This is a genomic window from Paenibacillus sp. NPDC058071 (genome assembly GCF_042885235.1).
In the GTDB taxonomy this organism is placed as follows: domain Bacteria; phylum Bacillota; class Bacilli; order Paenibacillales; family Paenibacillaceae; genus Pristimantibacillus.
Window position 1 is genome coordinate 1 of the sequence record NZ_JBHVSK010000009.1, and the last position, 57,671, is coordinate 57,671.

Genomic DNA, 57,671 nt, shown 5'->3' on the forward strand with positions numbered 1-57,671 from the left:
TTTTAATAAGTTACTGGGATCGAGCTTACAAACGGCGGCGTATCGCCCCAACGAAAAAGCGGGGGCGCAGGGACTATGTCCCTGCGCCGCCGTTATTGCGTTGCTTTTAATGATTAATTGACGCTGCCTTCCAACCGGTGTGCGGCATGCAGCGTCGGTCCGACGAAGCTGTTCAGCGGGAAGCCCCCGGCAATCGCCTTTGTAATGAAGGCTTTGCCTTCGCGAACCGCTTCTTTCACGGACAAACCTTTGGCAAATCCTGCCGTGATTGCCGCCGAGGTGGTGCAGCCAGCACCGTGCGTATAACTCGTTTTAACAGCCGCAGCTTCGTGCCAGTCGAAGACTTGACCGTCATAGAGCAAATCAATCGCGCGGCCAGGCTCGATAACGCCCCGATCTTTAATCAGCACATGCTTGGCGCCATGCTCGTGAATAATGGCCGCCGCTTGCTGCATTTGCTCACGTGTCCGAATCGGACCGGTTTTCGCCAGCTGTGACGCCTCGAACAAGTTCGGCGTTACAAGATCGGCGCCCGGGATCAAAAATTGCAGCATTGCTTCTGTATTTTCCGGCTGAAGCACTTCATCCGTTCCTTTGCACACCATTACCGGATCGATGACGATCCGTTTCATCCCGGCGCGCTTCAACTCCTTGGCAACTAATTCGATAATGTCGACCGAGCCAAGCATGCCCGTCTTCATTGCATCGAAGCCGATGCCGTCAAGGACGGTGCGAAGCTGCGCCTCAACGATTGACAGCTCTACCGGAAAGACCAGATGATCCCATGTTTTCGGCTCCATTGCGACGATTGTCGTCAGAACGGTCATACCGTACACGCCCAGCTCCTGAAAGGTTTTAAGATCCGCTTGAATGCCTGCGCCGCCGCTTGTATCCGATCCGGCTACGCTTAATGTTTTTGGAATACTCATGAAGACGATTTCTCCTTTTTATGCAGTTGCAACCATCCTACTGCCAATTCTATCGCTTGTCAAACCATGCGGCTCTTCTATTAAAAAATAAGGACGGCAGGGCGCCGTTATTTTTTACACATAAATAAGGAAAGCAGACGCCGAAGCGCCTGCTTTTCTTTGCCTATCCGGCATCTATATTAAACGGAGTGTTTCGCGCGGGCGAGTTTCGTCGCCTCGACCATGTTGCGCAGCGATTTCACCGTTTCATCCGTGCCGCGCGTTTTCAGACCGCAGTCTGGGTTAATCCAGAACAGCTTTGGATCAAGTACGCGCAGAGCGCGGTCGATCATGTTCGACATTTCGTCGACAGCAGGCACACGAGGGCTATGGATGTCATAGACGCCAAGGCCGATGCCCAGCTCGTAAGTGTTCTCCTCGAAGCTATGAATCAATTCACCGTGGCTGCGCGACGTCTCGATCGAGATAACGTCGGCGTCCATCGCTTCGATCGAATCGATCATATCGTGGAATTCGCAATAGCACATATGTGTATGAATTTGCGTTGTATCTTCTACCGTGCAAGTCGTCAAGCGGAATGCTTTAACCGCCCAGTCGAGATACTCAGCTTGATCTTTTTCTTTCAATGGAAGGCCTTCGCGTACAGCCGGCTCGTCAACCTGGATCATGCCGATGCCCGCTTGCTCCAGTGCTTCAACCTCTTGACGCAGTGCGTAAGCAAGCTGATAAGCGATTTGCTCGCGCGAAATATCGTCGCGGACGAACGACCAGTTCATAATTGTAATTGGACCTGTCAGCATCCCTTTTACCGGACGGGACGTTTGCGATTGCGCGTATTGGGTCTCTTCTACCGTCATCGCTTCAACAAACGCAACGTCGCCAAAGATGATCGGAGGCTTCACGCAGCGGGAACCATACGATTGTACCCAGCCCCATTGTGTAAAGGCGAAGCCAGCTAATTTCTCGCCGAAAAACTCAACCATGTCCGTCCGTTCAAATTCGCCGTGCACAAGCACGTCAATGCCGATCTCTTCCTGCAGCTTCACCCAAGTATCGATTTGATCCCGAATAAAAGCGGCATATTGTTCATTGTTCCACTCGCCTTTACGCCACGATTGACGTGCTTTGCGCACTTCCGCCGATTGCGGGAAGCTGCCAATAGTCGTCGTTGGAAGCAGCGGCAATTGCCACTTCTCTTGTTGTTTCACATGACGATCGGCAAATGGCAGACTGCGATTTGGCTCTTTGCTGCTGATTTCAGCAACAGCTTGCTTCACAGCGTTGCGATTGCGCTCCGCCGATTGCTTGAGCGCTTGTACATCGCGTTCGCTCGCTTCCAGCTCTGCAGCGATGGATTCGGCGCCCGATGTTAATGCTTTCGCCAGAAGGACAACTTCGTCCAGCTTCTCATCTGCAAAAGCAAGCGCATTTTTCAGTTCCGGAAGCAGCTTCGTTTCGTTTGCTACGGTTACAGGTACGTGCAGCAGGCTCGAAGATGTTTGCACGACCAGGCGATCGCCACTCGCATAAGTCGACAGCTGCTTGAGCAGCGACAACTTCTCGCCGAGCGATGCTTTCCAAATGCCGCGTCCGTCAATAACACCTGCACCGAGCGTTTTGTCCGCTGGGAAACCGTATTGCTTCAATGCTTCCGAGTTGCCGGACAGACCATGAACAAAGTCCAGACCGATGCCTTGAACCGGTAATTGTACGATTTCGTTATATTGATCAACCGCTTCAAAATACGTTTGCAGCATGATGTTCAAGCTAGGAGCTGCAGCTGCAAATGCGGCGTAAATGCGTTTCAGTCTAGCGATATCAGCGTCGCTTACTTTCGTAGCGAGAATCGGCTCGTCAATTTGCACCCATTGCACGCCTTCTTGCGCCAGTTCACGCAGAACTTGCTCGTAGAGCGGGATCAGACGATCGATCCAAGCGTCCGTTTCAGCAGCGGCATAGCCCTTCGACAGCTTCACGAACGTGAGCGGTCCGATCAGGACAGGCTTGCCCTCGATACCCAATTCCTGCTTCGCTTCGCGATAAGCGGCGAGCGGCTTATTCTCAGTGAGCGCAGGAGCTGCACCGTCAAACTCGGGAACGATATAATGATAGTTCGTGTTGAACCATTTCGTCATTTCGCTGGCAGTCGCCTCTTTCGTACCGCGCGCGATGCCATAGTAAACCGACAACGGTACTACTCTGCCTTCGTAAGCGAAACGTTTAGGTACGATACCGAACATAGTAGCCGTATCAAGTACTTGATCGTAATAGCTGAAGTCGTTAACCGCTATCCAATCGATGCCTTTTTCCTTCTGCTTGCGCAAATGACCAAGTCGAATATCGCGCAGTTGGCTGTGCAGCTCAGACTCCTCCAGCTTGCCTGCCCAGAACGCTTCAAGCGCTTTTTTCCATTCGCGATTCGCGCCGATGCGCGGATACCCTAGTACGCTGCTTTTCACCATCTCGTAACACTCTCCCAAACGTTTTGTTACTAGAAAGATAGCATGGTTTCGCAGGTATAGGGTAACTGATTAATACTATATCCAGTTATAGCCGTTTGCTATAACAGAAAACTATCGGCCGATTGCTTGCTCCAGCGCCTCGATATAGGCCGCTCCCAGCTTGGACAGCGCAACGTTGCGATGCGAGATCCAACCTACATTAATGTTTTCATCGATCGCCAGCGGAACAGGGATAATATCATTACCGTTCAGATCGGAGCTTAATACGCCGGTGGAAATGGTGTATCCGTTGACGCCGATCAGCAAATTAAACAGCGTTGCGCGGTCGGTCACCACGATGCTCTTTTTCCGAATCAGCGTGCTCAATATTTCTTCCGAGAAATGAAAGGAGTTGTATTCGCCTTGATCGAACGACAAGTAGGGATATTGCTGCAGATCTTCAATCGTAACGATTGATTGCTTGGCCAGCGGATTGTGGACGCTAATAAACACATGCGGTTTAGCTGTAAAAAGGCTGTTGAACTGCAAATTAGCGCTTTTCAGCAGCTTATTGATCACTTTTCCGTTAAATTCGTTCAAATAAAGAATGCCGATCTCGCTGCGCATCGTTTTGACATCCTCGATAATTTCGTACGTTTTGGTTTCTCGGAGCGACAGCTCATACTCCTCTTGTCCGTACTCCTTCACCAAATGAGCAAAGGCGTTCACTGCGAAAGCGTAATGCTGCGTCGATACCGAGAAATGCTGCGGGGATGGCTTCGCGTTCAAATAACGGCTCTCAAGCAGCTCCGCCTGCTCGACGACTTGCCTAGCGTAGCTTAAGAACTCCACGCCTTCCTTAGACAACGAAATTCCTTTATTCGACCGCTCAAATATCGCAATCTGCATTTCCTCTTCCAAATCTTTAATCGCATTGGACAAGGTCGGCTGAGAAATGAACAGCCGCTTCGCGGCCTCGTTGATCGAGCCGCGATTGGCCACTTCGATCACATATTTTAATTGCTGCAGCGTCACGGGTATCGTCCCCCTACTATATAAGTTCCTTCTGTTTCTTTAACATTAAATATAGAATAACGCTAAACACGGCGCAAACCAAAGCGCATAGCCCAATGAATCCGTAACCAGCTTGAAGACCTCTCAACAAGCCTAGCGGCGTGTCGGAACCGTACAACCGCTTGGCGCTTTCTGTGATGAAACCAATTAAGTAGTTGCCAATGACGCTTCCGAGTCCCATCAATGTAACAGTGAACGTTATAGCCGTATCGCTGCCCTTCGAATAACGCTTGGCGATAAAAGCCATCACCGTCGGATAAACCATCGCGATCCCGATGCCCGAAGCGGCGAATAGAAAGGCGACGCGTTCTCCTCCTGCAATAGCGCCAAATGTGCATAACGCCGAGAAAGCCGAAAAAAGCGCCAGCGATAATACGTAGCCGAATCGATCGGTCAACGCCCCCAGCAGCAGTCTCGCCAAGGCGAAGCAAAGAAAAAAGGCGGACAGCATACCGGACGCTTCAATCGTGTCCCACTTATAGGCTTTCTCGAGAAAATTGACGAGCCATCCGCCAACCGCAAGCTCCGAGACGACGCCGGAGGAAAGGATGAGCACCATCAGCCACAGCACCGGATCGCGCATCAGCTTCTTCAGCGGCACTCTCTCATCATGCGCCACATTGTCGCCAGGAAACGAGCTGCCTAGCGCAGCAATAATCGGCAAGACAGACAGCGACAGCATGACCAAATACATACCGCGCCAATCGAGCGTATGGCCGAACACTTGAACAGACATGACTCCTGTGGCGACAAGCGGAGCTACGGTGGAGCTAAGCCCGTAAAAGCCGTGGGTCAAATTCATCATGAAGCCCGTATTTTTGACGAATATTCTCGCTCCCAATATCGCCAGCGCGATTTCCAACATGCCGTTGCCGATATACATTAGAAAATAGGAAGATGAGAATATAGAATAGCTATGCGAAAAAAAGATAAGAACACCGGATGCGATCATAAGTGCAAATGAAAGAATACTTACGATTTTAATACCCCAAAGCCGAGTTAATACGGCGGTGAACGAACAAGCAAGCAAGTAGCCGAGCGCATTGAGCGACAGCAATGTGCCGAGCTGCGATTCGTTTAAGCCAAAATCAAATTGAATGCGCGGGATAGCAGGACCTTTTATGTTTTCCGATATGCCAAAGACGATAAAGCCTAGAAAAATCGTCGCCAGCTGCATCACATAGATTTTATTAATCGAGAACCTTCGTTTTTCCACTTAGAGCTTCCTCCTGTTGCGAGCGTTTGCACAAACAAGAGGATTATAGATTTCCTCCCCTATAAAGTCAATAAAAACCCACCGCCACCATACTAAGCGCTTGCATCAAAAAAAGAGAGGAATGCCGAAGCATTCCTCTCCCTTACTTGCAACCGCTCCTACTGAATCGTCAGGTTGAAGCCGTTTTGAATGAAATTGATGTTTGGATGCGCAATATTGCTTGTCGTTAAATTGTTGAACGTAGCCGATCCATTGCCAGTGTACGTGTAAATGGCCGCTCCTTTATGTGGAGACGTGAAACGCGACGTCGTAACGCCGTCCAGACCGGTACCGTCAATTCGAATATTGTTGAAGACGATGTTTTCGAAGCCGCCGCCATAGCCGAATTGGATGGCGCTGCGCTGCGTGTTCAAAATATCGATATTGTTGAATGTGACGTTTTTGATCGAATCGTTGGATGCCTCCAGATCGATCGCTCCGCGTTCGCCATTATACAAGTCTTTACTTGTGCCACTATTGATAATAGTCGTGTCGGCAAACACGATGCCGGTGTTGTTCTGGAAGTGGTAGCCTGGGAATACCGTATTCATCCGGATGGCCGAACCGCCTACCGTATCGACGATCAAGTTGTTGGTCGCTTTGTGGCCGCTTCCTCCGAAGAAGGCGATGGCCGCCGCGCGCCAGTTGTTCTCGATCGTATTGTAAGAGAACGTGTTGTTGACGCCGGCGCGAGCGCCGTTCACGTTACTCGTCCATACGGCCAGACCGTCGTCACCGTTATTGCGGATGCTGCTGTTGCGTACGGTCGAATTGCTCGTTCCTTGCGCGAAATTGACGCCGTCAGCCAAATTGTTGCGAATCCGGCTGTTCTCAATGACGAGTCCATCGGCGTAAATGGCTGGCGACTTCGCATAATCGCCTACCCAGAAGCCGCATTCGAAGTGCTCAACCCAAACATTATGCACTTTCGAATTTTTCCCGAAGTTGTCCATGAACGCTTTATAGATGGCGCCTTCATGGTAACGGGAGCGCAAGTTGGAATTCATGTACACGTTGCTGAAATCAAGCTGTCCGGTAACGCGGAACGAGATGCCGCCGGAAGCGATATTCGGATTCGTAAACTGAATGTTGGTGTGCCAAATACCGGCGCCCAAGATGGTAATGTTGTCGATCATGTTTTCCGGCGTACCGATTTTCCACATGCTGCTGAGGTGGAAAGTGCCTTCCGGAATATAAAGCGTTTTGCCTTGAGCTACTGCTGCGCTGACCGCCGCATTGAAAGCGGCCAGATCGTCTTGACCGTCATTGGCTACTGCGCCGAAGTCGGTGACGGATACCGCATTGGTTGGACGGGCGATTGCGGTCGGAACCGGCTCGATTTCCAGGAAATCGACGCCGTACTCCAGATTGTCGCCGTTGCCCTTCTGAATGCGAATCGTGTCTCCCGGTTTAAGCGGGGTGTCCAGCTTCCAATGCACTTCGTCGAAACGGAACAGCGGGCGTCCGCCGCTCGGCGTATCGGCCGGCTGATCACTGGAGAAGTATTGCCAGTTAAAGTAAGAAGTGAGCGAAACCGTCTTCGCTTTCGTTCCGTTGACGTACACGTCAAGCGAACCGTTCAAGCCCATGCCATTGGCGGAGTCCGGCATCGTAAAGCGCATCGTGACGCCTGCGCCGCCTTCTCCTTCTCTGATCGTCCATTGCGAATAGGAGCCGTTGGACGGAAGTGCGATATATTGTTGACCCGAAGCTTCCGATGCAGTCAGAGACTGGTCGAAGGTTGGCGCGGATTGCAGCGTAGCGCCGCCGCCGCGGGTTGCATCTTGCGTATCGTAGCGTTTGTACGGCATGCTCGCGCCGCGAGCCGCATACGTAACGAAGCTAACACTGCTCGAATTGTTGGACTGCTTGATCGGCAGTTCGTTTGCATCGGCAGCAACCGTCACTTGAACCGTATAGGTACCGTTTACGGCTGTCCACGAGCCCAAGGAAACATTGACAGACGAGCCCGCAGCGATAACCCCGTTATAGGAACCTGTAAACGATTGAACGGTTGCTCCCGCGTCGTTCTTAATGGCGACAGTGATTGGGTGCGCTCCTGCCGCGGATGCAACGTTTCCTTGGTTTTTCAAGTTAACGGTGAATGCAATCGCATTGCCGGCAATCGGAGTATTCGGCGACCAGGACACAGTGCCGACCAAATCCGAGCTTTGTACCGGCGTTACCGTCAAATTAGAGGAATGCGTGTAGCTGTTGTTCGCTTCGTTGCGTTCAATAACAACATTGTTTTCATCCACTTTAGCGTTCAGCGTATAAGTGCCCGCTGTAACCACTCCGGCATTCAGCGATACGTTTGCAGTCGCGCCCGCTGCAAGCGGCCCTACCGGAGCGTTGCCCGCAAGCGTATTGTTCAAGTAGAAATTGACGGACGTCGCAGCGGATGGAGCATTGCCGATATTGGCAACCGTCGCATTCAGCGTCACCGCATCGGTTTCGATCGGAGAGCCTGGCGTCCAGGACATGCCGTTAATTGTTAAATCCGGATTGGCGCCCGGCGTGCCGAATACTTGGAATTCGGCAATTTGACCGGCAGAAGCGCCCGAGTTCGCTGTAATGTTCAGCTGCAGTCGCTTCACCGTCGCCGTTACCGGTATCGTCACGGAGTTGCCCGTTGCCGGATTGAACGTATAGGATTGGGCAGATACCAAGTTACTGAATGTTGTCGTATTTTGACCATGGCCCAGCACTTGGATCGTCTGTGTGCGCGTGCTCCAAGCGGACGCTGGATTCAGCTTCAATACGATTGAGGTGATATCGTGGTTCGAGCCGAGATCGAGCGTGAGCGAGCTCGGATTTCCGCCGCCCTCCCAATAGGTGTTCGTGTCATTATCATTCGCATTTGCGGCTACATAAGTGAAAGTGCTGGAAGAAGCGCTGATCGGTTTGCCAACCGCAATATTGCTGCCAGGCGATGGCGTCGGTGTTGGTGTTGGTGTTGGTGTCGGTGTCGGTGTCGGTGTCGGTGTTGGTGTTGGTGTTGGTGTTGGTGTTGGTGTTGGTGTCGGTGTCGGTGTTGGTGTTGGTGTTGGTGTTGGCGTTGGTGTCGGTGTCGGTGTCGGTGTCGGTGTCGGTGTCGGTGTCACGACTGTGTTCGATACAATGATTTGATCGAGATTAACGTTGCCGCTGTCTCCCGCGTCATATCGGTAGGAAATGGTATTATTTCCTGCATTTAAAGTTACCGAATCGGTTTTGCTGCCCCATGTATCCCAATTTGCCAAATTCGGCAATGAAACCTGGCGGAGCTTCGTACCGTTGATATAAAGGCTTAGCGTCTTCGCGCTGCCGCTTGCGTTCGCATACTTCAGCGTTACGTCGCGGCTGCCAGCCTCCTGGACTTGTACGGTAAACGTCGTTGAGGCTCCTTGGTTCCAGTAGCCGTCAACAAATCCGCTACCCGAATAGCCGGTATGGTCGGTATTGATCTTCGCGCCGCCGCTCAACGCCGCTGCTTCCGCTTCATAGACACCTGTTGGCGCCACGGAAGGCGTTGGCGTAGGGGTCGGCGTGCTGCCGCCTGCACCGTAAATCTCGAATTCTGACAGCTGTGCCGCTTGCCAGCCCGTGTTGGCCGTTATGTTCAAACGAACGAAACGCGTTGACGCGGCGTTGAAGTTGATGGCCACCGAATTGTTGGAAACGGCAGGATCAAACAAATAATTTGCGGAACCGACAATGTCGGAAAATGTTGATCCGTCAGCGCTGCCTTGCACAGACAATGTCTGGGTTCTTGAGCCCCAGCCTGCCGGAAGCTTCAGCACAATCTGGTCAATGCTGACGCTGGTACCCAGATCGACTTGAATCCATTGCGGGAACGCATTATTCGTGCTTTCCCAATACGTGCCTTGATTGCCGTCCCTTACATTGTTCGGCTCATAGTTTTGTGACTGCCCGCTTGCTGTAACGGTTTTTCCAAGAGCAAGGTTCGGTCCCCCGGCCGCATATACCGGAACCAAAGTGCCGATCGAGAAGTACAGGGTGGATAAGAGCAAAGCCGCGATAAGCGACCATGCAATCGTTTTGTTGCGCATTATTTTCCTCCTCAATAATATCGTTTGCTGCGGATCATAGCTTGCGAATCATAATGCTGCCTCTCGGCAGTAAAACCGATTTAGACCAAATTCGCATTCCTTTTAAGCGCTTTCATTTTATTGAATTTCCCCCACCGTCCTTTCCGAAATGAATATTGCGACCTCCTATCTTCGCGACACATCCTCATTATAGTGAATAACTGGAAGAGGAAAGGATAGGTAATACTACGCAAAATGTATGCGTTTCCATGAAGATTGGACATCTTTTTTCGATTTCCACCGGATACGTCTTCCAACTCCTTCGATTTGGAGTTGAAATTGCTCGGCGTAACAAGAAAAACCGCGATCATCGCGGTTTTTCAAAAGTTTATTCACTCTTTTGTTCGGGCGGAATCGTATTGAGGAGCAACTGCGCTTCCTGCTGCACCGCATCCAGCGCATCGCCCGCCGATTTGTTACCATCAAACGCCTCATTCAGTTCTTTCGATTTCAATGAATTAAGCGCTTGATAAAAACTGCCTGGCAAATCCGTCGGAAACAGGTCACTTCCACTGGTCTTTAACTTGTAGAAAGCGGTAAGATCGTGGCCGTTCCACTCCTTAAACTGATCCGTTCTAGACAATAGTTTGTACGAGTTTTTCGATTTCAGTTTGGCATTCTCTTCGCCGCTAGCGAATCGGATGAATTCCCAGGCTGCCTTTTCATTCGGCGAAGCTGCATTAATAGCGAAAATATCCTCTATCCGCAGTCCGACCGACCGGTCGGGATCCTCCGCACTAACCGGCTCCGTCACAATCGCCCAATTCATGCTTGGTTGGCTTTCGCTGATGAAGGCGTCCATCGATAAGAAATCTGTAAAATTGCCCAGCATCATGGCGGCTTTTCCTGTTACGAACGGCGACTTTTTCATAACATCGAAATCGATCATTTGTCCTTCAAAATCAATATAGTAGACGCTGCCTTTTTGGAAGGAAGTTATGGACCGTTCCGCATTCAACTTTTGCCGCTCGGAATTGAGTTTAACCGTTCTCTGAACCGGATCGTACCATTTCAAACCGTCGGTCGTATCCATCCGGCTTAATAGGCCGCTCGGCGTCGATTCCCACGGAAGCAGCGTCAGACCGTATACCCGTTCCTCACCCTCGCCGTCGCTTGGAAACCGGTCGGCCAAAGCAAGCACTTCCTCCCACGTCATCTGATCGTGCGGCGGCTCGATTTGGTAACGATCGAACAGGTCTTTGTTGTAAAACAAAGCGTTCGAACTAAAAGTAGGCGCAAGGCCATACAGGTCGCCGTCGCCGATCGATCGCAGCATGCCAAGTACGCCCGCATGCATCGAATCGAGCGAATACTTCGATTTCTTAATCATGCCGTCCAGCGCGACCAGCTTTCCTTCACGCAGCATAATTTTGTACTGGGCCGGATTGAGCAGCAGCACGTCGGGCTTCTCCCGCTCTACAAAATCGGCGTATGCCTTTGTATCGTCCGGGTTTATCTCCATACGGTTTAGATGAACCATTTCCAGCTCAATATTCGGATACTTGGACTGAAAGAGGCTTCCATATTCCATATTGAAGGAATATTCGTCGAAATACATGACTTTAAGTTTAGAAGATTCCGCTTTTTCTGTTCCTGTGCAGCCCGACAGCAATGCTGTCGTCAACAGCGCAGCAAGTCCCGTCATAACTATCTGCTTATTATTCATATGACCCTCCTGTAAGGTATCCCGACCATAGCTTCAGCCTTCGGTCGTCTAGGCCTATTATATAGAAGGAATCAGGCAGGAAGTAATAAGCAATATTACGGAAAATGTATGAGATTCCATTATATTTCCAAACTTTTTTTGAAAAACGACCGGTACCATGCAGGCACTACGGTGTCGAAATTTCGATGATCGTTCATTACTTTGACGATTTTAGCCATCATCACGTCAAGCTCTTCCGGCTTCGTCTTCAGAATCCAGACGACAGAAGAAACAAGCGTCATTGCCAAATAGAGCGAATATAACCGCCAAAAATCATCATCTGGTTCATCCCCCTCATGATAGCCAATCAGTTGACCTACTGAGAAGGGTACGCTCACTTCCGCGCTAAAAATGCCAATCTTCAATAAATCGGATATGGGATCTCCCCAATCATACCGATTGAAGTCGATGACGCCCGACAGCTTCCCGTCTTGCACAATTAAGTTTCCGATATGAAAGTCGTCGTGCTGGAAAACGTTCGGTCTGCCTTGCATCAGATGAAGGTGGGAATCGATAAAAGCAAACAGCTCGCCCTCCCCTTCGATTCGCACGCCAAGCCGCTCGTAATCGATTCGGTATTTGGCATGCTTCTCCACCATACGCGCTTGCCAGGAACCTATTGAGTCCGGGGCCAGAACTTGATGTATTTTGCGCAGCTCCTCTCCCGCTTGCAAACCGATCCGGCACTGCTCATCTTCACTGAGCAGCGGGAGCGCTTCCGTCGCCTCGATTCCAGGAATATGCGAAACGAGCATATAACCGATTTCAAGCTCAGCTAGCCGCCCGATCTCAATAGGCCTAGAGCAAGTAACACCCTTCTCCTCCATACGCTTTAAAGCTTCAAATTCTCGCTTCTTGACCTCATGCTCTCCGATGGCATAAGTTCTTAGCACGTACTGTGCAGCGCCGTCTTTCCCGTAAACGGTATATTTCCGATCACGTGAGTAGCCCTTATCGATTGGCTCGACCGTCTGACATTCCCGCAAAGAAGGAATCGCGTTGCGAAGCCGCTCTGCCTCGCTGTTCAGACTGTCGGGTTGTTCGTTCATCGCTAATCCCCTCCTATTCTCCTGTATTCAGGCTACTTTCACTCAACTGTAAATAGCCGTTCGTAACGGCCGTCTGCATGAAAAAACCGCGAAAGCGTTCGACTCCCGCGGCTTTCAAGGCCAGTCGCCCCAGCAAGCGCTTTCATCATCCTTTTGTTTGAAGAAGAGTCTATTATAAGAAGGTTTCCAACCTTTGTCAAACATAATGGCTGCCAAACGTTGTAATCAAATCAAGCTAACTTTATACTAGTAAGAGAGGGTTCAAATCAATTGGAGGTTGTTATCATGAGTCGCCGCAAGGTGGTTGACAGACTCAAGCTGCGAAATGTCGGCCCTGAATTTGGGGAACAATTCAACGATTTGCTGCGTTATGTATTTCAAGTGACAAACCGGGATTTACAAACGTTCGGCTGGGAAAATCGCGAGATCGCCCAGTCAAAGCTGCCGGTGCTTCGGCATGCCGACGTGCTCGGCTGGTTCGACGGGGACAAGCTGATTTCACAGCTTGCGGTCTATCCGTTCAGAGTCAATATTTTCGGAAAAATATACGAAATGGGCGGTTTGACTGGCGTCGGCACCTATCCCGAATACGCCAACCTAGGCCTAATGAATAAATTGATGCTTCACTCGTTAAGCCATATGCGCGACAAGAAGCAATCGATCTCCTATTTATATCCTTATTCGATTCCCTATTATCGGCGCAAGGGCTGGGAAATCATTTCGAATAAAATTTCATTTGAAGTGATGGACACACAGCTGCCGAAGCCGAGAATGGTTCCGGGGAACGTCGAGCGGGTTACGATTGAACACCCTGATATTAAAAAAGTGTATGAAAAATTCGCTCTCGCCCACCACGGCGCAATGCTTCGCAATCAGCTCGCCTGGGAAGAATACTTGCGTTGGGATTTGGACGATATGACCGTCGCTATCTACTATGACAGCAACGACGAGCCGACCGGGTATTTGCTTTACTGGGTAGCTGAAGAAATCTTTCATATTAAAGAGCTTGTTTCCATCGACGAAGAGGCTCGCGCCGGACTATGGAACTTCATTAGCGCCCACTTCTCGATGATTACAATGGTAAAAGGCGATATTTATAAAGGCGAGCCGCTGGCCTTTCTACTGGACGACGGCGATATTAAAGAGACGATTGCCCCTTATTTTATGGCGCGAATCGTTGATATCCGGCTATTTATCGAGCAGTATCCATTCCATCCTCAAGAGCGGGAACGCAAGCTTGTCTTTAAGCTGGACGACTCTATGTTGGAATGGAATCAGGGAACGTTTACGCTAACGGTCGATCCTTCCGGACAAGGTCGGTTGACGAACGGCGCTGGCGGATCCGAGCCTGCTATTACGTTCGATATTCCGACCATTACGACGATGCTGATGGGCTACAAGCGTCCTTCCTATTTGGCTCAAATCGGACGCATTCAAGCCGATAAAGACACGGTGCAGTTGCTCGAGAATTTGATTATTCGCGAAAAACCTTATTTTTCCGACTATTTTTAATCAGAATCGTCAGTATAGCGAGCTAGGTTTTATAATAGGACAAACGGCGGAACAAGGATACAGACCTTGCTCCGCCGTTTTGCTATTGATTCGCTTTTTGTCTAGTTAGCTTCACATAGTAAACCTTAATCTGCTTTTCGTTCCCGCCCTTTATGCCCGTTCGCGCTGACTTTAGTTGATGCGAGCGCCTTCGAAGCGCGTCGCCAAGCCGCTGAGTATTTCTCCGTTCTCACCCGTAGCTCTGGCGAAAACCTCTACCCGATCGAATAATGCCGGAGGCGTCGATAATGCCGGTCCGCGGCGTAAAATTTTCTTGATCGGATATGCGCGACACGCCATTGACGCGAATTTACAAATCCATTGTTACCGGCGTCATCGTAATCGTCGTGAAAGATACGCTGGCGACAAGCGAGTAGACACCGCTTTGCTTCGGCCGGAACGTTGACGTCGCCGAGTTGTATTCGTTGTTCAGATCGAGCTGCTGCACCTGATATTGCACTTTGGCGAAAACCCCGTCCGTCAACGTTTGATTCGCGCCCGATACGGCTGCAAAAGCCGATTTTCTCGCTTTTCTAACCGGCTTTTTATGGCAGGCTGGCTTGCAGACGACCGGTTTGCGAAACGGTTTCGGAAAAACCGGCTTGCAATACGTCGCTTTTGCCGTAGTTGACTTGGTTGCAGTTGACTTTGCCGCAGCCGACTTTTTAACGATACCCTTCCCTTGTCCTGTCCTTTTCACTGTCATCCCATCTCCTCCTTATTGAACGAGACGCTTCGCTGTTAAACGAGCAACTCTAGCGTCTGTTCATACTATGGGACAAATCGTTTAATAGAGCCGGTAGAAGCGGAAGCTGTTTCGAAATGGGTCGGCGAGACAAGCCCGTTCTAATCGATTTGGCTGCTAGACTCCGCTAGTCTCTCTTCCAGCAGTCTTTTGTTATACAGCATGTTGGCATCGTCCGGCGCATACGACAATGCTTTTTCGTTATGCCAATAAGCCGATTGCAAATCCCCTATTCGTCCGTAGCAAGCTACGAGCTGCAAATGAGGAAGCCACGTCCACGCTGCTTCATTAACTCCAAACTGCCGGTTTTCAGGCTTCTCCAGCTTCAGAGCCAGCCGGTACCAATGAATCGCCTTCATAACGTCTTCGTTTTCCTGAAAAAAGTATGCGATCCTGCAAGCATAATCAGCGCGCGGCACGTCATATTGAAATAAGCGCAGTAAAGCGTGCAGCTCATTCTCTTGTTCTCCCAACTGATGATAGCAATGGGCGATCCGGTCGCAGCAATCCGCCTTGCTTTCGAAGTAACCTCCGTGATTGTCCAAGCATTTACCGAATGCTTCAATTGCATGCCGATAGCGGCCGTTGGCGGTAAGCTCCATGCCGTAGTGCAATAACTGCCGGTCCGTGAATGACTCGCCCTGTGCCAGCATGCTCTCGTATATGCGCAAATTGCGCGTTCCGCTTGCCAAGGTGCGGCCATGGCTGACGGCAATATCCGACGTCACGATTTTTCCGTCCACCTGCAAATATTCGTGTACCCGCTCCACCCAACGAAATTGTCGGGAGCGCTTGACCAGCCGATGCCGTTTTACGACCGCGGCAGCGCCGCCATGCGGATCGAAAGCGACGATGTAGTTCATAGAGACGGCGTCGATTGCCGGATCGAGCGAGCTTTTCAGCGCCAAAAAGGCTTCACGGTCCGTCTCCTGCAGCCAGTCGTCGGCGTCCAGCCATAAAATATAGTCTTTCGTCGCCTGTTCGAATGAATAGTTTCGAGCGGCTCCAAAATCTTCTATCCAGTCGAAGGCAAATATCCGATCGGTATATTTAGCCGCAATTTCCAATGTTCTGTCCGACGAACCAGTATCCACAATGACAATCTCCTCTACTAACTCGGCAGCTGATTGCAAGCAACGCTCCAATACCTGCTCCTCATCCTTCACAATCATGCACAAGCTTATCGGTATCATCGAACCGCCCCCCGACTCTGTCCTATCCTAGTATATGGAGAAGGCGCTCATCGGTATGGACAATAAAGAAAGAGACTGCCTAAGACAGCCTCTTTCTTGTTAGCCATTACGGCTGGACGATAAAGTAATCGATGTTCGAGCCCAGATCGCCGGCGTTCAGCTGCAGCTTCACAACTGCGTTGGCCGGAATGTCCAGTTCGGTCTGAACTGTGGCGTAGCTGCCGTCCCAGACTCCTGTTGACGGGAAGCTTACGCTTTTCACTAGCTCTCCGTTGACATAAATGCTCATCTTGCTGTTCTCATTTGCAGTCGTGTATCCAATGATCAGGCTGCTGCCTGCCACCTCGCTTGTAAAAGCGACTGCGGAACTGTCCGGCACGGAAAATCCGGTTACTTCAAGGCCGTTAGAGGCTGCGGGATCAGCCGAGATGCTGACATCGGTCAGCGTTGCGTTTTCCGCTTCGTATCTCTGCCCTTCTTCCACAACTGCTTCCTCTTCTTCCGGTACTAGCGCCGCCTCTTCTTTTACTGCTTCCTCGCCTTTTGCCAGCAACGATTGTCCTGCCGCCGCTTGCACCGTTACATAGTCGAGATTCGCGCCGGCATCGCCGCTGTCAAGCTGAAGCTTAATCGTCGCATTCGCAGGAATGTTTTGCGCCACTTCCACTGTCGAATACGTCGTATTCCAACTGTTCGTGCTTGTAAATGTCACTTTTCCGCTGTTTACGCCGTTGACGTACAAGGTCAGTCGGCCCGGGTTGTTGCTGGTGGCATACCCGATAATCAATTTTGAGCCCGCCTGAACGCCTGTAATGGTTACCGAATCGCCGATATTCGAGAAATGCTCGAGTATTCTGCCGTTCGATGCGGCTGGATCATTGCCAATACTTACCGTTCCGGTGCGGGTTCCGTTCTCCGCTTCGTACTTCGTAGAGCTTCCCCCTCCGCCCCCGTTGCCATTACCGTCGGTAATAACGACCGAAGACATTTTATCGTTCGCACCCGGTAAAGAGCTCGGGAAATCGGTATCGGTCGTAAGCACCCAGCTTGGACCGGTGAAATTATCGTTATCGTAAATCGTTACCGTGTAGCCGAGCGGAACCTTTACGGAAGACACCCAATTGTTCGGGATACCTGCTGCTGCCAGCTGTGCGGTCGTATAGCTTCCAGGCTGCAGCGTTGCAGAAAGTCCTGCATAATTGGAATGTTCGTAGAACGTTGTAACGGTTGCCCGTCCGCCGGTTGCATCAAGTCCCAGCTTGTTGTTGCTGCCGCTTAGCGTTTTCACGCCTTGGTTAGCGGAGCCTGTCAGTTGAATATGCGAGTAGCTGGTAAGCGGTTTAGCTGTACGCTCAATCACATACGAAGCTCCAGCTGTCGTATTAAAGGTGAACTCATTGTTCGAGGATGTCGCGATGATCGCATTATCGCTAACTCTGCGAACGCGCACCGACTCCGTACCCCAAGGATTAATAACGGTCGCTTGCTTGCCATACTGGCTTTTCACGCCGACATATTTAATTTCGTTATTCGATTTTTCAGAGCTGACGAGGAACCCTCCGCTAGCCAGCAATGTGAACTTGCCGACAAAGCTGGAATCGGTCGGAGCCGCAGGGAACACTCTGATTTTATCGTTATAGCTATGCAACAGCGATTCGTTGATAGTCAGCAAATGCACGCCCATATACTCGTACTCGCCGTTAGTATTCATCGTACGACCGTTCGGATACTGCTGATAGCGCTCAAGCATCATTCTCATGCCAAGGTAGGCTTCATTGCCCAGGCCGAGTCTTGCCGCTTGAATAGGAGCTGGATCCCAAACATTGTTTCCGCCGTACGGGTATGGACGGCTATTGTAGTTGTTTACCAGCTTTTGATGGTCAGGATACCCGATTCCGCTGACGTTGTAAGGCCATGCCAATTCGAGCACAACGTTCTCGTTGTTGCGGTTCTGGGAAAGCGGCGGATCGTGCGGGAAATATTTGTTCGGGTCGCTCGGATCGATCGGATACGGAGCGAGATTGTTCAGCACGTTCTGCCACTCGGTGCGCAATGTCGCGTCGACGCCCAGGCTGGCGGCCGTCGAGATCGTTACCGGGAACAGCGCGCGGACCGCGGCCAAATCGGTAATGGCGTTTTTCACGTCCCAATGCTGCTCGTGGGCGTTCGAGGAAGCCATGTAATATTTGCCCGTTACTGTGTCATAGGAAAGCTTCTTCGCATAAAACTTGGCTGCTTCCTTCATAAAAGGATAAGCCGTATTGGTCAAATAATTGCTGTCGTTCGTATATTTGTACTGCGCGTACATGTTCAGAGCCGCTTCTGCAGCCGTCGATAATGTGTTTTTCGTATAATCACTATAAATCGTGCCCTCAGGACTGCCGTTCCAGCCCATCGTCTCTGGCACCCAAATGCCGTCGATGCCATAGCGCGTCATCGTATAAGACTTAAGCTGGTTAAAGTTGCGGCTATACAGATTGTTGAAGGTTTGGACCATTTCCGGATGGTTGGAAGCGAGGAATGAATGATAGACGTCCCGTTGGTTCCAATACCAGTAGGCGTTGCTCCACTTCCCGCTGTCGTTGTCATTCACGGCACTGAATACGCCATTGATGAAATGGGATGGGTAGTTGCCGTAAGCGCCTGCTGCGATCATATAGGTGCTTAGATAGTAGAAGCTTTCCATATAGTCGGCGTCGCCCGATGCATTGGAATATTGTACGAACGATTTCGACCAGAAGCTATGCCACCAGTTTTTAAAGCTCGCAAGCGTAGCATTGTATCCGGTCGCTTTCACGTTGTTCAGCTGGTTTTTCGCCTCAGCAACCGAGTTATGGTTTGGCGCGTTCAGTCTGCTCGCGCTCGAAATCCAAATCGTGTAGCTTGAGGATGGCGTAATGTTCAACCGCACTTTACTGTTGCCAACTGCTTGCGTCGTGAAGCTCGCACCTTCGACAGTCGCTGCGAGCGTATAGCCGAAGTTGTCTTGATCGGTCTGGCCGCGGCTAATGCCGGCTACCGTCGGATCAGCGAACGAGTTGACCGTACGCCAGGTTTGAATATCCTTAACGTCTCCGCCGGAGAAGTTGCTTACGTCCCATAAGCTCAAATCGAGCGTGACGTTCGAAACGCCGGTCCGGCTGTCCTCGACGTGAATGCCGAGCACTTCTGAATTAGGCGACCCCAAAAACGTTATTTTCCGGTTTTGATCATACTGATTAGTTAGTGTGCCGTCGTATAGCGACAGCCTTTGGTTATAAGTCGTATAGCCGGTATTCAGCCCCGGCGTTGTGTATAGATTGACCAAGCCTTGCGAAGCGAAGCCTTCCTGCGAAGCGTCTACGCCTTGCACTTGCATCGTAATGCCGTTCTGTGTATCCCATACCATGCCGCCGACACGTCCATTGCCGACCATAAGCGATCCTTTAGTATCAGCGATTGGCGATTGAAAAACAACGTCATGCTTGGACAAATAAGATGCATAGTCGACGTCCAGCACACCTGCTCCGCCATTGAAAGCCTCCGAGTTCGGAATGTCAGCAGCGGACGCGATCGAAGCGCCGCCCCACCCCGCCGTCGAAAATGATCCGAGCACCAATGATGATGCAAGAACAACACTTAACAAGCCATTTCTTTTTTTAGAACGATTTACTTTTGTCACCGATCAAACCTCCGTATCGAATGTTGGATTTGTTTTTGCCCGTTTCCGTTTGATCACTTTTGGGTAAGCGCTTTCTAAAATGCTCAGATGACTTTTTCCAGTACATCGATAACCCCCTTCCCTTTGTATATGGTTGGACGTCACGGTGACTGACTAAGCTGTTCTCTATTTAATCATAGATGCTGTCCCATCGAAAACAATTGATTTTCTTACATAAATAGTCGAGAAAAATCTGTTATTCAAAAAAATCAGCGCTATTTGGCGTTACGCAGCAGCCTAATTAACCGTTATTAATTGACATTTTCATTTTGTCAAAAATATGGAAGAGATCCTTTATTACAAGTTGAGGATAGCGTTAGAGGCATCGTTTTGAGCCGGGGGATGATAAGCTTGCAATCGGACTCTCGGCCAAGGGAATAATTTCAAAAAACTGTTATTAGTCGGTGCATGCTCCCAATCGATCCTTCAGAATTGGAAATAACTGCAGAAACGCAGTTATTTCGTTTCATTTGACCCTTGGACGAGTCATTAACTGCAATAAAGCTGTTATTAGCCAGTGCAAGCTCGCAATCAGGCCTTCAGAGTTGGAAATAACTGCATAAATGCAGTTATTTCGTATTTGTGCCCCTCCAGCCTCACAATAACTGCAAAAACGCAGTTATTGCCTCGGACGGGCTAAACCTTGGACTATGACGATAGCCCAAGACGCGAACTTCAGTGTGGGACGATTTATCAAGGCCATTCAAAACACTGCATCGATACGCCTGCCGAAGCATTACAAAAACACATATCAAGTGTGATCCTAACTGGAGCATTTACTGGAGCATTTACTGGAGCATTTACTAGAGCATTTACTAGTCCACTTCACTGAACTCTTCAACTAGGCACACCTGGTGCAACACCATTTTGCCGAAGTAGTTAATCAAGGCACTCTCTGTACATTTAAGGTGAATTTCCGAAGGCATCGAAATGTCAGCAAGCCTATATCCCTATCCATAACAAAAAGATCAGCCAGAAATCTCTGGCTGACCGGTAATACGCATAACCTCCTAAACCTTACTACAAGCAACTAAACTCCATTTGCCGAAAAGATAAACATGGGAAGTACCCTCTGAGGCAGCAGCATTATCTGTCCGTTCCCGCCTCACTTCCATTCGTCAAATCGATCGAGTACTGCTAAGCTCCGGCGACTGAGGCTTTTTCGACAGCACCGGTAGCAATAATGCTGCCCCAACTACTAGCAAACAACCGCTAACCGTATAGACAATAAATAACGAAGAGAAGTTTTTGAACAATCCGCCGGCCATCATGCCAATTACCATCATCCCCATAAATATAGGCATAATCGCTCCGGACACCCGCCCGATATAGGGCCCTTCGGTATTGCGCATCAGCATCGTCTGGATGCCGACCTGGATACAAGGGTAAAAGAGACCGCTGACCGCTTGAAGCACAAACGTCAGAATCAAGCTTTCCGAGCCTCCAACCCCAATCGTGCAAACCGCGCTGACCAGCAAGCCAATAGCAAGCAGCGACTGCGGCGTCACTTTTTTGGCGATATTCATCAGAAGCGCGCCTCCGACTAGCATTGCAGCCCCATTCGCCATCATAAACCATTGCAAGTAGGCTTTGTCCTGGCCCAGCTTTTCCATCACGATAAAGATTGCAAGCGGCTGGATCAGACCGATAGCGAGTCCAGATACGGCAAACGTAGAACCAAGCGTCCGCAGCGGTTTGCTGGCACGGATATAACGCAAGCCCTCAGCCATATCGTTAAAAATGGAACGTCCACGCCCTGCCTTTGGCTCCGCCAAGTCTTTCAGCAGCATAGTTAATACTAACGAAGAACCTAAGAACAATACAACAGTTAACCAAAGCGAAGCTTCGATGCCGTACCGCAAATATATGGCGGCGCCGATCATCGGCCCGATCACCGTAAAAATACCCACCAGCGTCTGCGAGAGCGCCATAACCGCCGGCAATTGTTCGTCCGAGACGTGCCGTTTGTACAGCTTCATCGCCGAAGGCTGTGAAAATTGCGATAAGCTGGCGGAAACGAATGTTCCAATTAGGAGCGCAATCCATTCTCCATTCAGAACTGCAATTAAAACGGCGATGACCGACAGGGCCGAAAGCAAATCACTCCATGCCATAGTGCGCTTCGGACGCCATCTGTCGGCAAACGCCCCTCCGATAATGGCAAACAAGAAAATCGGACCGAATTCAACAACCGAAATTAGCGAAACATATAGAGAGTTGTTGTTAGTAAGGTCGGTAACGTACAGCAGCACCGCGAAGTTCCGTACCCAAATCGCGAGCTGAAGCAGTACCCGAGAAATCATTATTGTTCGTACGTATCGATTAGAAAACATGTTAATACCCCATATCTTTTAAAATAGTCGAAATCACGTGAAGGCGTTCACCAATCAATTCGCCGTCATCGCTCAGTGCCTGGCTGAACAGCTTCATATCTTCTTTGATTTTGTCGTTGTCGGTACAAACCGATACCGTCATCGCATCGCCTTGGAGACCGATACGGTCTATAACGGGATTCTCCGGATCGTATAGATCAGCATTACGATATGCTTCACGAAAATGCGCCATAGACCGCGCAATAAGAATCGTTAAGTCAAGTACGCGATGCAGCGGCAATTCCTCAGACTGGCGGGACCACTTCTCGCCCGTATACCGCCATACTTTAGCGGAAATATCGAGTTTGCCCCGATCGTTCCACTGCGCCAGTCCCAGCGACAGCCCTTTGGCGTCCGTATGACCGGCATAATGTCCGTCAACCTGCTCATAATTTTCCGATACGATAACTGGTTTATGTTTCAGCGTCGTTGGAATTTTCATTGTTTGGATGACCCCCTTATTTTCGTTTTACTAATTTACTAAATTACTAAATTACTAACAAGCAAAATCATCATAACTTTCTCGCTTACTCTCTGTCAAGGGGCTTTTCTCTAGCCCCACCACAGTAAAATGGTCGCATACAAAAAAGACGCCGGTTTTTATACCGGCGCCTCTCGGTGCACAAAATGAAAATTTTCGTTTTAAATCGTCAACAGCTGCCCCAGTAACGAGTTAGCACGTCTTATCGCTGCTTTTCTTTGCCGGCTTCTCGCTCGTATCTTCCGCAAGCTTGTCACCGTACTGGTCTAGCCTCGAGGGAGAAGCCGAAGGTCCGTCATTATCGGGCTTATTGTTTCGTCCAGCCATGGAAATTCACCTCCACCGGATAGCATAAGCTTGTTCGCTCTGCCTCATTCACGAACGGCAGCGAATAATTTCTATCCATTTGGCATGAACCGTATACAGTAAGAGGCTTAGGCGGATACAACATCCTGCCGTCCCGCTCGCTCTTATCGCCAATCGTCCGCTCGCCATACATGCGTCACCCACTTTTCATAAAAAGCCGGTTCATGCGACACGAGCAGGATAGTTCCCTTATAAGAGGCAAGCGCTTCGGACAGCGCTTCTTTAGCAGGTACGTCCAAATGATTGGTCGGTTCATCGAGTACGAGGACATTGCTTTTTCCCAGCATCAGCTCGGCCAGCCGCACTTTCGCCTGTTCACCACCACTAAGCGTTCGCATCGGGCGGCGGATATGCTCCTCCTTCAGACCGGCGATGGCAAGCGTCTTGCGAATGTCCTTTTGCGTCAAATCGAGACGGAGTGCACAAAGCATATCCAACGGAGCCAATCCCGACGCCGTATCCTCCTGCGCGTAGTAGCCGACTTCGACGCGTTCGCCGAGCCGCACGGTCCCGCCAAGCGGCGGCAGCAGGCCAAGAAGCGTACGGAGCATCGTCGTTTTTCCGATTCCGTTGCTGCCTGTGATAGCAATTTTATCGCCTCGGTTAATTTGCAACTGGCGCGCAGCGAATAGCGGCTCCGAATAACCGATGCGCAAATCGCTCGCCGTCATCACCTTCGGTACGGGCTCCACTATCGCAGGAAAATCGAAGCGCGGTTTCGACAGGGCATTTGGACGCTCGATGATTTCCATTTTCTCCAGCCGCTTCTCTCTGCTTTTCGCTTGCTTCGCTTTCCGAATTCGATTTTTCTGAATGAATCCTTCCAATCGCTCGATTTCATGCCGTTGGCGCTCGTAAGCTGCCTCCGTCAACTGCCTGCTCTGTTCGTACATTGCTCGGAACGCGCGAAAGCTGCCGCTATATCTTTTTATTTGGCGATGCTCCAAATGAAAAATCGTTCCTGTCACTTCGTTCAAAAACGTTTCATCGTGGGAAATGACGACGTAGGCATTCTCAAGCTTACGTAAATAAGCGGCTAGCCAATCGATATGCGTTTCGTCCAAGTAGTTCGTTGGTTCGTCCAGCAGCAACACATCGGACTTTTCCAGCAGCAGCCGTCCAAGCAGCAGCTTTGTCCGTTGTCCGCCGCTTAATGTGGCAACGTCCCGCTCGAGCCCAATCTCGTGCAAGCCAAGCCCGGCAGCGACTTCTTCAATTTTGGCGTCCAGCTCGTAAAACCCAGACCGTTCCAGCGTATGCTGCATCTCCCCGAACTTCGCGAGCTTCTCCTCCAGCTGCACCGTTTCTTTGGAAAAGCTTTCGGCCAGCTGCTGCATTTGGTCCTCTATCTTATATAGCTGCGAGAAAGCTTCTCGCAGAACTTGCTTCATCGTCAATCCCGTTCGAAGCTCCGCATGCTGCCGTAAAAAGCCGAAGCGGATGCCCGGCAGCCATTCAATCGTGCCAGCGTCAGGCGTATAGTCGCCCGCCATCATGCGAAGGAGCGTCGACTTGCCGCTTCCGTTGCTGCCGACAAGCCCGGCATGTTCTCCTCGATTGATTCGGAACGATACGCCTTGAAATAGCGGTTTGTCCCCGAAAGTATGGGTTAAATGCTCGATCGTTACAATACTCATTCTTATCTCTCCATTATTGACTTCATGACGAAGCCAACCGAGAGACCGGCGATTCAGATCAGATCATATGTCATTCTATTTAGTTATTCGGATCTCACCTATAAAAAAACGGGCAAGGCGAACTCATCGCCTTACCCGTTTATAAGCGGAAGCCGGATTTGTTCTTTGGAATCGCTGTTCTTCGGTTGGCAGTAGTTAAAAATGGGCAGACCTATCCCGTTTTAACCTTGCACCCGGCAAAGAACAGTCGACAAAAAGAACATATCTCTTTCCACCTTTTCGTTAAATTATTGTTTCCCTTCCATTATATCGCTAATAACATTTTTGCTCAACCGTTGCTTCACCATTTTTTACGATAACTTTGGCATGTCCGGACAAATACTCGGTGTAGGAGCAAACGGCGCGAATAGTCGAATTTCCTTCGGCATCGGTCCATTTCAAGTAAACGGCTCCCTCTCCGGACAGCTGCAAATTCGGTTTAATCTTTATCTTCCTTCCGCTTTGCACGCCCTCGTGGTGATCTCTCGATTCTCCCTCTGTTATATTGCCGTCAGATGCGCCAGCGATCAACCCGGTCTCCAGAGAGAGTAAATCGACATCCGACTGATTGTCGACGACGACCGTAAATCCGCTGAGGAAGTTGAACAAATCGAGCTTCTTGTCCAGTCCGACGGTAAGCAAAACGATGGCTGCCGCGAGCGTCAAGCCAGCCGCTGCCACTATCCATTTCTTTCGCGCGAAGCGCATCATTACCACTCCTTTCCTACTCAAACGCTTTCTTTACTCGAAAGGTTGCTTAATCCCCGCCGCTACCGTATTGAGTGATGTTTGTGAGGGTTTTCCTGGATAAGAAAAAAAAGTGTATCCTTCCGCAATAGGAAAGCTACACTTTTTGTGCATGAACCTGTTATCTTGCGTTTTTGTCCTTCAACATTTTTTCCATGGCTTGTATGACTGTCGTATTCGGTTCTGTATACTCATACGCGTACGCTTCTGGATGGTTAGTCTTGTACACTACGCGGTTTAACATACGAGGCACCATATCTTGATAGTATGATGTTGAATGACAGTGGGCCAATATATCCGCCGCGTCATCTCCAGGTATGATTCGAGCAGCTGCACCTAACACGATATTAATTTGCTCATCCGTAAATTGTTCTTTAATCAAATTTAAGACAGTAGAGTATGTTGATTTAAAACCAGAAGCGAAATGGCGATTTCCATTTGCTGCATCCGATTTCATCAACGCAATATTCATTGCCGCTGCGTCGCGCACATCAACCCCATATAATTGCGAGTCTGCCATAGCTCTGTCGCCGCGAAGCATGGCATAAATCATATCATTGTGCCAAGGGACAAAGCTTGGTCCCATCACATGCGTAGGGTGGATCGTTGTCATGATGATGTTTGATGTATTTTCATTGGAGTTGATGAACGACCAGGCTGCTTTTTCTTCCATCGTTTTTGAAACCATATTGTGGTCGAACAAGCCTTCCCTGTTTTCATTGGTCCAGTCATCCTCGGTAAACGTCGTTTTGGCTGGATCTTCGTTGCCATAAGCAATGGTTGACTCTGCAGTGGTGTGCACGATTTTTTTGACACTGCCCGATTCAACGGCTAATTGTAAAAGCATGCGGATTCCTTTTTCTTTCGTCCGGCCTCTATCCTTAAAGGTTTTGTCGTTTGGATTGGAGGCACTCCCCTGATTAAAAATCCATTTCGCTTCACGCAGCACTTCATGCCAATTTTCCGTCTCACTCAAGTTTGCTTTGTAAAAGCTCACATTCGGCAACATGGATTGAAGCTGTTGTGCTTTTGCTTCATTTCGATACGTTCCGACAATTTGCGTATAACCCATATCTGTTAACTTTTTAGCAATCCATGCGCCGATATAACCTGTTACCCCAATAATAACGATCTTATCGTTCTTTTCCATTCTTACCGATCTCCTCTCAACAAAACTGAATGTTGTTAATATGTCATGAACATGGCGACTATATCTTTTCAAAAATAATTTTAAGCCTTAAAGTCGACTTTAAGTCAAATCATATTGAACATAGTCAAATAAAACATGAAGCCGGCAGGTCTAAATGCGACCTGCCGGCTTTGCTGCGAGGGAGATTTACTGCTGCTCTGGAACGGGCCTCTCGAAAATAATCTGGCATTCTGTCGGTTTACCGTGTCCGTTGTAACGGGTCGGCAGTACCTGCACAAGCCGCCATCCTTCCTTGGCGTACTCGACAATCGTTTCCTCGTGCGTAGCGTCGCTAAAAAAACCTCCTAGCGATGTTTCTACGAAAGTGTATTCATACATGTCGTATTCCCCCTCCCTATGTACTGAAATCATCACCTATTAAATATACGTATTGACTAAAGTAATTGATTCTTATATTTTGATAACATCGCAGAAAGGAAGGATGAAATGACAAGAGAAACAATGGAACGCCGGCAGGTACCCATTTACATAGCAACGCTGCTCGTTGCAGCGGGCGTCGGTTTGCTGCTGCCGGAATTCTTCGCCAATGCGGAAAGCGGAATTACATTTGTGTTGGCGGTCTTAATGTACGGAATGTTCTCGCAAATTCCATTTTTGCGTTTAAAAGAAGCGCTGGCGAACAAACGATTCATCGCTGTGCTGCTGCTTGTACAATACGCCGTTGTGCCGGCCGTCGTTTATGGGCTGACGCGCTTTCTCCCGACGGACTCGCCGCTGTTGCTGGGCGTTCTGCTCGTGCTGCTGGCGCCGTGCATCGATTATGTCATCGTGTTTACCCAGCTCGGCAAAGGCAATGAACGATTAATGCTCGTCTCGACCCCTATTCTGTTCGTTACGCAGCTCGTTGCTCTGCCCTTCTATCTTTGGCTGTTCATGGGCAAAGAGGCTGCGAAGCTATTCTCCGCAGGTCCCATCGCGGAAGCGTTTGTACTGATTATCGTTCTTCCGTTGGCACTGGCGCTGCTGGCGCAGCTTTGGGCGTCGCGAACGCCTAATGCCGGAGGCCAATGGCTAGAAATCTCCGCATGGCTGCCTGTCCCACTGATGGCTTTGACTTTATTCTTGATGGTCGCAACGCAAATTGGCAAGTTGCACGATAGTTGGTCGCTTGTAGCTCAAACCGTTCCCCTTTACATCGCCTTTATGGCAATCATGCCGTTTGTCGCGCGGTTCGCCGGGAGGCTCGCGAGGCTGGATGATGGCGCCGGAAGGGCGCTGGTCTTCAGCGCGGGAACACGCAATTCGCTCGTTGTGCTTCCGTTGGCTCTCGCTTTGCCCGCATCGGAAAGCAGCTTGGTCGCGGCTGTTATTGTGACGCAAACGATCGTTGAAATCGTTGCCGAGCTCGTCTATATTCGTTGGATTCCCCGCAAAATTTGGCCCGACCGCACTTGAATCCAGCTCTGAAAAACTCAATCCGGTTGCCTTTGCAGGAGCAGTCTGCTTCCTTCGTTGGCAACCGGATTCATTATTTACGGCGGTTTGCGTCGTTGTTAGGCTTTAGCGTTGTCCCCCTTCGAAACGGTCATTCCATCGCCATATCCCATCGCAACAAAATCCCATGCTATAATAATCGATACTATCGCAGAGAAGGAGATTCCGCAATGAATGCAAGAGAACGCGAGCAAATGATAATCGACAACTACCGCCGGGACGAGCAAACGATGATTCTTGTCTTCGCGCAATGGTGTGTGAACCAGCGAATCGATCCAGTGGAGCTTTACGCTCACGCTTACCCTCGCCAATCAGCTAATGAAGCGCTTCAAGAAGCAATTGCTCAAACCGTGCCGCCGGGAGAGGCTGCTGAAATTGACGATGATACGGTACTAACGGTGCTGTCTTTATTCGGCAACGAAGAGTTGGCTTTCGCGGTCACCGAAGAGATCGACAAAATACGCGCCGCCAAACGCCGGTCTTCACAATAATCATACTGTTCGCTTGTGCCTAGGGCACGCATCCGTTATAATCGTTAGGCGAACATACGTTTGACAATGCTGCATCGTCAGTCACAGGAGGAAATATGAAAGGCTCTACGCATTTGGCCATTGGCCTTGCGATCGGCGCAGTGGCCGCGGTAACCTACCCGTTCAGTCCGATGAACGCAGCCGCTTACATGGCGGTAGCGGCGGTGTCCGCTTTAAGCCCTGATTTGGACGGTCCGAGCATGCTCAGCTCGAAGCTTACCAAGCTGTCCAAGCTGCTCTATGGTTTTCTGCAAGGAGGAGGCTGGGTGCTGACCGGAACGGCGGTCTATCTTTACGTCGCGGACGATTACTTTAATCTTCCGCTTTCCCTGCTTGCGGTATCGACCTTGCTGGCCGGACTTTTTGCGAAGCAAGGAGCGATCCGCAACGCGCTCGTGTCCATCGTCGGCGCCAGTCTGCTGTTCGGAGGCGTCAGTCTTGGTATGGAGTGGCTAATGGGGCTTGGCCTTTTCGTCGCTTGGGCGCCTTGGCTCAAGCACCGGGGAATGACGCATACGTTGTGGGCGGTTCTACTCTGGACCGCTATCGCATACGGACTGGAGCAACAACTGCAGATGCCCGGCATTATGAGGGTCGCCATGCTTGGCTATTTGTCGCACCTTATTGCGGATTCGCTTACGCCAAGCGGCGTGAAATGGTTTTATCCGCTTATAAAAAAATCGATCAAGCTGCCGTAGCTGCACAGAGGCCAATTGTCTGGCGTCTGGGCGTCACACAAAAAACGCTGCTGTCGACAGTCCGGTTCACAAAATCCGGACCGCCGGCGAGCAGCGTTTTTTATAAAGTTGCACAGAGCAAGACGCTCCGGCAGGCAGCAAAATTATTTTACAAAAACAATGCGATCGTCACGCAGGTCGATCGTTAAATCCTTCCCGTCTAAATACCAGGCGTCGTTCTCTTCCATATAGAAATGAATGCCCTCTTGCATAGTGCTGACGGCAGGATACCTGGCCGTGTCTTTCATGATGCCGAACGAGAAAGCGTCCTCGCCTCCGCCGCTGTAACGAACGAAAATCCGCACGCTGTCCTCCGCCTTGAATCCCCAATCTTCCTTAAACCGAGCTGTAGCCGCGGTCGTTACGTTCATTTTCATGCCAATCCCTCCTGCTTCTATACGGCCGTTTCCAGCCTTCTTTATATTTGCGGTTGTCTAGCTCTACAATTCGAGAATGGCAGCCTCGCTTCTGACGAGAAAGCGGGCATTGGGTCCCGCCTGGCTAATCCCTTTTGATATATAGTAGCGTCCGTACTCTCCCGAATGCAACCCTTTATAGATTCCTTTTGCAGGCAAATCGCCTTTCTTCACAAATCGGAACAGCCATGGAATATGAAACTGCATGCCGTGAAAATGACCTGCGAGCAGCAGGTCGTACCGTTTGCGCAATTTCAGGACGAGATTCGGATTATGGGTCAGTACAATGACAGGCTTCGCAGGATCGACCCCGCGATATGCCTTGCTAATATTGCTTTTACCGCTCCCCAAGTCGTCGATGCCGACAAGCTGAAATTCTCCGAGATCGACGCAGCGATTATTCAGCACCGTGACGCCTTCCTTTGTCAGCAAATCGTTCAGCCTTTTCAAATCGCTCGCAGGAAGCCGATGATCGTGATTGCCCAGCACAGCGTAAGTCCGCACGCCCGCTTCCCCGATTACGCGCATATAGTCTCTCGCCTTGGACAGCGCTTTGCTCTGTTGGGTGAAATCGCCAGTAATAAAAAGATAATCGGGCTTTTCCAGCTCGATCAGCCGTTTGACCTTCTCCGCGCTCACCCTTATTTTTTCCACATGCAGATCGCTTAAATGCAGCGCCTTGAAACCCAGTCCCGCATCAACGCGTATTCTTTCCGTCTTCAACCACTGCGTAGGCCAGATCAACAACAGATAAACCGCAGCCGCTATCAACGCCAGTAAGATGAAATAGATGATGTCAGCCGCCGCCTTCCCGCACTAATCGCGATTAATCGAAAAAAATATGACGCGCCTTCAGTCCTTGCTCTCCCGTCTGCAAAATGCCAAACGAATATTGCGGCTGTCGCCGCTTTGCCGTCGGGGAACCCGGATTGAACAGCAGCAGTCCGTTCTCCCTCTTCAGCAATGGAATATGCGAATGGCCGAACACGACTGCGTCGACCTCGTCCGGCGAGAACGCGAGAGACGCGTTGCGCAGTGCGGTTCTTTTCGGATTAGGCAAATGACCATGCGTCAGCCCGATCCTGAATCCGCCGCAACGGACGATTTTGGAGAAGCCCAGCCGCTTGGCCAGTTCGCCGCCGTCATTATTGCCCGCGACCCCCTCAACCGGCGCATACCGGGCAAGCTCGCGGTAAACCTCCTCCGACGTCCAGTCTCCGGCATGCAAAATGAGCTTGGCATCGGACAGCTCCGCTACGAGCCGCTTTGGAAGCGCCTTAGCGCTTCTAGGCATATGCGTATCGGCAACGACAACGATTTTCATCGGCATCCGCTCCTTTCCTGCATCTTCCTCTCTTCATCTTACATGGGCGGAGGCGCCTGATCAACAATGCAGGACCTGCGTATTTTTCGAACGCAGACTCATCTTGCTTCTAGGTTTGCCCGCGCACGTTTCTATGCACGAAATCGATCCACTCCCGGGCAGCGTAAGACAAGTAATGCTCAGCGTTCCAAATAAGCGATAACCGCCATCTGACGGTTTGCGGATATAGCGGAATAATGGCAAACCGATCTTGCCGCAGCATGCCGCACAGCTTCTCCGGCATAAGCGACACGCCGAGCCTTACCGCCACCATCTCGGCAATGAAATCCCACTGCCCGCTTTCGAACACCGTTTTTGGCTCAAACCCCGCTTCTCTGCATGCATCCTGAACGAGATGCCGAAGCCTGAAATCTTCCTTGAACATAATCATCGGCTCCTCCGCCAGCTCGCCAAGCTCAATTGTCTCGTGATTCGCCAAGCGATGGTCCGCAGCAATCACCGCCATCATTCGATCCTCCGCCACCTCATACCCGGCAAATGTCCGGTCCGGCTGCTCCGGCGTTAAAATAAATCCGACATCGAGCTCGCCTTCTTCGATTTGCGCTTCGACAACCCGGCTGCCATTTTCGATAAGCTCAAGTCTAATTTGCGGATAATGCAGACGAAAGCTTTCGATAATCGAAGCGACGTAATGAGCGCCGATCATCGGCGGAACGCCCAGCCTGATCGAGCCTTGACGAAGCTTCATTAGATCGCCCAGCTCATCCGCCATATGGTCGACCGACTTTAAAATTTGCTGTGAGGCTTGCACTATCGTTCGGCCGGCATCGGTCAATCGTATCGCTTTGGCCGAACGGTCGAACAACGTGCAGCCCAGCTCTTCTTCCAGCAGCCTAACCATTTTCGACAACGTCGGCTGGCTGACATGCAGCGCATCGGCCGCTTTCGTGAAGCTGCCGTGCTTGGCGACTGCCGTGAAGTACCTTAAATGACGGATATCCATGCGCTCCATTCTCCTTTCTATTAGTTATAGACAAAAGGAATGAAAACAATGCGAAATATGTATTTTACTCATAGTTCAAAAACGTTTAATATGGCTCATTATACTTCGAAAGGAGCAAACAGCATGACAATACAAGCTTACATGCAGCAATGGAGGCCCAGCGCCAAGCCCGCAAGCGATTCGCGGACGGAGAAAGCGTCGATCGTGCTGCCTCCTGACACGAACCAAAGCGGATTGCTTACCGGCGATCGGCTGACTGCGTACATGGATGAAATTGCTGAAAAAACAGCCTTCCGCCACTCCGGCCTGCCGGTATCGGCCTCGTCGGACGAACCCATTGATTGTCTAAATCCGATTCGTCTTGGCGACTCGTTCAGCATGACCGCTTTCGTAACCTGGACCAACCGCAGTACGATGGAAGTTTACGTTCGCAGCTTCACCGAGGATTGGCGAACGGGCAAGCAAACGTTATGTGCGGCTACCTTCCGTACATTCATCGCCATGGATGCCAACGGTAAGCCCGCCTTCGTTCCGCAGGTGCTTCCCGAGACCGAGGAAGAAATCACGTTGTTTAAAACAATCGACGCCCGCTTGGCTTCGCGCCGTCACAGCACAGAGGAAAACCTTCAAACGACCGATCTTGGCACCGTAGAAAATTTCAGCAACAATGACGCTTTTCCTGAAGAGACGGACGCCCCGATCCATTCCTCCGATGCGTACAGCGCTTATGCCGCTGCCTGGAGCAGTGAATGGTAACGATAGCGGCGGTCATCGCCCTTAAACCGTAAATCCTCCATCCGGCGGATATTTCCGCGGAACGGAGGATTTTTTATTTGCGGCCTCAGCGCGCTAATGATGCTGCAAATGCTGAAGCGTCTGGACGAATATTTCCTTCACATGGTCGTCGTCCAGCGAATAATAAACCGTTTTGCCGACTTTGCGCCGTTTCACGATCCTGACGTTACGCAAGTAACGGAGCTGATGCGATACTGCCGATTGCGCCATATCAAGAACGACGCACAGATCGTGCACGCAAAGCTCCTGTTCGAGCAGCGCGTAAATCATTTTTACCCGAGTCGGATCGCCTAGCGCTTTGAACAGCTCCGCGAGCTCCGCAGCCGTTCCTTCCTCGACCTGCGCCTTTTCGATTTTCGTTCGATCCGGCTCCGTGCCGGCACAATTGCCGTCGCATAATTCTTCCACTGCTTTATCGATGTCGGATCACCACCTTACGCTCTTCTCCGTTATTATAACAGAAAAGCCTTTGCATGTTCGAATCGGTGCAACCTCGGGGCGCATTGTTCCGTTCATAATAATAAGTGTCTTATAATGAGAAGCTATTAGTGAGAAAGGTGAGGGCTCATTTGAATAAAACAACCGCGCTCGCATCAATTGGCGCCGCCGCCATGCTGTTCGGTCTTCTTCTGCTTGCCGTACCGCAATGGTTTATTGGCGGGACGCGCGATGTGCCCGTTGAGCTCGTCGCCTTCGACGGCTTGTCTGATGAAGAGAAGGACCGGATCATCGCGTCGCCAAAGGACTCGGACATTCGGATTGTATCTGTTAATGGACCGCTCGTTTCGCTGCTTGGCGATACGCATGCTGGTAAAGAAGCTTATGAGGTTACATTTCATCATACGGAGACGGTGGGGACAGGACCGCTTGTCGTCTATGTCGACAAGGACGGAAAGACAGTTCTCGGCAAACAAACTGCAAACCCGATTCAATAAAAAAGACCGAGACGAAAAAGGCAACCGCGACCGCGATCACGCGCCTTTTTCGTTTCGGTCTTTTCGTTCCGGTCTTTTCGTTCCGGTCTTTTCGTTCCGGTCTTTCGTTTCGGTCTTTTCGTTACAGCCTTTTTCCATTGTGGCTTTTTTCGTTGTGACCTCTTTTGTTGTGGCCTCTTCTCCGTTTAGTTGCTGTTGCTGCGTTCTGCTGATCACCGTTAAGCTCAGAAGATGCAGCATTCGCCGCAGCCTCTTAACCCGGCAGCCTACACTCGCCGTGTCAGCTGCCGACCGAAACCAATTAGGCGCTCCCCGGCGACAGCCCTTCCGCCTTCAGCCCATGATGAATTTGCTGGAGCAGCATCTGCTTTTCTGCCCCTTCCAGAAAGGCCGCTTCGGCCCCGTTTGCAATAAGAACAGCGATATCCTCCATCGTCAAGCCGCAATGCTGCATCAGCATCGCGTATTCGAGCGTCATGTTGGTGCCTGATACCGTCATATTGTCCGTATTAGCCGTCACGACAATTCCTTCGTCTAAAAAGGCTTTGAGCGGGTAAGTGTCCCAGCCATTGACCGCCTTGGTCTGAATATTGCTGATGGGACATAACTCGAGCGGCGTTCCGCTCTTCCTGACAAGCTCGATCACCTCGTCGTCGCCAGCAATGCGCACGCCATGGCCGATGCGGCTCGCTCCGAGTCCTTCGATCGCTTCACGCACATGGGCGGCGCCTGCCGCTTCTCCGGCATGGATCGTAACCGGCATCCCGTATCGCCTCGCCGCCTCAAACAACGGGCGATGGCGCTCCGGCGGAAAAGCCGCTTCGTCGCCCGCCAGATCGACGGCGACCACGCCCCGCCCGAAGTAAGCATAGGCGGCTTCCAGCGCCTGCATATTGCGCTCGAACGAATCGCTTCTCATGCTGATTATGATCGCTCTCGCCGATATGCCGAATCGGCGCTCGCCTAACGCCAGCCCTTCCGTTACGCAGCGGACCGCTTCCGTGGGCGAAAGCCCTTCTCTTGTGTGCAGCATAGGAGCGAATCTGACTTCGACATGCAGGCATCGCTGCTCGGCCGCTTGCTGAACAACCTCGTAAGCTGTGCGCTTCAATGCTTCTCCTATCTGCAAAAAGGGCAGTACGAAATCGAATTTACTTAAATATTCGCGCAGACTGCCGCAGCTTTCTCCAATTTGCATCCATGGCGTCAAACCGCCGCCGACGTCGAGGGGAAGCTGTTTTCCTTGCTGCCGAGCTAGCTCGCGTACTGTTTCCGGCAATACGCTGCCGTCCAAATGCACATGCAAATCGACTTTTGGCAACCTTTTCAATTTAGCCCATATCTGTTCGTCCAACTTGGCCGCCCCCCTTCCTGTGCGTAAAGCCGCATGCCCGTTTGACCTGAAACGCCCTTGCACATTTAACTCTTTTAACCCTCTCGTTCAAGATCGTTTGCCTTCGTAGGCAAGCTCGTAAAGCAAAGCGGCCAACACGGATACGCCATCGGCCAGCTCCTCTGGCGACGTATATTCGTCCGGCGAATGGCTGACGCCCGCTTGGCTCGGAACGAACAGCAGCGCCGTCGGACATAACGAAGAGAACAGCTGCGCGTCGTGACCGGCGCCGCTGACCATTCTTCGGTTCGGCAGCGACAAATCCTGGGCAATGCGTTCCGCCATGCCGCTCAGCCCGGCATGCATAGGCGCAGGCTTCGCAGTCAGCCATGGCACGATTTGCAGCTCAAGTCCGCGCCATTGCGCCATTTCCTTGAATTTACTGAGCATCATTTCGCAAAAATCGGATAGCGTTGCTTCGTCAGCATGCCTGACGTCGACCGTAAAGCCGACGGAGCCGGGCACAACATTCGGCGCGTTCGGCGCGCAATCGATGCGCCCAGCAGTCGCAACAAGCAGTTCGCCGTACAGCAACGCGTCGGCTTCCAGCTGCAGAATCATTTCGGCCGCGCCGGCCAGCGCGTCGCGCCGCAGGCTCATCGGCGTCGTGCCGGCATGATTGCTTGCGCCCTGCACTTTTACTGCATATCGGCGCTGTCCAACAATCGTCTCCACGATGCCGATTCGTTTGCGCTGCTTCTCTAGGACAGGTCCTTGCTCAATATGAATTTCGACAAAGGCGCCGATATCGACTCGACATGCCGCGGGCTGCTCCGGACGTCCGAAACCGGCTGCCGCCATCGCTTCCGCCAAGCTGACGCCATCTCCGTCGAATACGGCCTCTCCATTGCTCCAATCGTAATTGCCGACCATATTGCCTGATCCCCAATACGTTAACGGAAACCGGCTGCCCTCTTCTTCGCAGAAAGAGACGACTTCTACCGTTTTGACAGGCTGTCCGTACGTTTCTTGCAAGTAAGTCACTGCGGCAATGCTTGCGGCAATCCCGTATGCGCCGTCGTACCGTCCGCCGAAGCGGACAGTATCGATATGAGAGCCAGTCAGGACGACCGGATCTCGCGAGGATGTTCCTTCCATGCGGCCGATCAAATTGCCTACGCGATCGAAATAGACATCAAGGCCGAGACCCTCCATCTTCTCAGCCAAATAGTGCTGAGCCTTCAGCCATTCCGGGGAATAAAGCAGCCGAGTAACGCCGCCGCCCTCCTCGGCGCCAAAGCGGGCTAATCCTTCCAGCAGTTCACACACAAAGGCCGCCGCATCCCGTTTCATTGGCGCTCGCATGCCGTCAGCTCCCTTCCTTGTCCTTTGGCACCCTCTTTTTTTTGAAGAGTCGCACGAATTGGATTCGATCTGCTAGCTGCTAGCTTCCGCGATAAGTACTGTAGCCTCCCGGCGCGACCAGCAGTGGAATATGATAATGCTCACCGCCGCTGCCGACTCGGAAACGAATCGGTATGCGCTCGAAAAATAGCTCTGAACAGTCCTGCCCTTTCCCTTCGCCGCGAAAATATTCGCCGATGTCAAAAACTAGCTCGTATTCTCCCGGAATCAACGCCTCACCTTCGGCAATCGGCGCATCCAGCCGTCCGTCGCCGTTCGTAACCGATGCAGCTTGCAGCGTCGCGCCCAACTCCATGCTCTCCGGCAGCCGCCAAAGCTCGATCGTTACGCCGACGGCCGGCTTTCCGGAGCTTAAGCTCAACACATGCGTCGTAATTCTTCCCCCCATCGCCCTGCTCTCCTCTCCATGACAGACAGCCGCTAATCCACTACTAAATCGCTGATCCGGAAACCGGTAATCCGGCTGATCTGCCGCAGCGCCTCAGCAATTTCCTCTTCGCGCTCTTGGCCGATTCGCTGCTCGAGCGATAACCAAATATCATTTTTGCCCTTGCCGCGAACGGCGTAGATGAATGGAAAGCCGAATCTCTCCGTATACCTCCTGTTCGCTTCGGCAAAGCGCTCGAACTCGTCCGGGGATAGCTGATCCAGACCGGCGCCATGCTGCTCCTTCGTGGAATATTCGGCCATGCTTATGCGAGTCCCCAAATCGGGGTGCTGCCGAAGAAATGCTACAATCTTTTCCGGATCTGAATGGCGTACCGTTTCGATCATCGCTTCATGCAGCTCTTCGCGGGTTGCAAACGGTCTTTTCGGCCAAGTTTGATTAGCTACCCAAGGGGAATGTTCGAAAATGGCGCCGAGCGCCTCTGTAAATTCATTCTGGTTCATCTCGTTCAGTTCGATTAGCTTCAAGTTCAGCCTTCCTCCATTCAATTGCTTGTTTTACCGCTCGTTTAATGCCTCCATAACCGGTGCAGCGGCATATATTGCCCGATAGCGCTTCCTCGATTTGCTCGTCGGTCGGACTCGGATTTCCGTCCAGCAAGCCCTTTACCGACAGAATCATTCCCGGCGTACAGTATCCGCATTGGTAACCGCCTTCCAGCAGAAACGCTCTTTGTATCGCGTCTGTCCCCTCTTCGCTTTGCGGAGCGACGCCTTCAATCGTCGTAATCTGCTTCCCTTCGCATTGATAAGCCATCAGCAAACAGGAATTGACTGGAACGCCGTCGAGAAGCACCATGCAGGCGCCGCATCTGCCGATTTCGCACGAACGCTTTGTTCCGGTCAGCCCTAAATCCTCCCGCAAAATCAAGAGCAGCCGCTTCGAGGGCGCTGCCGTCAACTCGACCGGAATAGTATTAATTTCGCAATAAATCGGAGCTTTTGCAACCTGCGCCGCTGCGGCCCCTTGCTTCTCATTCCTATGCATCACTTTCACCCGCCTGTATCAGAAGTGCCGCCGCGTCTTCCGCTTGCAGCTGTCCCGGATCGACGGGCAGCTTCGATACTCTGACGCCAGTCGCTTCGAAGATAGCGGCTGCGATGGCGGGCGCCACTGTAACCGACCCTACTTCGCCGATTCCGCGCGGACCATAGCCGTCGCCGTCAGGAAGCTCCTCAATCGCCCGAACCTGTATACTTCCCCGATGCTCCGCAATGGTCGGCACCAAGTAAGTATCGAGGTTCTTCGTCACATATTGCCCGCGATCCATTCTGGCGTCCTCAGACAGCGCAAACCCGATGGCCATGCTGCTGCCGCCCTCGATTTGTCCAAGATAACCTTGCGGATTGACGATGGGCCCTGCTGCGACCGCATGGAACTGATCCAATACGGCGACTCTGCCGGTCAGCAGGTTGACGCTTAATTTTACAGCAACGGCTGAATAGGTGTACAAAAAGTGTGCACCGACCTTATCAAACGGGGAAGTCGGAAAATGGAACCGGGTCGAACAACTGATCATCTCGTCGCTTGCGGACGCAAGCTCCGCATAATCGATAACCAGCTCCGGCTCAAGCTTGCGCCAAACCCCTCCTCCGCCAAGCCTCAGATGCTCTTTGGGAACACCCGTCAGGCGCTCGGCCGCCGTCAGCATCGCATCCTCGAATGGCGGGCGCAAATGCTGCAGCGTTTTCCACATCATGCTGGTTGCCCGCGAAGCGGTTGTCGACCCACTGTCCGGAACGATATCGGTGTCGCCAATACGGATCAAGATGTCGGACTCCGCCAAATGAAATTGCTCCATCAGCATTTGCGTCAGCGACGCAATTAAACCTTGGCCAAACTCCTCATAGCCGAAAACGGCTTCGATTCGTCCATCCGCGTTCAGTGTGAGACGACCGCCTGCCGGATCCGGGATGCCGACGCCAAGACCGGCGCCATGCATCGTAAACGCCGCACCGACGCCGGTTTTGATCCATGGTTCAACGCCACCAGATTCGTCAGACGAATTGCGGTTCTGCCATAGACCGCTTGCCGCCAACGCCTCCCAAACTTGCTTCGCCCCTTCCGTCGCCGCTATTTTCTGGCCGAACGGCCCCGGATCATCCGGCTCCCGCAGATTGCGAAGGCGCAGCTCCCATGGATCGATGCCGAGCTTTTCCGCCAGCCGGTCGATTTGGCCTTCCAGAGCGAATATAGCCTGGTTGCCTCCGAACCCGCGAAACTCTCCCGCCATTCCGTTATTCGTAAAGACAGATATTCCTTCCACTTTCACATGTCCGTACCGATATGGACCAATTGCATGCTCGACAGCAAAGTTAAGCACCTCGGCGCCGAGCGTAGCGTACGGTCCCGTATCTGCAAGGATGCGCACTTCGTGCGCGATCAGCCTTCCGTTCGTATCCGTTCCGGTTCTCATCGCAATTTTCATCGGGTGACGTTTCAGCCCGGCCCGCACCGATTCCCATCTGGAATGATGAATGTGGACGGGACGTTTCGTGCGCAGTGCGAGCAGCGCGCCATACGGCTGAACGTTCAGCTCATCTTTACCGCCAAACGATCCTCCGATCGGGCTGGAAACGACGCGAATATCCGTCTCCGGCCAATCCAGAATTCGTGCTAATTGCATCCGGTCCATTAAACCGTGCTGCGTCGGCGCGTATACCGTCAAGCGGCCGTCGGCCTCCGGGACGAACAAGCCGCCCTCTGTCTCCATGTAGGTATGCATCTGTCTGGGCGTTTCATAGGTTTCCTCCACAATATAAGCGCAAGAGTCGAACGCCTGCCGCACATCGCCGGCATTGTGATTATTGCGATGCAGCACATTCCCTTGAGAATGCAACTGCGGCGCATCGTGCTGCAGCGAGCGTTCGGGATCGTCGACGATTTCCAGCAGCTCGAAATCGACCTCGATCAGGCCAAGCGCGAGCTCCGCCAGCTCGGCGGTAGCTGCCGCGACGGCGGCTACCGCATCGCCTACATATCGGACGCGGTCCTCGCAAAAGACCGGCTGATCGGGATGAGCAATGCCGAACCGGTTCAGCCCAGGCACATCCTTGCTCGTCAATACCGCGGCCACGCCTTCCAAAGATTCCGCCTTATCGGTTCGTATGGCTAAAATTTTCGCATGGGGATGCGGGCTGCGCAAGACGCGTCCGTATAACATGCCCGGCAGCGACATATCGGTCAAATAGACGAGAGCGCCTTTCACTTTATCCGGCCCATCCGGCCGTATTCGCCATCTGGTGCCGCTATTCTCGCGGTTAAGCAGCATGCCGATCCCCTACCCTTCCTTATTAAATGAACCGGACGCTTTCCACAGCTCGGATACAATCAGATTAGCTGCTGCTCGTCTGCGATATTCAGCCGATACGAGCGAATCGCCGACCGGTTCGAACGTTTTGTTCACAATGCGGCTCACATCGGCCAACAGTTGCCTGGAAGACGCTTGCCTGCCGTCTGCCGTCAGCTCCGCTTCCGTCAATCGGCGAGGCGCCGTTTGCCCGCCTCCCGCCGCAATGTGCACTTGCCTCCAGCATCCATCCTCGTCCAAGTAACCGCTCATGGCAACAGTCACGACGGACGGGGTAAAAGCCTCGCGCCGGCCAACTTTATGATAAGCGACTATTCGCTTTGCATTCGATAATGGAGGCTGCTTCGGCAGCGTTATGCCGAGCAGCAGCCGATCTTTCTGGTCCGCTCTCATAGAGGCCGTCTCCAGCCAATCGGCCAGCGTCTCGACCGTTTCAGCTTCGCCCTCCTGCCAATGCAGCATCGTTTCGTACACAAGCAAAGCAGCCAATGAATCTCCGACCGCCGACAGCACATTCCCGCCAATCGTCCCTAATTGCCGAATAGACGGTGCAGCAATCGCGTGCGCCGCTTCCGTAACTAGCGGATAACGCATTTGCAGCAGCGAATGGCTGCGGCACAGCGCCAAGTTAGCCACAGCGCCGATGCGGATTTCCCCGCCCTCCTCCTCCCGAATGTCTTGCAAGGTGGCGATACCGCTCAAATCGATGATACGCCGAGGGAGAGCGACGAGGCCGGACTCCCACTGCGTTCGCAGCAGCGTTCCGCCTGCGACGTAGGCCGCGGAGTCTCCGAAATACCGCTTGAGCTTCCAGGCTTCTGCCGCATCTTTCGGCTGGAGTACCTCGGGATAGACGGTTACAGGTTGCACAGGAGCAGCCACAGCAATCCCTCCTTTATAAACCTTCTATTCAGCGTCAAGCCTTCGTGGCCGCAAATCGACATTCAATTAAAAGCGCTGTTCCCGGATATATGGGCTGCCGAGCGCTTCAGGCGCTCCGGAAGGCTTATTGCGATTACGCCAGCCGAGGAACATCAGTACAAGAATAGTGACGATATAAGGAATCATTTTTAAGAAATAGGGAGGAATCTCGCTGCCGATCAGCTGAATGCGGAAGCCTAGCGTATCGAGTGCTCCGAAGAAGTAGGCGCAGAACAAAGCCCGCACCGGATTCCACCTCGCAAAAATAATGAGCGCCACGGCAATCCAGCCTCTGCCGGACGTCATGCCTTCCGTCCAAGTCGGCGTGTAGACGAGCAGAAGATCAGCGCCGGCCAATCCGATCAGCATCGAGCCTACCCCGACATACAAATAGCGGAAATGCTGTACCCGAATGCCCATGACGTCCGCCGTTGGCGGATTGTCGCCGATTGCCCGCAAATGAAGCCCCAGCGACGTACGGTGAATGTACAGATGCATAGCAACGACCAGCAGCAGGCTAAGCCACGTCAGCATATCGAGATGGGCAAAGATCGGTCCGAGCACAGGCACCGGCTCCAGCCATGGCATATCGAGCTTCGGCACGGCGCCGTTTACCGGCTGTCCCGTAATAGGCTTGCCCAGATAAGCGCTAAGCCCGGTACCAAACAACGTCAGAGCAAGCCCGCTGACAATTTGATTAGCTCTCAGCGTTACGCATAATAACGCGTGCAGCAGTCCGAGCGCCGCCGTTGCCACACAAGCGGCTGCCAGCGTTAGGCCAAGGCTGCCCGTATTCAAATAGGTCATGCAGGCGATCACCGCGCCCATCAGCATCAAGCCTTCCGCGCCCAACTGAATAATGCCTGAGCGCTCAATCAGAATGCCGCCTAACGTTGCGAACAGGAGCGGCGTGCCCGATGATACGGCGGCGACCAGTAATTGTACGATAAAGTCCATCTTAGCCCGCCCCTTCTAACCGTTTCTCCGAATTCGGAATTTGCCAGCCATATTGCCCGCGATCAGGAAAAACAGAATCGCACCTTGAATCATCGAGGAGGTCGACGAAGGCAATCCGATCGTTTGCACGCTGTAGCCGCCGACAATTAATCCGCCGAACAAAAACGCGGAGACGATCAGTCCGAACGGGTTCAGCTTGGCGATCCATGCAACGATTATCGCTGTATAGCCGTACCCAGGGGAAATGCCGTACATAAGCCGATGCGTCACGCCGGACACTTCGCTCATCCCGGCTAGACCGGCCATCGCGCCGCTAATTATCATAACGATCAGGATGTGCTTGTTGATCGGAATGCCCGCGTTCCTCGCCGCTTCCGGATTGGCCCCGATCAGTCTCAGCTCGTAGCCCCATTTGGTATAGCGGATCAGGAAAGCGTACAGCAAGACGCCGGCAAGAGCGAACACAAGGCCGAAATGCAGCCTCGTATCACCGAATACGGGGAGGGATTGCTCTGCCGTAAACATCGGCGAGCCGGGGAAATTCATCCCTTTCGGATCTTTCCACGGTCCGAACACAAAATAGTTGAGCAGCAGCAGAGCCACGTAATTAAGCATCAGCGACGTAATCAGCTCGTTTACTTGAAAATAGGTGCGCGGAATCGCTGTCAGCAAGCCCCATAGCCCGCCGCCCACGATGCCGAAGAGCACCATGACGGGAATCGTTAAATAAGGCGGCATATCGGGAAAATAAACGGCGACCGCCGTTGCAGCCATCGCGCCCGCCGCAAACTGCCCCTCCGCCCCGATATTCCAGACCGAAATCCGGTAGGCGATCGCAACGCCGATGCCGCAAAGCAGCAGCGGTATCGCTTTGACTAACGTTTCCGTCAGGCCGAAAGAAGTGCCGAACGCGCCGGTGAACATTTTGGCATATACCGTAACCGGATTCATCCCGTTTGCAGCGATAAAAACACCGCAAAACAGCAAAGCCAGCAGTACGGAAACGATGGTCATCCACCACGGACTTTCCTTCCGCGAAGGGTCCAGCTCAATGCGAAACGGGAGAGTTCGCTTGCTTGCTGCCGTTTTTTCCGCCGTTATAGGCGGTGTTGCCGAATGGTCGCTCATACCGCCCGCTCCTCTCCGCCGTCGCGAATGCCTGCCATATACATGCCGATCCGCTCGCGATTCGCTTCCCCTCTCGCCAAATCGGCAGTAATTTGCCCGTTGTAAATGACGAGGACACGGTCGGACAGCTGCATAATTTCGTCCAAATCCTCGGAAATGAGCAAAATGCTTTTCCCTTCGCTGCGCATAGCCGTCAGCAGTCGCTGTACGCCATCTGTCGCACCGACATCAAGCCCTTGCGTCGGGTGAACCGCAATCATGAGCCGCGGGTCCTGCTCAATTTCTCTTGCAAATAAAAGCTTTTGCTGGTTGCCGCCTGACAGCTGCCGGACAGGAGTGTCCAAGCCTGGCGTTTTAACATCGAATTGTTCAACCAGCCGCTCCGACCAAGACTTGTTAGCACCGGTCCGTAGAAAGCCGAAACGCGCTCTTTCCTGCGTACGGTACGATTTGAATAATAAATTGTCGACGATGCCAAGGCTGCCGGCGAGGCCGCTCTTCATCCGATTTTCCGGTACATGGGAAATGCCTGCCTCGATGGCGCCGCGTACGGAGCCGTTCTTTAGTTCCTCACTGCCGAATCGTATCGTTCCGCTTCGCCAAGCCCGCAAGCCCGCCAGCGCCTCGGCCAACTCCTTCTGTCCATTGCCAGCTACGCCCGCTATACCGACGATCTCGCCTTCCCTTACTTGAAAACAAAGTCCGTCCAGCGCCTTTCGCCCATGATCGGCGTAGACGTCCAGCCGCTCGACCACAAGCAGCGGCTTGCCGGGCGAACGGCTTTCCAGCGGCTTGACTTGCGCTGGTTCTTTGCCGACCATCAGCCTTGCCAATTCACGCTCGTTCGTGGATGATGTCTCCAGCGTATGCATCATTTTTCCTTTGCGCATGACGGAGATGCGATCCGAAACGGCCATAACCTCCTTCAATTTATGGGTCGTAATGATGACCGTCTTGCCTTGCTCCTTCATGTGGCGCAGCGTCTCGAACAGCTGCTCCGCTTCACCGGGGGTAAGGACGGAGGTCGGTTCGTCCAAAATGATCAAATCCGCGCCGCGATACAGCGTCTTAACGATTTCCACACGCTGCTGCTCGCCTACCGATAGCTGCCAGATCGGGCGATTAATCGGGAAAGGCAGTCCGTACCGCTCCGCAATCGCTGCGATTTCTTCTTGCTTTTTCTTCATCCAACCGGGTCCGCGCCAGAACGACGATTTCTCGCCAAGTACAATATTTTCGGCCGCGGTCAAATTTTGTACAAGCCGAAAGTTTTGAAATACCATGCCAATGCCCAGTTTCATGGCATCCTTCGGAGAACGGATGTGCGCCGGCCGACCGTGAATATAAATCTCACCGCTCGTCGGCCTGTAGACACCGGACAGCATACACATCATCGTGCTTTTGCCGGCTCCATTCTCGCCAAGAAGCGCATGAATTTCACCGGGCTTTGCCCGAAAATCGACGCGGTCGTTGGCTGTTACCGTCCCAAACCGTTTGACGATCCGATCCATAACAACGGAATAAATTTCGCTCACTTGCCACCCCTCCCATCCGTTCCTGGCCATCCCCCCCAACGCGCAAGCAATGAGGCGGCCGATAAACGACAAATCCCTTTTCCAAGGGATTTGTCGGCAATCTTTTATAACCCGTCGTTTATTTCGGAATCGTTCCTTCTACGCCTTTGACGAACCAATTCATCGCAAGAATTTCATCCAGCGTAAGCGTTTTGCCCGCTTCTACCTTCGTCTGACCGGAGGCGTCGACGATCGGACCGGTGAACACTTGGAATTCGCCGCTCAGTACTTTCGCTTTCGCGTCCTCCACCTGCTTCTTCACATCGTCCGGAACGTTTGTGCCGAACGGAGCTAGACCGACCATTTCGTCCGCCATCGAACCGGAGTATTGCTCGTTCGTCCACGTGCCGTCGATGACCGATTGGACTACCTTTGTGTAGTAAGGACCCCAGTTCCAGGTCGGATTCGTCAAGTATGCCTCAGGCGCGAATCTCGACATATCGGAATCGTTGCCTCCCGCCATTGCCCCCCGTTCGGCCGCGGCCTGCAGTGTTGCCGGAGAGTCCTGATAGGCCAGCAGCACATCCGCTCCTTTATCGAGCAGGCTGATAGCCGCCTGGCGCTCCGCCGTTGGATCGTACCACGTATTGCTCCATACGACATGCACTTTGGCATCAGGATTGACGCTTTGAATACCTAGCATAAAGGCGTTTATGTTATAAATGACTTCCGGTATTGGGAAGGCGCCCACATAGCCGATAATGTTCGACTTGGTCATGCGTCCCGCCGCAATGCCGCTTAAGTAGCTCGCTTCATAATTTTTTCCGAAATAAGTGCCCATATTGTCCGCCGTCTTGTAGCCAGCCGCGTGCATAAACTTCACGTTCGGAAATTTCTGCGCAACACTAAACGTTTGGTCCATGTAGCCGAAGCTTGTCGTAAACACGATATCGTGGTTTTGCGCAAGCTCGGTGATCACACGCTCCGCATCGGCATTTTCCGGCACATTCTCAACCGTATCAGCTTTAATGCCGAGCTTCTCTTCCATGTACTTTCGGCCGTTGTCGTGCTCGAACGTCCATCCGCCGTCGCCCGGAGGCCCGATGTACACGAAAGCGACCTTCGGCAAAGCTTTCGGTATCTCCGTTGCCGCGTCTCCGGAAGGGCTGCTTGAAGGCGCGTTCGTCTCCGCTCCCCCATTTCCGTTGCCGCATCCGGCCAAAAGCAGCGCGGACACGAGCAGCAACGTCAAACCCGCTGTCCATGTGCGTTTCAAAAGTTTCATATCGTTCCACCCGACCCTCTATATATTCATCACGACGAACCTCCATGACGTAGCTAAACTATACTAACGCGTCACATAAGTGTAAATATACTTAACATTAAATTGGTCGAAGGCTCCAAATTCCATGAAGTCCATTGTGCACGATGCACTTTCTAGTGCATTCACCCCTACTCAGATAACATACACATGACATCAGAATAGATGACGATACCATATTCTGGCCGCAGCCAACACCGATTCATCATCTACATCAAGCAGCCTTTGATCATCTTCTTCACTGCCTCGCAGCGCAACTCCACGCCAGCCCCGATCAGCAAAAAGCGCTCGCGCACCAGCATCTCCCTGTAATCGCTCGAAGGCAGGCAGCATCACACGCCGAAAAACCGCTGGCGGCATCGCCGCTTCTCCGTTGGCGCTGGCCGCATAATGCAAACCGTTGTCCGATTGTAGAGCGAATAGCAAACGCCGCACCATCGCAGCCGTTACAAAAGGCTGATCGGCGAGGGCGACAAGCGTCGCCTCCGCTTCAGCCGAGCTGGATAGTGCGGCGTTTATGCCGCATTGCAGTGAACGGGACATGCCCTCTGAAGCATCGCTGCAGTTAACGACACGGAGAGGGATGCTTGACTCCTTGACCGTATTGGACAGCCAACCCAGCGGATCATCCGGTCGAGCCACAACGAATATTTCTTCAAGAAGCCCGCTTTCCGACAGTGAACGAAGAGCCAATTGACCGAGCGGCAAGCCGTCAGCCAGTTCTATCGCGAGCTTCGCCCTCCCCATCCTGCGACTGCTTCCCGCCGCCAGGTAAACGCCGTTCATCTTCATCTATTCGCCCCTCTCCTATTTCCCTAGACAGCCTTTGACGCCGTAACGCCCTCGTTTTTATCATTTCAGCGGCGATACTGACCGCAATTTCATCCGGACCGTCAGCGCCGATTCGCAGCCCCACCGGAGCATGCACCGATGGCGGCAGCGGCACTTCGCCGAACAGCAGCCCGATCCTTTTTTTGGACCCCAGCACGCCGATATACACTGCGCGGCGACGCAGCGCTTCGTCAATCATCGCCCGATCGGCGTCCGTCCGATGGCTGCTTACAAGCACATAGTCTTTTTCTCCAATTCGCAGCGCATCCGCCACTTCATCCGGCGAACCGACCGCGACCCCCGTAGCTCCCGGAAACCGTTCCATCGCACATAACGCCGGCCGCCAATCGGCTACGACGACCTCGAACCCGCTTCGCAGCAGCAGAGAGCATATCGGCTCCGCATCACGACCGGCTCCAAATAGAACAACTCGGCAGCTTCTATCAAGCGCGACCTCCAGCAAACGAACCCCACCGTCGGTCACAGCCTCTCTACAATCTGCTTCGCCACTTGCCTCCAAACTCGCACCCGCCCGGAACGCCGCCTTGCCATAAAGGGACGCTCCCTCCTCTATTCGCCTGCGAATCTCCAGCTCACGAATTTCTCTAATCAGATAGAGCCGCTCCACACCCGCTGACAGCCGACCCAACGCATCAGATAACCATGTGCGCAACATGTTGTCGACCGGCTCCAGCAATATTTCGAGCGAACCGCCGCAGCCTACTGCTTCGCCCCAAATCGGATCTTCTTCCGCATTCAGGTTATAGCCGACTATTTCAAATCGGCCGCTCTGCATAACCGACTCTAGACGTTCCGCCAGATCATCCTCCAAACAGCCGGGACTCAAAGACCCAATCGTCCTTCCATTCGCCAAGAACAGCATCGAGGCGCCGGCTTTGCGGTAGGAATGACCCCGAACCCGCACAATCGTTGCAAGCATAGCTGGCTGCTGGACAATTGCGGCCGCTTCAAGAACATGGTTCATGCCATCCCCTCCCGTCACAGACAAAACAAGCCCAGCGTCTCTCAGAGTCTCGAAAGTAAATTTCGCAGCGTACGATCGGCCTCTCTCAGCACATAGGATTTGTCTATCGTTGTCATCATTCGCCCCCGCATGACGATTCGCCCGTCTACCATAACGGTATCAACATCGCCGCGGGTTGCCGCGTAGACGACCCGTGAATACCAATCGGCGTCAAATGACGGATAAACGTGAAAATCCTCCAAATCAAGCAATTGCAAATCAGCCAACTTACCAACCTCGACACTGCCGATTTCTTTCTCCATCCCAAGCACTTCAGCCCCGCCCATCGTCGCCATTCGCAGTACGGTTCGAGCATCCATGACCGTCGGTCCATGCTTCACTTTTTGCATAAATGCAGTCAGCCGCATCTCTTGAAACATATCCAGGTTGTTGTTGCAGGGTGCGCCGTCGGCACCGATGCCAACCGGAACGCCGTCTCTCAGCAGCTCCGGTACTTGCGCCACACCTGACGCGAGCTTCAAGTTCGAGCCAGGGCAGTGCGTAACCTTGACTCCTCTTTCCCGAATGATCCGCCTCTCTTCTTCGTCCAGCCAAATGCTATGCGCCAAAATAAGATTAGGCCGCGCCAAACCAATGCGGTCCAGATAAATCACGTTGCGCAACCCTCTCTCGCTCTCGACAATTGCGATTTCATCTTGATTTTCAGACGCATGCGTATGCACACGCACATTGTACTGCTCCGATAAATCCCTCACTCCGGTCAACAGCTCTTCGGTACAGGATACGACGAAGCGCGGGCAAAACGCATATTGAATTCTACCATCCGCGGCGCCGTTCCACTTTTCCAGCAGTTGAACGCTGTCCTCCAGCGATTTTGCCGTTTTCTCCTGCAGCGGCGCCGGCACTTCTGTCCCGTGATCCATCATCACCTTCCCTGAAATCGCGCGAATGCCGCTTTCCTGAATGGCTTGAAAAGCCGATTCCGTATGGTGCACGGTTTCCATATCGAGAATCGTTGTCGTTCCACTGCGAAGCAGTTCGCCGATGCCGAGCATGGCCGAATAATAGACCGAATCGGCATTATGCGCCGCTTCCAGCGGCCAAATGCGCTGCCGCAGCCAATCGATCAGCTCTAGATCGTCGGCTCGCCCCCGAAATAACGTTTGGCACAAATGAATATGCGTCTGCACGAATCCGGGCAGCAGCACTTTACCGTTCGCATCGATCACCGTGTCCGCCTGCACAGACGGCACACTACCTCCCACACTGGCAATTCGGTTATTCTCGACAAGCACGTCGCCTTGAATAATCTCGCCTTTTGCGTTCATCGTCATAATGACGGCGTTTCGGATAAGCGTTTTCGTCATCGCAATCGCTCCTTATCGTCAGTTGCTTGCGCTAGTGGTTCAGGTTTGGCCTTTGTTCAGGAGCCTGCGAAACATAAATGCGATTTTAAGCCGGAGCAAATGGTTCATTTTTTTCAAATCGACATCCAGCAGCTCACTCAGCTTCTCAATTCGGTACGTAGCCGTGTTGCGGTGGATAAACAGCTTTTTAGCCGTTTCGTTCAACTGACCATCGTACTCAAGATAGGCTTCCAGCGTCCGCAGCATCTCAGCCGAATATTCCGGCCCTTTATTGACGAGAGCGCCCAACCAACGCTCGCAGAACGCCTCCATTCGTTCTCTGGACACCTGCTCGAACAGAAGAGCAAGGTCCATCGTCTCGAATTTGGCTACCGGCTGACTCGCCTTCCATTCCGCCGACAACCGCTGTGTTCGCCGGCACTCGTCAAACGCTTCATAGAGCTGCTCCGGTTTTTTCTTGCGGCTGCTCACCGCCGCCCGCAGCGGACCCCAATCCACTTTTTCTAGCGACAATAAACAAGAACCAAGCTCCGCTTCTACCATTTCAGCGTCGCCTCCCGGCAGCTCTGGAAACACAGACAGCAGACCCTCATCCATCACAATATGCATACCCCGCAGCCGTTGCAGGCGGGCGTGACCGAGATACTCGGCCTTGAGACGATCCAATCGATCAGCGCGTAATCCGGCATCCATCTCGACTTGCAGCAAGTCGGTCAGCACACAAGTAAAGCTGTCACGGAATACGTCAATTTCCCAACGATCGGCATATTCCAGTACCGTCTCGATGGGCAGTCCGTTGCGTAAATACCGCTTAATGAGTACGCCAAAATCCTTTTGCACCGATAATTCAAAATAGTCCTCGTAATTCAAATTCATTTGATGGGAAAGAAGCTCCCCCGCTTGCAAAAATAAGTTTTCTTCTGCCGCTGATAAGAATAGCTGCGGATTAAACAACAGCAAAAAGCCGGTGCACCGATCCCGCTTCATCAGAGGGATCCGGAACGCTTGCCATAGCGGGCTCTTCATCCACTTCTGCTGCTGGGGCCACGGCCAGCTCGCCAGCAATTCGCCGTCGCCGATCTGTGAGCTGTTGTACACCATCTGCCCCCGCGATCCGACGACGGCCATCGGATAACCAATAATGTCGGCGACGGCGTCAAACAATTGGCCTCTGTTCTCCGTCTTCAGCGCAAAGCGCATCAATCGTGCCTGCTTGTTCATCACTTCTCGAAGCAGACCGGTATTCCGCTTCATTTCCTCGCGAAACAAGCCGTTCATCTGATCGGAAAACGTAAATTGATAGGGCAGTTCAATGAGCGGAAAACCAAGCTCGTTTGCCCTGGCGATCAGGCTATCGGGAATCGCGTCCCAGAACCTCCCGAGCTTGATACCAAGCGCCGATGAACCCCGCTGATTAAGCTTGCACAGCAATTCGGCCGCATCCTGAGGATGGTCTTTAATCAGATAAGCGGTAGTGAACAGCATTTCCCCTTCCTTAATCCAATCCGTAATATCGGGAGCATCCATTACATTGACCGACCGGACGATTCTACTTCTGCCAGCCTCCCCTGCGACAAGCTTCCCTTCCGACAAGGGATAAACAGCCAATGCCTGTTCGACGGTAATATGCATAACAGCACCTCCGCTCGATTTGAAAAAAACTGCCAATAACCGGTTGCCGCGAGGAAGATCAATGCCCCCATGCACCTTTAACTTCTCTTTATTTAATTTTATGTTATATTATATTACATATTAATCGACGGTTCCGGCATTATCAATAGTCTGTGTAAATATATGTAACTCATATTCTATCAAACCATTGTATATATAACATGAATATGACGCTATAAAAGTAAAGAAAAACCGCGAGAGCATTTTACTCTCGCGGTTTCTGAAAGACGGCCTCTTCTTTATTTTTTCTCAGGAAGCGGCAGGAAGAGCATATTAAACGGCAGGTTGCTGCCCGATGCCGGCGTAAAGCCGATCGTTACCGTTTCGACGGAATCGCCGGTCCGGTACAGGACGCCTACATCGTTCGCATTTCTTAAAATCGTAGTCGTCGTCGTATAGACCACTTTGTTGTTTACTAGGAACGCGCCGCCGTAATGCCCGCCGCGCGGATTGAGCACGATTAGCGTGTTCGGCTGCACGTTGAACAACTTCAGCACATAGTAAGCGCCGTTGTTGCCGTCATTGGACATCGTATCGCCAGTCGTGACATCAATGCCTTGCAGTCTCGAATCAACGACCTTGTCCGCAAGGATCATGCGCGAAGCTTCTGTACCAATCGGCTCCGTCACGTTGATCAAGCGATTGGCCATCTCGAACGTTCCGCGGACGTGCTTGCCATCGCGAGGAAGCTGCTTCAGCTTCGGCAGCTCGGCGATCACGTCTTTGTCCGCATCCACGACGACGATGCTGAACTTGATTGGCGCCGACGTGCTGACATCCGAGTACATCGTAATAACTCTGCCGTTGTTCAGCTTCGAGTTGCTCAGTTGGGAAAGCACGACACGACTTTCGCCTGCCGGAATTGTCGTCACTTTATTAAGCGGCGATCCTGTGCGCGACAGCAAGTAGCTGCCTACAGCAGCCTTACCCGTCTGCGATACGAACGGCGCAGGGCCGCCTACACCAACGCGCTCCTCGGTTACCGTTGCTTCCGTCTTGTTCTCGTTCGTCGCTACAATGTAGACGCGAACTGGGTTCGGACGGTTATTTTGCTTATGCGTCAGGAAACGGACGTTGCCGTTTGCCGTATCCGAATAGTAAATGCCTTCTTCGTTAATCAGCTCAGGGCTGTTGCTGCGGATGAGCGTCTGCTGACCGTTCACTGTCAGATCGTAAGAAATCGTTGGCAGCTTCAGTACGCTGGCGCCGTCAATCTCGAATCGATCGCCAACCTCTGTGAACAGCATGTCGAAATCCTTTTTCTCGTAAAGCGTTTCATTCTCGATATTGATCGTACGCGTATACTCGCCAACCGCTCCATGGTTGTCCGTTACTTTCAACGTTACGACCTGCACGCCAGGCTCGAAAAATCCTTTTAGATTATTCGTCCATTCACGTTTCGTAATCTTATCCTCATCGTCGGTGCTCAAATCGGTATACTGGATTGGCTCGCCCATTTTATAGGAGGATTTGTCCGTCTCGAAGAAAGCTGTTGGAGGCAGATTCGGCTTTTTCACTTCGATTTGAAGGGTGTAAGGATCGCTCCATACGCCGTTCGCGTCGAGCACGCGGCGAGTAACGGAATACGTTCCCGGCTCGCTGTACGAGTAAGCTTGTCCTTCCCAGCTTTCATCGACAATTGCGATGCCCTTCGGATGGTACGATTGGTCGACATAAGAAATTTCCGTTTGACCGGCGTAAATCGTCGACGGTGACGTCGTAAATGCCGCGATCGGCTTTACCGTCCATTCGATCGTCGTCTTTTTAGCCGCGTTGTCGTTCGAAATCGTCAATCCATACGGCTTGATGAGCGAACGCAGCGGGATCATAAGCGTGCCGTTTTGCACGAATGGTTGTCCCGTCAGCTTTTCGGCCTTTCCATCAACGGTGTAAGACGTGCTGCCTTCTTTGTAGCGAATCTCCATCTTTCCGTAGGAGAGGATATACTCTTTTCTTTTGGTGTCGTAATCGAGCTTGGAGTACAATCTTTCCGCCACCGAGCGGGCAGCGACGTATGTCGTTCCTTTTTGCTCGGTAAGAGGCTGGCTTGCTTTGTAAAGCTTGCCATTATGATACATTTGGTTCGTTTTCTGAATGAGAACGAGCTGCTCTTTTCCGGATTGCGTTCCTTCCGCATAGATCGGAACGGCCACGGAGCAGAGAAAAATAGCGACGAGTGCAACTAAGCTGAATTTTCTAAACATGAGAATCTCCTTTTTTATGTAATTGCTCACTGAGCTCAATAAACCGACAACATATGAACGCAGCAAAAAGGAAAAAGTTGCTCATTCTGAGGAAAAAATCGACATTGTCTTTTGCCGCCCGAAAAGTTTCACGGCAAAAGGCGTCGTAGCCGCGAAATTCACCGAAGAGTACGGCTTTCGTCTTTCTATGTTGTCGTATTGTTCGCCGCCCCATGAACGCGGTCGGTTTTCGGCAAAGCGAAGTTCATTAGAAGAAATACGACGGACAGGCCGGTCAACAATACAAAAATGCGATGCAAGCTCGATTCCAGCTGAATCGCATCGATCGAATCGGTCGCTCCCGTATGGAGCAGCAGACCGAAAAACGATATGCCTACTGTCTGACCAAGCGTACGGATGAAGTTATTGCCGGATACGGCCGCTCCGCGCAGATCCCAATCTACAGCCGAGGACACCGCTACCGTAAAGCTCGTAAGCGATAAGCCGTAGGACAAGCCAGTTAGAAACGTGCACAGCATAAACACTGCGATCGGCGTCGAAGCGTCCATCAGCATAAAGCCGAGACTGCCGGCGATAAGGAAGCCTGCCCCGATAAAAGAGATGCGCCGCATTCCGACCTTGGAAATCCAGTTGCCTGCCAGAATGGAACCGAGCGGCCAAGCGACGGATAACGGAATCATCGCTAGCCCCGAATACGTCGCGCTTTTGCCGTTTACACCCTGCAGCCATAGCGGCAAATAAAAAATGGTGACGACATTAATGACGCATATAATAAAGCTGACCGCATTGGCTGCGCTAATCGCCCGAATTTTAAACAGCTTGAGCGGGATAATCGGTTCCTTCACACGGCGTTCAATAAGAAAGAAAACGGTCAATAGAACGACGGCAGCCGTAAATAACAGAGCGATAACCGGCGTCGAGGCAGTCATGCCTCCTTCTTCCCCCCGCAGCAACGTCAGCGCGTAAAGAAAGCTGAACATCCCTAAAGCGAATGTGGCGATGCCGGCGTAGTCAATCTGCTGCCGCTTCTTCTCGTACGATTCTTTAAAGGAAACAACCAATAAATAAATTGCCGCTACGCCAAATGGCAAGTTCATATAAAAAATAGAGCGCCAAGATACATAATCGACAAGCAGCCCTCCGAGCAGAGGGCCGGATATACCGGCAATCCCCCAAATGCTGGACATCCAGCCCTGCACTTTGGCTCGCTGTTCATACGGATATAGGTCTCCAATTACGATGTAAGGAATGGTGGACAGCGCCCCCGCCCCCAGTCCTTGCAGCGCGCGGAATGCGATCAGCTGCGTCATGGACTGCGCCAGCCCCGACAGCATCGATCCGGCCAAAAAGATGAGGGCGCCGATAATAAAGATTCGCTTACGCCCATATAAATCAGAAAGCTTGCCGTAAATCGGTGTCGTGATGACCGTGGCAAGCAAATAAACGGAAATAATCCAGCTGTATTGCTCGATGCCGTGCAGTTCCTTCGTAATGCTCGGCATAGCGGTACTGACGATCGTTCCTTCGATAGCGGCCAGAAACGTCGCGACAAATAAGGCGATCGTTACATTTCGCCTGTTAGATAAAGTAGACATGATGATCCCTTCCTGGCAGTTCACGCTTGATTTAGGAGCGGAGCCGTTCGACCGTTCCCGTCCTATGGATTTCGGACTGCAATGATACTATAATCGGATAATACCGAGTAAATAGCAATCCTTTTTCATGCACGCAACTCAGGAGGTTTTCATATAACATTCTGGTTCGGTCATTTCGCAACATATCGGCCATGCTTTTCGTAATATATATCGATCGATTTCTTTTTCTTCGAGCTGCCGAAAGCGTTCGTCCTGATAAAGAGCAATTAGGAGACGCTCGGCGGCCAGCAGCGCTTTTTGTTCCTCCAATAGCAAATGAAGGCATATCGTATAGCAAACCGGCTCGAAGCTCCGCAGCCGGTGAACCGGATTTATTTTTGTATCCATCTATAAAAGCCGCCTTTCGACCCCATTTAAACATTCGACAAAAATAGCATAGTCAATAGGATGAAAGTATTGGTTACAAAATGGTTAAGAAGCCAAAAATTACGTGTAAGCTTAGCCGTTTCGTTTTCGAAATTCGCCGGGATGAAAAAAAGTAGGACTTCGTATTTAATAAACAGGTTGGGATGAATGCCGAATGGGATATCAATATTTGCTCGACATTATCGAGCAGCTCGGTTATATCGCCTTGTTTCTTGTGCTTTGTCTTGGACTAATCGGTTTGCCGATCCCGAACGAGGCGGTTGTGATGACCGGAGGAGCGCTTGCCTCATCTGGGATGCTCGAGCCAATACCCGCCTATCTGATGACGTTTCTCGGCATTTGCTCGGCCATGAGCTTCAACTACTCCATCGGCCGATTTGCAGGAAGCAGGCTGTTTGAATGGTTTATGCGCAAAAAGAATATGAGCAAATATTTGGAGAAAGCGCAGCAGCTCAGCGATAAATACGGCGGCCTCTCGCTCGGCATTGGACTGCTGCTGCCTTTCTTGCGCCATGTGATGCCTTTTGTCGCCGGAACAAATCGTTTTAAATATACTCGATTCGCCGTGTATGCCTATCCTTCCGCGTTCATATGGACGCTCATTTACTTTGCGCTAGGCGCTTTTTTCGGCATTAATGTCGAATCGATCAGCGATCTAATCTACGATTACGGTATGATTGTCGTCTATGCGGTGGCAGTCGTCGGCGGATATGCGTGCTGGAGATGGCTGCTGAAGCCGCGAATTGGCAAATCGGATAAATTGAAACGGAAAATGTAACAAAAAGAAGGCCGACTCCCTTGTCTATGAACAGTGACCCTAAGATTGACACTTTGAAAAAGTGCCCTTCTGACTTGTCGCTTTTCATAGTTTAGAGGGAATCGGCCCTTTTATTCGCTTGGTCAGTTTCGTACCAGCTTCTCCTGCGCCGCTTGTACTAGCTGGTCGAACAACTCGTCGTCTTCCTCAAGACGGTCTTCAACCTCCAGCAGCTGTTCCTCGCTGCCCGACTCATGCAAGAAAAACAAGCCGTAGCCCCACTCCGTTGCTTTACGGCTGTGCAGCGTCATTTCATATGCATTCGGGTGCCCTTCAACCTCGAAGTGCACTTGACCGATATAACCGCTTTCCTTCGTATACGTCATTTTCGCTTCCAGTATGTTCAATTTCATTCTTCTATTCTCCCTTTCGTCCGTACCGGCGTCATCGAGAGCCGTCCATGCTTGTCGCTCCCATCGATTGCCTTCTCATTCATTGTATACCGAATGCGCTGGCGTCAACAAGAAGAGATGATTTAAACGCTGCTGCGAGTGCGGATTATAGCTGCAGCTGCACTTTCCGATCGTTTAACAAGCCGGTATGAACGCCTACCCGAATCTCCGCATACAGTGCAGTACATCCCCGGCTTCAAGCCGGGTGCGAACTTCGGGAGGGTGGCTTATGGAAATTCAATTAACGGCGCTTCACTGGGTTTATTTAACCTTCGTCATCGCCATTATTGGTTTCATGCTGATGCGCCGGGACACGTCGCTCATCTGTATCGTCGGCATATTTGGCATCGGCTTGCTTGCTACGGAAACGCTTACAGGTTCGATCAGCGGCGTTTTCAACAGCTTTATTTATGCCATAAAAGAATTGCTCGGAACGATACTGATTATATCGATCATTGTCGCAATGAGCCGCGTCCTCATCCGGACGGGCATAAACGAAGTCATGATCTCGCCCTTTACGTTAATGCTTCGCACGCCGGCGATGGCATTTTGGGGCATTGGACTGATTATGCTCGTCACATCTTGGTTTTTCTGGCCATCGCCTGCTGTCGCTTTGATCGGGGCCGTTTTGCTGCCCGTCGCGATCCGGGTCGGACTGCCCGCCCTCGGTGCCGCGATGGCGATGAATTTGTTCGGGCACGGCATCGCCTTATCGGGCGACTACATTATTCAAGGAGCGCCCAAGCTGACGGCGGATGCCGCGGGCATTCCGGTCTCAAGCGTCATGCAAGCAAGCGTGCCGCTCGTTATTGTAATGGGAATTGTGACGACGACCGTCGCCTTTTGGCTTATGCGGCGGGATATGAAGCGCGGTACTTGGCGCGACGGGCTCGTTGAATTGAAACAGGAAGAAGCGGCTGTAGGCGAAACGGAGCAGGCAGATCGAAACGCTCTGAGCTACAGCTCCAAAGTGTTCTTGGCCATCCTTATTCCGATTTTATTCGCTGCCGACGTCGCCGCGATGTTCATCTTTCATCTGCAGGGCGGCGACGCAACAGCTTTAATCGGCGGTACTGCGATATTTATATTGGTGCTTATTACAATGTTGGCACATAAAAATAAAGGGCTGGAACGAACGACCGGTTATTTGATTGACGGCTTTCTGTTCGGCTTCAAAGTGTTCGGGCCGGTTATCCCGATCGCGGCGTTTTTCTATCTTGGCGATTCCGGCTTCACCGCCATGTTCGGCGAAACGCTGCCGCAAGGC

The 57,671-nt window shown here is 51.9% G+C and carries 49 protein-coding genes (1 of these 49 running past the window's edge); 8 read left to right on the forward strand and 41 right to left on the reverse strand.

Going from position 1 to position 57,671, the window contains the following annotated elements:
* Positions 1 to 113: 113 nt before the first annotated feature.
* The 7 genes from thiD to ACFVTB_RS15845 all read right to left on the reverse strand — a co-directional run bounded on the left by thiD (position 114) and on the right by ACFVTB_RS15845 (position 12,544).
* Positions 114 to 929 (reverse strand): bifunctional hydroxymethylpyrimidine kinase/phosphomethylpyrimidine kinase, encoded by an 816-nt coding sequence (gene thiD, locus ACFVTB_RS15815; protein ID WP_387750814.1) that lies wholly within the window; start codon positions 927 to 929, stop codon positions 114 to 116.
* A gap of 179 nt (positions 930 to 1,108) precedes the next feature.
* Positions 1,109 to 3,391 carry a 5-methyltetrahydropteroyltriglutamate--homocysteine S-methyltransferase gene (gene metE, locus ACFVTB_RS15820; RefSeq protein ID WP_387750817.1) on the reverse strand — a complete coding sequence of 761 codons (2,283 nt, stop codon included), beginning with the start codon at positions 3,389 to 3,391 and terminating at the stop codon, positions 1,109 to 1,111.
* Positions 3,392 to 3,502: 111 nt separating this feature from the next.
* Positions 3,503 to 4,405 carry a LysR family transcriptional regulator gene (locus ACFVTB_RS15825; protein ID WP_387750820.1) on the reverse strand — a complete coding sequence of 301 codons (903 nt, stop codon included), beginning with the start codon at positions 4,403 to 4,405 and terminating at the stop codon, positions 3,503 to 3,505.
* Positions 4,406 to 4,421: 16 nt separating this feature from the next.
* On the reverse strand, positions 4,422 to 5,621 hold the full coding sequence (locus tag ACFVTB_RS15830) for an MFS transporter (protein WP_387751410.1): 1,200 nt from the start codon (positions 5,619 to 5,621) through the stop codon (positions 4,422 to 4,424).
* 197 nt (positions 5,622 to 5,818) lie between these two features.
* Positions 5,819 to 9,751, reverse strand: a complete 3,933-nt coding sequence (locus ACFVTB_RS15835) for a discoidin domain-containing protein (RefSeq protein WP_387750823.1) — start codon at positions 9,749 to 9,751, stop codon at positions 5,819 to 5,821.
* 367 nt (positions 9,752 to 10,118) lie between these two features.
* Complete coding sequence (locus tag ACFVTB_RS15840; RefSeq protein ID WP_387750826.1) at positions 10,119 to 11,456, reverse strand: ABC transporter substrate-binding protein; 1,338 nt, start codon at positions 11,454 to 11,456, stop codon at positions 10,119 to 10,121.
* A gap of 119 nt (positions 11,457 to 11,575) precedes the next feature.
* A complete protein-coding gene (locus tag ACFVTB_RS15845; RefSeq protein WP_387750828.1) occupies positions 11,576 to 12,544 on the reverse strand; it encodes a phosphotransferase family protein in 969 nt (322 codons plus the stop codon).
* A gap of 285 nt (positions 12,545 to 12,829) precedes the next feature.
* Between ACFVTB_RS15845 and ACFVTB_RS15850 the strand changes: the two genes are divergently transcribed.
* Positions 12,830 to 14,056: a GNAT family N-acetyltransferase gene (locus ACFVTB_RS15850; RefSeq protein ID WP_387750830.1), complete on the forward strand. Its 1,227-nt coding sequence runs from the start codon at positions 12,830 to 12,832 to the stop codon at positions 14,054 to 14,056.
* A gap of 349 nt (positions 14,057 to 14,405) precedes the next feature.
* Here the strand turns inward: ACFVTB_RS15850 and ACFVTB_RS15855 are convergent, their stop codons facing one another.
* From ACFVTB_RS15855 to ACFVTB_RS15900, 10 genes are all read right to left on the reverse strand, one after another.
* Positions 14,406 to 14,801 (reverse strand): hypothetical protein, encoded by a 396-nt coding sequence (locus ACFVTB_RS15855; protein WP_387750833.1) that lies wholly within the window; start codon positions 14,799 to 14,801, stop codon positions 14,406 to 14,408.
* 140 nt (positions 14,802 to 14,941) lie between these two features.
* Positions 14,942 to 16,033 (reverse strand): tetratricopeptide repeat-containing glycosyltransferase family 2 protein, encoded by a 1,092-nt coding sequence (locus ACFVTB_RS15860; RefSeq protein WP_387750835.1) that lies wholly within the window; start codon positions 16,031 to 16,033, stop codon positions 14,942 to 14,944.
* Positions 16,034 to 16,139: 106 nt separating this feature from the next.
* Positions 16,140 to 19,694 carry a glycosyl hydrolase family 95 catalytic domain-containing protein gene (locus ACFVTB_RS15865; protein ID WP_387750838.1) on the reverse strand — a complete coding sequence of 1,185 codons (3,555 nt, stop codon included), beginning with the start codon at positions 19,692 to 19,694 and terminating at the stop codon, positions 16,140 to 16,142.
* Between the two features lie 1,157 nt (positions 19,695 to 20,851).
* A complete protein-coding gene (locus ACFVTB_RS15870) occupies positions 20,852 to 22,066 on the reverse strand; it encodes an MFS transporter (RefSeq protein WP_387750840.1) in 1,215 nt (404 codons plus the stop codon).
* A 1-nt stretch (position 22,067) separates the two neighbouring features.
* Positions 22,068 to 22,547, reverse strand: a complete 480-nt coding sequence (locus ACFVTB_RS15875) for a DUF6530 family protein (protein ID WP_387750843.1) — start codon at positions 22,545 to 22,547, stop codon at positions 22,068 to 22,070.
* 231 nt (positions 22,548 to 22,778) lie between these two features.
* The gene (locus ACFVTB_RS15880) at positions 22,779 to 22,913 is read right to left on the reverse strand and encodes a hypothetical protein (protein ID WP_387750846.1); all 135 of its coding nucleotides are present in this window, start codon (positions 22,911 to 22,913) and stop codon (positions 22,779 to 22,781) included.
* A gap of 143 nt (positions 22,914 to 23,056) precedes the next feature.
* Positions 23,057 to 24,589: an ABC-F family ATP-binding cassette domain-containing protein gene (locus tag ACFVTB_RS15885; RefSeq protein WP_387750848.1), complete on the reverse strand. Its 1,533-nt coding sequence runs from the start codon at positions 24,587 to 24,589 to the stop codon at positions 23,057 to 23,059.
* Between the two features lie 312 nt (positions 24,590 to 24,901).
* Complete coding sequence (locus ACFVTB_RS15890) at positions 24,902 to 25,339, reverse strand: hypothetical protein (protein ID WP_387750851.1); 438 nt, start codon at positions 25,337 to 25,339, stop codon at positions 24,902 to 24,904.
* 157 nt (positions 25,340 to 25,496) lie between these two features.
* Positions 25,497 to 26,525 carry an NAD-dependent epimerase/dehydratase family protein gene (locus ACFVTB_RS15895; RefSeq protein ID WP_387750854.1) on the reverse strand — a complete coding sequence of 343 codons (1,029 nt, stop codon included), beginning with the start codon at positions 26,523 to 26,525 and terminating at the stop codon, positions 25,497 to 25,499.
* 186 nt (positions 26,526 to 26,711) lie between these two features.
* Positions 26,712 to 26,903 carry a DUF4177 domain-containing protein gene (locus ACFVTB_RS15900; RefSeq protein WP_387750857.1) on the reverse strand — a complete coding sequence of 64 codons (192 nt, stop codon included), beginning with the start codon at positions 26,901 to 26,903 and terminating at the stop codon, positions 26,712 to 26,714.
* A 108-nt stretch (positions 26,904 to 27,011) separates the two neighbouring features.
* Between ACFVTB_RS15900 and ACFVTB_RS15905 the strand changes: the two genes are divergently transcribed.
* From ACFVTB_RS15905 to ACFVTB_RS15915, 3 genes are all read left to right on the forward strand, one after another.
* Positions 27,012 to 27,980 (forward strand): arsenic resistance protein, encoded by a 969-nt coding sequence (locus ACFVTB_RS15905; RefSeq protein WP_387750859.1) that lies wholly within the window; start codon positions 27,012 to 27,014, stop codon positions 27,978 to 27,980.
* Positions 27,981 to 28,189: 209 nt separating this feature from the next.
* Positions 28,190 to 28,510, forward strand: coding sequence for a hypothetical protein (locus ACFVTB_RS15910; protein ID WP_387750862.1), 321 nt, complete (start codon positions 28,190 to 28,192; stop codon positions 28,508 to 28,510).
* 95 nt (positions 28,511 to 28,605) lie between these two features.
* The gene (locus ACFVTB_RS15915; protein ID WP_387750864.1) at positions 28,606 to 29,247 is read left to right on the forward strand and encodes a metal-dependent hydrolase; all 642 of its coding nucleotides are present in this window, start codon (positions 28,606 to 28,608) and stop codon (positions 29,245 to 29,247) included.
* A 143-nt stretch (positions 29,248 to 29,390) separates the two neighbouring features.
* Here the strand turns inward: ACFVTB_RS15915 and ACFVTB_RS15920 are convergent, their stop codons facing one another.
* From ACFVTB_RS15920 to ACFVTB_RS15935, 4 genes are all read right to left on the reverse strand, one after another.
* Positions 29,391 to 29,663, reverse strand: coding sequence for a HesB/YadR/YfhF family protein (locus ACFVTB_RS15920; protein WP_387750867.1), 273 nt, complete (start codon positions 29,661 to 29,663; stop codon positions 29,391 to 29,393).
* A 63-nt stretch (positions 29,664 to 29,726) separates the two neighbouring features.
* The gene (locus ACFVTB_RS15925; RefSeq protein ID WP_387750870.1) at positions 29,727 to 30,446 is read right to left on the reverse strand and encodes a metallophosphoesterase; all 720 of its coding nucleotides are present in this window, start codon (positions 30,444 to 30,446) and stop codon (positions 29,727 to 29,729) included.
* Positions 30,447 to 30,528: 82 nt separating this feature from the next.
* Positions 30,529 to 31,026, reverse strand: a complete 498-nt coding sequence (locus ACFVTB_RS15930) for a metallophosphoesterase family protein (protein ID WP_387750873.1) — start codon at positions 31,024 to 31,026, stop codon at positions 30,529 to 30,531.
* A gap of 109 nt (positions 31,027 to 31,135) precedes the next feature.
* Positions 31,136 to 32,029: a LysR family transcriptional regulator gene (locus ACFVTB_RS15935; protein WP_387750876.1), complete on the reverse strand. Its 894-nt coding sequence runs from the start codon at positions 32,027 to 32,029 to the stop codon at positions 31,136 to 31,138.
* Positions 32,030 to 32,152: 123 nt separating this feature from the next.
* Between ACFVTB_RS15935 and ACFVTB_RS15940 the strand changes: the two genes are divergently transcribed.
* A complete protein-coding gene (locus ACFVTB_RS15940) occupies positions 32,153 to 32,785 on the forward strand; it encodes an acyl-CoA thioesterase (protein ID WP_387750879.1) in 633 nt (210 codons plus the stop codon).
* A gap of 93 nt (positions 32,786 to 32,878) precedes the next feature.
* Here the strand turns inward: ACFVTB_RS15940 and ACFVTB_RS15945 are convergent, their stop codons facing one another.
* Positions 32,879 to 33,244 carry an ArsR/SmtB family transcription factor gene (locus ACFVTB_RS15945; protein ID WP_387751413.1) on the reverse strand — a complete coding sequence of 122 codons (366 nt, stop codon included), beginning with the start codon at positions 33,242 to 33,244 and terminating at the stop codon, positions 32,879 to 32,881.
* A gap of 149 nt (positions 33,245 to 33,393) precedes the next feature.
* Here ACFVTB_RS15945 and ACFVTB_RS15950 point away from each other — a divergent pair, with 149 nt between their 5' ends.
* Positions 33,394 to 33,759 carry a hypothetical protein gene (locus tag ACFVTB_RS15950; RefSeq protein WP_387750882.1) on the forward strand — a complete coding sequence of 122 codons (366 nt, stop codon included), beginning with the start codon at positions 33,394 to 33,396 and terminating at the stop codon, positions 33,757 to 33,759.
* 301 nt (positions 33,760 to 34,060) lie between these two features.
* Here ACFVTB_RS15950 and add read toward each other — a convergent pair whose 3' ends face one another.
* From add to ACFVTB_RS16040, 18 genes are all read right to left on the reverse strand, one after another.
* On the reverse strand, positions 34,061 to 35,113 hold the full coding sequence (gene add, locus ACFVTB_RS15955) for an adenosine deaminase (RefSeq protein WP_387750885.1): 1,053 nt from the start codon (positions 35,111 to 35,113) through the stop codon (positions 34,061 to 34,063).
* Between the two features lie 87 nt (positions 35,114 to 35,200).
* Positions 35,201 to 36,457, reverse strand: coding sequence for an allantoate deiminase (gene allC, locus ACFVTB_RS15960; RefSeq protein ID WP_387750887.1), 1,257 nt, complete (start codon positions 36,455 to 36,457; stop codon positions 35,201 to 35,203).
* Positions 36,458 to 36,536: 79 nt separating this feature from the next.
* A complete protein-coding gene (gene uraH, locus ACFVTB_RS15965) occupies positions 36,537 to 36,905 on the reverse strand; it encodes a hydroxyisourate hydrolase (protein ID WP_387750890.1) in 369 nt (122 codons plus the stop codon).
* A 32-nt stretch (positions 36,906 to 36,937) separates the two neighbouring features.
* Positions 36,938 to 37,432 (reverse strand): 2-oxo-4-hydroxy-4-carboxy-5-ureidoimidazoline decarboxylase, encoded by a 495-nt coding sequence (gene uraD, locus ACFVTB_RS15970; protein ID WP_387750892.1) that lies wholly within the window; start codon positions 37,430 to 37,432, stop codon positions 36,938 to 36,940.
* The gene (locus ACFVTB_RS15975; protein ID WP_387750895.1) at positions 37,395 to 37,952 is read right to left on the reverse strand and encodes a (2Fe-2S)-binding protein; all 558 of its coding nucleotides are present in this window, start codon (positions 37,950 to 37,952) and stop codon (positions 37,395 to 37,397) included. The genes uraD and ACFVTB_RS15975 overlap by 38 nt, the downstream gene beginning before the upstream one ends.
* A complete protein-coding gene (gene pucD / locus ACFVTB_RS15980) occupies positions 37,945 to 40,236 on the reverse strand; it encodes a xanthine dehydrogenase subunit D (RefSeq protein ID WP_387750898.1) in 2,292 nt (763 codons plus the stop codon). Before pucD ends, ACFVTB_RS15975 begins: the two co-directional genes overlap by 8 nt.
* Before the next feature lie 9 nt (positions 40,237 to 40,245).
* Positions 40,246 to 41,157, reverse strand: a complete 912-nt coding sequence (locus ACFVTB_RS15985; protein WP_387750900.1) for an FAD binding domain-containing protein — start codon at positions 41,155 to 41,157, stop codon at positions 40,246 to 40,248.
* Positions 41,158 to 41,223: 66 nt separating this feature from the next.
* A complete protein-coding gene (locus ACFVTB_RS15990; protein WP_387750902.1) occupies positions 41,224 to 42,153 on the reverse strand; it encodes an ABC transporter permease in 930 nt (309 codons plus the stop codon).
* A gap of 15 nt (positions 42,154 to 42,168) precedes the next feature.
* Entirely contained in the window at positions 42,169 to 43,281 is a 1,113-nt protein-coding gene (locus tag ACFVTB_RS15995) for an ABC transporter permease (protein WP_387750905.1), read from the reverse strand.
* Positions 43,278 to 44,846 carry an ABC transporter ATP-binding protein gene (locus ACFVTB_RS16000; protein ID WP_387750908.1) on the reverse strand — a complete coding sequence of 523 codons (1,569 nt, stop codon included), beginning with the start codon at positions 44,844 to 44,846 and terminating at the stop codon, positions 43,278 to 43,280. Before ACFVTB_RS16000 ends, ACFVTB_RS15995 begins: the two co-directional genes overlap by 4 nt.
* 88 nt (positions 44,847 to 44,934) lie before the next feature.
* Positions 44,935 to 46,080 carry a BMP family ABC transporter substrate-binding protein gene (locus ACFVTB_RS16005; RefSeq protein WP_387750911.1) on the reverse strand — a complete coding sequence of 382 codons (1,146 nt, stop codon included), beginning with the start codon at positions 46,078 to 46,080 and terminating at the stop codon, positions 44,935 to 44,937.
* A gap of 192 nt (positions 46,081 to 46,272) precedes the next feature.
* Positions 46,273 to 46,863, reverse strand: a complete 591-nt coding sequence (locus ACFVTB_RS16010; protein ID WP_387750914.1) for an NTP transferase domain-containing protein — start codon at positions 46,861 to 46,863, stop codon at positions 46,273 to 46,275.
* Positions 46,829 to 47,932 carry an XdhC family protein gene (locus tag ACFVTB_RS16015; protein WP_387750916.1) on the reverse strand — a complete coding sequence of 368 codons (1,104 nt, stop codon included), beginning with the start codon at positions 47,930 to 47,932 and terminating at the stop codon, positions 46,829 to 46,831. Before ACFVTB_RS16015 ends, ACFVTB_RS16010 begins: the two co-directional genes overlap by 35 nt.
* Before the next feature lie 41 nt (positions 47,933 to 47,973).
* Positions 47,974 to 49,299, reverse strand: a complete 1,326-nt coding sequence (locus ACFVTB_RS16020; RefSeq protein WP_387750919.1) for a 5'-deoxyadenosine deaminase — start codon at positions 49,297 to 49,299, stop codon at positions 47,974 to 47,976.
* Between the two features lie 39 nt (positions 49,300 to 49,338).
* Positions 49,339 to 50,931, reverse strand: coding sequence for a PucR family transcriptional regulator (locus ACFVTB_RS16025; protein ID WP_387750921.1), 1,593 nt, complete (start codon positions 50,929 to 50,931; stop codon positions 49,339 to 49,341).
* Between the two features lie 278 nt (positions 50,932 to 51,209).
* Positions 51,210 to 53,174: a copper amine oxidase N-terminal domain-containing protein gene (locus tag ACFVTB_RS16030; protein ID WP_387750924.1), complete on the reverse strand. Its 1,965-nt coding sequence runs from the start codon at positions 53,172 to 53,174 to the stop codon at positions 51,210 to 51,212.
* Positions 53,175 to 53,359: 185 nt separating this feature from the next.
* Positions 53,360 to 54,769, reverse strand: a complete 1,410-nt coding sequence (locus tag ACFVTB_RS16035) for an MDR family MFS transporter (RefSeq protein ID WP_387750927.1) — start codon at positions 54,767 to 54,769, stop codon at positions 53,360 to 53,362.
* Between the two features lie 138 nt (positions 54,770 to 54,907).
* Positions 54,908 to 55,156, reverse strand: a complete 249-nt coding sequence (locus tag ACFVTB_RS16040) for a hypothetical protein (protein WP_387750930.1) — start codon at positions 55,154 to 55,156, stop codon at positions 54,908 to 54,910.
* 193 nt (positions 55,157 to 55,349) lie between these two features.
* On the opposite strand from ACFVTB_RS16040, the gene ACFVTB_RS16045 reads away from it, so the two are divergent.
* Positions 55,350 to 55,973: a DedA family protein gene (locus ACFVTB_RS16045; protein WP_387750932.1), complete on the forward strand. Its 624-nt coding sequence runs from the start codon at positions 55,350 to 55,352 to the stop codon at positions 55,971 to 55,973.
* Positions 55,974 to 56,095: 122 nt separating this feature from the next.
* Here ACFVTB_RS16045 and ACFVTB_RS16050 read toward each other — a convergent pair whose 3' ends face one another.
* Positions 56,096 to 56,365, reverse strand: a complete 270-nt coding sequence (locus ACFVTB_RS16050) for a hypothetical protein (protein WP_387750935.1) — start codon at positions 56,363 to 56,365, stop codon at positions 56,096 to 56,098.
* Positions 56,366 to 56,633: 268 nt separating this feature from the next.
* Between ACFVTB_RS16050 and ACFVTB_RS16055 the strand changes: the two genes are divergently transcribed.
* A protein-coding gene (locus ACFVTB_RS16055; RefSeq protein WP_387750938.1) for a hypothetical protein crosses the window boundary here: on the forward strand, positions 56,634 to 57,671 show its 5' portion. The gene runs 372 nt beyond the window's last position; the window shows 1,038 of its 1,410 coding nt (coding positions 1–1,038); it begins with the start codon at positions 56,634 to 56,636; the stop codon falls past the right edge of the window.

Excerpts from the sequence above, each read along its gene's own strand:
- thiD (WP_387750814.1), bottom strand. The coding sequence starts at position 929 with ATGAGTATTCCAAAAACATTAAGCGTAGCCGGATCGGATACAAGCGGC.
- metE (WP_387750817.1), bottom strand. The coding sequence starts at position 3,391 with ATGGTGAAAAGCAGCGTACTAGGGTATCCGCGCATCGGCGCGAATCGC.
- ACFVTB_RS15830 (WP_387751410.1), bottom strand. The coding sequence starts at position 5,621 with ATGCAGCTGGCGACGATTTTTCTAGGCTTTATCGTCTTTGGCATATCG.
- ACFVTB_RS15835 (WP_387750823.1), bottom strand. The coding sequence starts at position 9,751 with ATGCGCAACAAAACGATTGCATGGTCGCTTATCGCGGCTTTGCTCTTA.
- ACFVTB_RS15840 (WP_387750826.1), bottom strand. The coding sequence starts at position 11,456 with ATGAATAATAAGCAGATAGTTATGACGGGACTTGCTGCGCTGTTGACG.
- ACFVTB_RS15845 (WP_387750828.1), bottom strand. The coding sequence starts at position 12,544 with ATGAACGAACAACCCGACAGTCTGAACAGCGAGGCAGAGCGGCTTCGC.
- ACFVTB_RS15850 (WP_387750830.1), top strand. The coding sequence starts at position 12,830 with ATGAGTCGCCGCAAGGTGGTTGACAGACTCAAGCTGCGAAATGTCGGC.
- ACFVTB_RS15855 (WP_387750833.1), bottom strand. The coding sequence starts at position 14,801 with ATGACAGTGAAAAGGACAGGACAAGGGAAGGGTATCGTTAAAAAGTCG.
- ACFVTB_RS15860 (WP_387750835.1), bottom strand. The coding sequence starts at position 16,033 with ATGATACCGATAAGCTTGTGCATGATTGTGAAGGATGAGGAGCAGGTA.
- ACFVTB_RS15870 (WP_387750840.1), bottom strand. The coding sequence starts at position 22,066 with ATGTTTTCTAATCGATACGTACGAACAATAATGATTTCTCGGGTACTG.
- ACFVTB_RS15875 (WP_387750843.1), bottom strand. The coding sequence starts at position 22,547 with ATGAAAATTCCAACGACGCTGAAACATAAACCAGTTATCGTATCGGAA.
- ACFVTB_RS15880 (WP_387750846.1), bottom strand. The coding sequence starts at position 22,913 with ATGGCTGGACGAAACAATAAGCCCGATAATGACGGACCTTCGGCTTCT.
- ACFVTB_RS15885 (WP_387750848.1), bottom strand. The coding sequence starts at position 24,589 with ATGAGTATTGTAACGATCGAGCATTTAACCCATACTTTCGGGGACAAA.
- ACFVTB_RS15890 (WP_387750851.1), bottom strand. The coding sequence starts at position 25,339 with ATGATGCGCTTCGCGCGAAAGAAATGGATAGTGGCAGCGGCTGGCTTG.
- ACFVTB_RS15895 (WP_387750854.1), bottom strand. The coding sequence starts at position 26,525 with ATGGAAAAGAACGATAAGATCGTTATTATTGGGGTAACAGGTTATATC.
- ACFVTB_RS15900 (WP_387750857.1), bottom strand. The coding sequence starts at position 26,903 with ATGTATGAATACACTTTCGTAGAAACATCGCTAGGAGGTTTTTTTAGC.
- ACFVTB_RS15905 (WP_387750859.1), top strand. The coding sequence starts at position 27,012 with ATGACAAGAGAAACAATGGAACGCCGGCAGGTACCCATTTACATAGCA.
- ACFVTB_RS15910 (WP_387750862.1), top strand. The coding sequence starts at position 28,190 with ATGAATGCAAGAGAACGCGAGCAAATGATAATCGACAACTACCGCCGG.
- ACFVTB_RS15915 (WP_387750864.1), top strand. The coding sequence starts at position 28,606 with ATGAAAGGCTCTACGCATTTGGCCATTGGCCTTGCGATCGGCGCAGTG.
- ACFVTB_RS15920 (WP_387750867.1), bottom strand. The coding sequence starts at position 29,663 with ATGAAAATGAACGTAACGACCGCGGCTACAGCTCGGTTTAAGGAAGAT.
- ACFVTB_RS15930 (WP_387750873.1), bottom strand. The coding sequence starts at position 31,026 with ATGAAAATCGTTGTCGTTGCCGATACGCATATGCCTAGAAGCGCTAAG.
- ACFVTB_RS15935 (WP_387750876.1), bottom strand. The coding sequence starts at position 32,029 with ATGGATATCCGTCATTTAAGGTACTTCACGGCAGTCGCCAAGCACGGC.
- ACFVTB_RS15940 (WP_387750879.1), top strand. The coding sequence starts at position 32,153 with ATGACAATACAAGCTTACATGCAGCAATGGAGGCCCAGCGCCAAGCCC.
- allC (WP_387750887.1), bottom strand. The coding sequence starts at position 36,457 with ATGCGAGCGCCAATGAAACGGGATGCGGCGGCCTTTGTGTGTGAACTG.
- uraH (WP_387750890.1), bottom strand. The coding sequence starts at position 36,905 with ATGGGGGGAAGAATTACGACGCATGTGTTGAGCTTAAGCTCCGGAAAG.
- ACFVTB_RS15975 (WP_387750895.1), bottom strand. The coding sequence starts at position 37,952 with ATGCATAGGAATGAGAAGCAAGGGGCCGCAGCGGCGCAGGTTGCAAAA.
- pucD (WP_387750898.1), bottom strand. The coding sequence starts at position 40,236 with ATGCTGCTTAACCGCGAGAATAGCGGCACCAGATGGCGAATACGGCCG.
- ACFVTB_RS15990 (WP_387750902.1), bottom strand. The coding sequence starts at position 42,153 with ATGGACTTTATCGTACAATTACTGGTCGCCGCCGTATCATCGGGCACG.
- ACFVTB_RS15995 (WP_387750905.1), bottom strand. The coding sequence starts at position 43,281 with ATGAGCGACCATTCGGCAACACCGCCTATAACGGCGGAAAAAACGGCA.
- ACFVTB_RS16000 (WP_387750908.1), bottom strand. The coding sequence starts at position 44,846 with ATGGCCAGGAACGGATGGGAGGGGTGGCAAGTGAGCGAAATTTATTCC.
- ACFVTB_RS16005 (WP_387750911.1), bottom strand. The coding sequence starts at position 46,080 with ATGAAACTTTTGAAACGCACATGGACAGCGGGTTTGACGTTGCTGCTC.
- ACFVTB_RS16010 (WP_387750914.1), bottom strand. The coding sequence starts at position 46,863 with ATGGGGAGGGCGAAGCTCGCGATAGAACTGGCTGACGGCTTGCCGCTC.
- ACFVTB_RS16015 (WP_387750916.1), bottom strand. The coding sequence starts at position 47,932 with ATGAACCATGTTCTTGAAGCGGCCGCAATTGTCCAGCAGCCAGCTATG.
- ACFVTB_RS16020 (WP_387750919.1), bottom strand. The coding sequence starts at position 49,299 with ATGACGAAAACGCTTATCCGAAACGCCGTCATTATGACGATGAACGCA.
- ACFVTB_RS16025 (WP_387750921.1), bottom strand. The coding sequence starts at position 50,931 with ATGCATATTACCGTCGAACAGGCATTGGCTGTTTATCCCTTGTCGGAA.
- ACFVTB_RS16030 (WP_387750924.1), bottom strand. The coding sequence starts at position 53,174 with ATGTTTAGAAAATTCAGCTTAGTTGCACTCGTCGCTATTTTTCTCTGC.
- ACFVTB_RS16035 (WP_387750927.1), bottom strand. The coding sequence starts at position 54,769 with ATGTCTACTTTATCTAACAGGCGAAATGTAACGATCGCCTTATTTGTC.
- ACFVTB_RS16040 (WP_387750930.1), bottom strand. The coding sequence starts at position 55,156 with ATGGATACAAAAATAAATCCGGTTCACCGGCTGCGGAGCTTCGAGCCG.
- ACFVTB_RS16045 (WP_387750932.1), top strand. The coding sequence starts at position 55,350 with ATGGGATATCAATATTTGCTCGACATTATCGAGCAGCTCGGTTATATC.
- ACFVTB_RS16050 (WP_387750935.1), bottom strand. The coding sequence starts at position 56,365 with ATGAAATTGAACATACTGGAAGCGAAAATGACGTATACGAAGGAAAGC.